This window comes from Akkermansia sp. (genome assembly GCF_020860705.1).
In the GTDB taxonomy this organism is placed as follows: domain Bacteria; phylum Verrucomicrobiota; class Verrucomicrobiia; order Verrucomicrobiales; family Akkermansiaceae; genus Akkermansia.
Window position 1 is genome coordinate 1 of record NZ_JAJBTT010000034.1, and the last position, 57305, is coordinate 57305.

The window sequence follows — 57305 nt, forward strand, 5'->3', positions numbered from 1 at the left end:
CCATGAGGGCAACGCCCAGGAAAGAGACGGAAACGGCGGAAACCAGCGTTTTGACACGCTGTTTTTTCAGTTCCGTAAGGGCGTCTTCTGTACTTTCAATGTGCAGGCTCATGCAATAAGGGAGGTTCCTGAAAATAATATAATGTTTTTTCCGGTTGGAACGAGCGCAAAGGGGGTATTGTTCCGGCGGCCTGCATAATGACCAGATGTTGATAATAGGATGATGGATTGTAAGTGTTTTATGTATTTTTGACGGTTGTTCTGTGTTGAATTGAAGATACCCGGGCCTGTTTGGTGTTCGGAGTATGATGGACTTTTGGACGGGTACGCGGATGAAGAAGATTTTTTAGCGTGACGGTTCGGCGGGCAGGTAGGGGATGCAGGGAGGGAGGAGTCCGTTTTTCTATAGGGGGTGGGGAGGGAAAAGCCGGAGAAGTTCCGGATATAAGAGCTTCCGCTGCGCTCCAGAAGGTTTTTGGCCGCGAAAGGCGGGAGCCTTCCGTTCCCAGACGCCGGAGGCGCGCATCCTCTGGGAGCAAACATTTCCACTGTCCGTTTTACAGGCTACCTGCCTGGGAGTTAGGGCCTCCCGGCCCTAATGAATACTTGGACGGAATGAGGTGAAACTATTAAACGAAAGCTCCCGTCGTGCTCCAGAAGGTTTTTGACCGCGAAAAGCGGGAGCAGTCCGCTCTCAGACGCCGGAGGCGCGCATCCTCTGGGAGCAAACATTTCCACCGTCCGTTTTACAGGGGTACCTGCCTGGGAGTTAGGGCCTCCCGGCCCTAATGAATACTTGGGCGGAACGAGGTGAAGCTATTAAATGAAAGCTTCCTCCGGGCTCCAGAAAAGTTTTCAACCGCGAAAGGCTGAAGCCTTCCGCTCCCAGGAGCCGGAGGGCCCATTTGCTTCCGGAGCGGAAGTTAACGGGGCACGGAAGATGGGCAAGGGAAAATTCCCGGAAACATTTTTCTTTCAGATGTTCAAGCTTGACTCCGGATTGGTAATTCCGGTCCGTATCTTTGCTCTTTTACTAACTGCTTGCCGGAAAGGGAGTAACAATTAAGTTTTTCGAACAGAACGCAAAAGCCGCCCTTTGGGCTGACCCCAAAGAGCGGCTTGAGAAATCAAACAAGAGAGGAAGTCCGGAAAGTCACGCCCTGCGGCGGCGCATCATCAGCGCGGCCAGGCCCAGCAGCCCCAGGGACGCCGTAGCCGGTTCAGGAACCATCAGGTCCCCCTGGAATACCATGGACTTGATGCCGGAGAAAGAACCGTCTGTCTGGGTAGCCTTATCGACGAGAACGGAAACATCCAATTGTTTTCCGGTTTCCAGTTTTACCGGCTGGCTAAAGTTCAGCGTCACCTCCTGTCCGTTTGAGGAGTTTCCCGTAATCATAGGAGTAGCCGTCACCGTCTGTCCGCCGATCGTCAGCGTCAAAGCAAAGTCTTTTCTGTCCTGTTGCACCTGGCCTGTCGAGGAAGAAGCAACCATGGTTATTGTAACGGAAGCGATGGAACACGCTTGGGAACCGTTATTGGTAAAGCTCATGCCAGCGGTCCATGATCCCTGCGTTCGGTTGACGTTAGGGACGAACACTTCCGCGCTTGACCCAAAGGGATCACCGCTTGCCATCAAATCACAAGATTGCGAAGTTTCACTGCTGTGCAGCTTCTTCGTCAGGGAAGTAACGGATCCCGTGATATTGGACATCGCCCCTGTGTTGGTGAGCGTTACCTGCGTCGCGTCGGATTGATTCGCGTTTCCGAAGGTAGTCGTCCACAAGGTGGTGGCACCCTGGGCGGACAGCGAGCAGAAAGCCAGGGAGACAAGGAGTATTAGTGTTTTCTTCATAACTAAGGAAGTGTTGAATGGAAGTGACTCTTACTCCTTAGCGGATTACTAATCCGGAAAGAAATTTGATGGATTTTAGTTATTTTATAAACAATAGATAGTCAGCGTGTTGTGTTATATTTAATTTCCCGGGAAGAGAATAGCTTCCCCCAAATACCCCCCCTGCGGGTTTTTATCTAAATATTTCTTTTTGGTTATTTATTGTTGACTCCGGATTAGTAATCCGTTCCGCATCTTTTCTCTTGCACTAAAGGATTGCTGGAAAAGGTTTAACAGTCAAGTTTTCCAAACAAAAAACAAAAGCCGCCCTCTGGTCTTAACCCAAAGGACGGCTTGAGAAATCAAGCAAGGGAGGATGCCCGGAGAATCAGCCCCTGCGGCGCGTATCATCAGCGCGTTCAGGCCCGAAGGGAACGGTTCCCGTTTTGGAGGGAAGGGGAATCAATAATGGCCATGGCGCGGGCCGGTCATCCACTTCCACGCGGTTTCCACAATGGCTCCCGCATCTTTGCACTGGGCTTCCCAGCCGAGGATTTCCCTGGCTTTCTTCGGATTGGCAATCAGGCGGGGCGGGTCGCCTTCACGGCGCGGCCCGTAACGGACGGGGATTTTTTTGCCGGTGACTTTTTCAGCAGTTTCCAGGATTTCACGGACGGAAAGCCCCAGGCCTGTTCCCAGGTTGAAGCATTCCGTGGAGCCGCCTTTCATCAGGTAATCCACCGCCTTCAGGTGGGCGTCCGCCAGGTCGTTGACGTGGATGTAGTCACGGATGCAGGTGCCGTCCGGCGTGTCGTAATCCGTGCCGAAGACTTCAATGTATTCTTTTTCCCCGGTCAGCGTGAGCAGGATGTTGGGAATGAGGTGGGTTTCCGGTTCGTGGTCTTCGCCGATCAGGCCGTCTTCACTGCAGCCGGAAGCATTGAAATAGCGCAGGAAAACGCTCTTGAGTCCCCAGGCCCGGTCACAGTCCTTGCAGACTTTTTCCAGCATGTATTTGGAGCTGCCGTACGGATTGATGGGATCCTGCTTTTCCGTTTCCGGGATCGGAATCTGGGTGGGGACGCCATAGGTGGCGCAGGTGGAGGAGAAAACGAACCGCTTGACGCCGGCGGCCTGCATGGCGCCCAGAAGGACGAGCGGCCGGGCGATGTTGTTCATGTAGTACTTGAGGGGATTCTGGACGGATTCACCCACGTTGATAAAAGCGGCAAAGTGGATCACGGCGTCAAAGTTGCCCTGCATCAGGAGCGGATACACCACGGAAGCGTCTCCCAGGTCTCCCTTGACCAGTTTTACTTCCGGGTCCACAAGAGCCCCGATATGGCCGTACACCATGTTGTCCAGCACGGTCACGTCAGCGCCGATTTTGACGAGCTGGCGCACCGTATGGGAACCAATATATCCGGCGCCGCCGGTTACAAGTACTTTCATGATCTTATCAAATTGCTGTTGTGCCGGTTCAACCTTTTCACCGGCAAGGGCGTCTGCACGTTCCAAAGGCCCGTGGAATCTTCCGGTTCACGACAGGCGGTGTACTGTTCCAGACGCCTGTAAAAGTGCCATGTTTTCTCCTTTTTGTCAATTTGTGATATGTCCGCCGCCGCGCTTCCGGAGGATGCCGGACCCATGGGATGGAAAGGAACCCGTTCCAGGTGGGCGGGGGTAATGAACCTCTGCCCGGCGCTCCGTTTTCATGCCGGAAACTGCCCCGCTTTTTACTGGCTCCCGATGTGCATTTTTGAGAACATCGGCTTATGAAACCGTCCGAGATCAGGAATGTTCTGGAAGATCACGAGGTGCGCCCCAGCAAATCCCTGGGCCAGAATTTTCTGACGGATGAAAATGTGGCGCGCTGGATTGTGGACCAGCTTGAGATTCAGCCGCAGGACTGCGTGGTGGAAGTGGGGCCCGGAACCGGCGCCCTGACGGAGCATGCCGCGCCCCTTTGCCGCAAATTGATTCTGGTGGAATTCGACTCCCGCCTGGCGGAATACCAGAAAAACCGCTGGGCCGGGGATCCCCATGTGGAGGTTTACCATGCGGACGGCGCTTCCTGGGATCCGCGGGGATTGTTTGCGGAGGCTCCCGTCAAGTTTCTGGGCAATCTTCCCTATTCCGCGGGCGGAGCCATTCTTCAGAACTTCCTGTCCCGTCCCAGCGCCGTGGAACGGGCCGTGGTGATGCTCCAGAAGGAGTTTATCGACCGCATTCTGGCGACTCCGGATGACGACGCCTTCGGGCTGCTGTCCCTCCGCATTCAGAAGAACTGGATTCCCCGCGCTCTCAAGACTATTCCTCCGGAAGCGTTCCATCCCCGCCCCAGGATTGATTCCACCGTGATGCTGCTCACGCCCCGCCCCGTCCGCGATCTGCCTCCGTACGACGACCGGTTGATGGACGAGCTGATGCGCAAGGCTTTTTCCCTGCGGCGCAAGCAGTTGAAAAAACAGCTTCCGGCCTCCCCTCCATGGGAGGAAGTGGCCGCTTCCCTGGGGATTTCCCCTTCCGCAAGGGCTGAGGAATTGAATTTGTCCCAGTGGGTGCAGCTGGCGCGGGCTTATGACTCCAATCCTCTTAAAGACGTGGCGCAGAGCGGGGATGAATTGTTTGACGTGGTGGACGAACTCAACCAGATGACGGGACAGGGGACGCGCCGGGAGATTCATGAAGGGAATCTTCTCCACCGGGCCGTGCACATGTTCCTGGTGAACAAGCATGGAGCCGTGCTTCTCCAGAAAAGGTCCCTGTGGAAGGACAGGCAGCCGGGCAAATGGGATTCTTCCGCCGCCGGGCATCTGGATGCCGGGGAAGACTATGAAGGCGCCGCGGCGCGGGAGTTGAAGGAGGAACTGGGCGTCTCCGGCTGCGAACTGCGGAAGATTGCGGATTTTGACGCTGGTGAAAATAACGGCTGGGAGTTCATCGCCCTTTATGAAGGGCGTTATTCCGGGAAAGTCCGTTTTCCCGCAGCGGAAGTGGACAGTGTGCAGTGGTTTACGCCGGAACAAATCCAGGCATGGGTGGAGCGCCGCCCGCAGGACTTCTCTCCCGCGTTCATCCCGTGCTGGAATGCATGGCTGGCCGCGAACAAAAAAGCATCATTCTAACTCAAATACATATCATGATTACCCCTGATCAATTATCTCCGGAGCAGGTCCAGTCCATCCGGGACTGGGCGGAAGAAGGGCTTGATTTAAACGCCATTCAGAAAAAACTGCATGAAGACCTGGGCATCAAGCTGACGTTCATGGACACCAGGTTCCTGCTTCAGGATCTGGAGATCCGTCTCAGGCAGCCGGAACCGGCTCCTCAGGCTGAACGGACGGAAGAACTGCCCGGAGCGACGGCCGCCCCCTCCCCCCTGCTGGGCAAAACCCAGGTAAGCGTGGATGAGGTGACGCCTCCCCATGCCCTGATGGCCGGCAAAGTTCTGTTCAAGAGCGGCGCACAGGGTGTATGGGACATCGACCGCACGGGCCGCATCAACTGGGACGCGACGCTTGGAGAACCCACGGCGGAGGACCTGAGGGAATTTGAAACGGAACTGCAATCCGTTATCCGCAGCCGCATGGGCGGCATGTAAGAAGAACAGCGGGAAAAGGTCTCATGGAAATACCGGATGACATGATTGAAACGCTGGTGCCCGCCGTGCGGGAGCAGCTGGAGGCGCCGGATACGGCCTATGTCAAGGCCTGCCTGGAGCGCTTGACGGGACGGGAAAAGCTGGAAGAACAGGAAGCTCTGGAACTGATGGCGCAGGCTCTGGCAATCACCATTAACGAGATGGTGGTGAGCGGCCGTCCCTTTGATTCGGGAAGATACAAAGCGCTTTTAAAGGATTTGCCCGCCCTCCCGGATGAGGCTCCGTGATAAATCTCGACAATCCCCGGAATTGATTCATACTCCTTTCTTTCACTTGAAATTTTATGGCAAAAAAACCATTAGAAACAGGTGCTCCGGAAGCATCCGCAGCCAAAAAAACAGCTGTCCGCAGGACGGCTGCCAAAAAGACGGCGTCTACGACCAAGAAAGCCGCCGAGGGCGAAAAGAAGCCCGCTGCTGACGCCGCTCCCGTAGAAGCGCCCACAACCAAAATCAAAACGGTCAAGTCCGCTACGAAGACTACGGGCAGGACAAAGACCGCGAAAACCGCCAAAAAGGCGGCTGACAAGAAGGCCCCCGCAGCTGAACAGGCTGCTCCTTCCGTGACTGCGGCTCCTGCCGCTCCCGTTGAAAAGACTCCCGCTCCCGAGTCTTCCCCAAAGCCCCAGGCTCCCGCTCCGGTCAAGGTCAAGCGCGAATCATTCCGCCCCAACCGTAATCCGGAACAGCAGGAACGCCATGAACAGCATGGCGGAGATGTCTTTGCCCAGCCTGAAACCGTGGGAGGGGCTTCTGAAGTTTCCTTCAACAAGCGCAAGCGCCGCCGCCGCAATAAAAAGGGCAGCGGTTCCGACGACCGTCAGCCCATGCAGGATTCCGTTTCCTACAAGCAGCTGGACGGCAAGAAAGTGGCCGCCCGCGCATGGAAGATGTTCCTGGCGGAAGTGTCTGAGGAAGGGCTTGCCCTGATGGACGACCAAACGGCCCGTGAAGCCGCCCGCCGCGCCTTCCGCTGCGCGGAATTCTTCATGATGGAAGAATGCCGCCGCAAGGCCCAGAAGGCTATTTCCCACCAGCAGGAAAAAGCGGCCTCCCCGGAAGAGGAACGTGATTCCGAAGAGGACTCTGGCGAAGAATAATTCCGGCTTGCCCCGTTTTTGCCCTGCGGTATCTGCCGCAGGGCTTTTTAGTGCCCTTTAAAAAGGTCATGAAGGGAGGAGACACTTTCCGGTGCGGCGGGGTTTCTCCATCATGCCGGACTTGTTTGCCTCTGATTTACGGGATGAAAGGGGCTTGCTCCAAGGTTCACGGTCTTCCTGAAGTTGCAAGGCCCAGGCCGTTCCCCCGGCGTTAGTTGATGGCCGGGCTATCTTTGGCCCGGCATAGGGGAGAGGATATAGTTTGGGGCCCGTCCGTACGGCTTGAACGGACAAGGGCCATTCGCTTCCTGGCGCTTTCATGAGGGGATGTTCCTGGGATGGATGCAGCCATCTTTTCCGGTGGAGAAAAGGGAACGGAAGCAGGCCGTTTTTTGGCAACTTTCCTCCCATGTTCCCGCTTAAACCCTTTTACCTCGCCATCTTCCACTTTTAAGGTACCACCACGCCAGGGCGATCAGGACCGCCCCGTAAATGTGTTCGGAGAACCAGCAGACAGCCACATCCGGCTTGAGCCTGATGACGCCGTAATAAATGGCGGCGGAGTAAACGGCTAGGGAAATCATCTCCATGATGAAGCCTGCCTTTGTATTTCCCGTGCCGGATACGGCGTTAAACAGAATAAACGCCGGGGCTATGATCAGGGTGGAGGAGGCCATCACGTACACGGAATTGACACTGGCGGCAATCAGGGACGGGTTATCCGTGAAAATTCTCAGAACGGGTTCCGGGAATATGCACAGGAGGATCAGCAGGGGAATCAGGATGGCGTACGTCAGGTTGAGCGTCATGCCGCAGGTCTTAAACAGGTAGCGCTGTTCCCCGGCGCCGATCTGGTTGCTGATGAGGGCTCCCGCCGTGGTGCCGAAGGCGCTGATCACCATAATGAGCATGGCGGAAATGTTGCGTACGATGTTGGTGACGGCCAGGGGGCGTTCTCCCAGATGCTCAATCGCCAGGAAAAAGATGAACCAGATGGAGACGGAAATGAAGGACTGCACCATGGTCCAGCCGGAAATGGACAGCATGCCTTTCAGCAAATGGGGGCGGAACGTGAACGCCCGGCGGAAGCCGTACTTCCTTTTATCCGCCGTCGTGCCCGTGTAAATGATGAAAAAGAGGAGAGATACGGCCTCCGACACACTGGAGGCAATTGCCGCTCCGGCAATGCCCATGGCGGGAAAGCCGCCTTTCCCGAAGATGAGGCAGTAATTCAGCACCACGTTGCTCAGAAGCATCACGATGGAATTGACCGTGAGGATCTTTGTCTGGGTAATCCCCACGTAATAGGCGCGGAACATCACGCAGAGGAAGGAGAAAAAAACGCCGTAGGTGCGCCAGTGCAGGTAATCCACCGTAGCGTTGTACACCTGGGGGGATTCAATGATATCCCGCAGGATGATGGGGGAAAAGTATTGGGATGCGGTAAAAAGCGCCACCGCCAGGACCAGCATGAAATAACAGCCCTGGACCATGGTGGGGGCGATGCGGTTGTACCGCCGCTCCCCGTTGCGGCGTGCGATAATGATCTGCGCCCCGAACCCGAAGCCGAAGGCCAGCATGAACATGGCCATGTAATACACGCCGCCCAGGGCGCACGCTCCCAGCGCCACATCCCCCACGCGTCCCAGAAAAACGGCGTCCGTCAGGCCGATCAGGTGCTCAATGATCAGGCTGATCATCAGGGGATAGGACATGAGCCATATCTTTTGATAGGAAATAGAGGAAGGACTATTCATAGCAAAGGCGTCCTGCGGGCTTCATGTGCCGGAAGCAGGCGCTAAAGGTCCGGCATTTTTGACGCAAACCGTTTTCATGCAAGAAAGAAATGCGTTTGTTTTTCATGTATGTCATGAAAAACGGGGGCAGGAACGCCGCTCAGCTGAGGGGCAGCCTGGTTTCCGGATACCGCAGCGGAGATTTGGTGGGCTGTTTCATGAAGGCCAGGACGAAGGCCACCATGCCTACGCGGCCCACGATCATGTTGAATACGATGATCCATTTGCCCGCATCACTGAGTTCCGGCGTGACGTTCCAGGAAAAACCGACGGTGGCAAAGGAGCTGACCACCTCAAAAAACAGGCGTTCCAGGCTTAGGTCCGGCTCCGCAAAGCACATGACCGTGGTCATCATGCCCACCCAGGCTCCGGCCAGGATGACGGTGATGACGGCGCGCTCCACCACGCTGCGGGCAATCCGGCGCTTGTGCATCACCACGTCCTGCTTGCCCTGCAAAATGCGCGCCACTTCCCCGCAGGAAACGGCGAATGCGGTGGTATGGACGCCCCCCGTGGTGGAACCGGGATTGCCGCCGATGAACATGAGCGCCCCCAGGAACAGGGCGTACGGGATGCTGTTGAGCGCCATGTCTGAAATATTGAAGCCGGCGGTGCGCGCCGTGGCGTTGAACAGGCTTTCCCACAGAATCCAGTACCAGGGATCGGCTGAGGTGAACAGGCTGCCGTCAATCGCCTTGATCAGGAAGAGGATCAATCCTCCGCCCAGCACCAGCGCGGCGGTCATGCGCACGACCAGCCAGCTGTAGGTGGACCAGTGGCGGCTGACGGTATTCCGGTCGTCCCAGCCCAGGGCCACCCTGGCCCGGCGGACGATTTCCAGATACATGGCGAATCCCAGGCTGCCGCAGAGCACCATCACCATGATGGTAATCTGCCCGCCCATATTGTAGGCCACGTCCGGCGTGGCCAGGTTGTCCGCAAACAGGCTGAACCCCGCATTGCAGAAGCCGGAGACGGAATGGAACACGGCGTACCACCAGAGCGTGTCTCCCTCCAGGCCCGGCACGTTCCTCCAGGAAAAATAAAGGCCGATGGCCCCCAGAGCCTCCACCCCGAACGTGACGGCGATGATGTTTTTAATGAACCGGTCCACCTGAGCGATCCCCTCCTCGTCCAGCAGGGTGCTGATGGTGACCTTGGAGCGCAGGCTCAGGCCCTGGCCCACCATCAGGGAAACGAAGTAGGTGAACGTCATGATGCCGAAGGCCCCCACCTGGAAAAGTACCAGCAGGATGGTCTGTCCGTAATTGGTGAAATGCTCATGGACATTCAAGGGCACCAGCCCCGTGACGCAGACGGCGCTGGTGCTGATGAAATAGGCGTCCGTGGGGGAAAGGGAGATGCCTTCCTTGGTGGCTCCCGGCGACATGAGGAGGGTTCCCCCCAGTGTGATGAAGGCAATCAGCGTAAGCAGGAAGAGCATGGCGGGGCGCATGCGCGGCAGGTGAAAACCCCGGTTCCTGCGGGCTATGCGGAAAAAGTACTCCTTGAGGTTCAGCAGGGGCGCCGCGCCGTAGCAGAGGCACAGGGCGCGGAAAATGTTTTGAAGCTCTATCCTGGAAATAAAGGAGGAATTGAAAAAATTCCCCGCTAGCATGACCAGGATCACGAGGCCCAGCCCCAATTCCATCCACCGCGGGTTCCGGATGGATTTGGTAAGCCATTTTTCCCGCAGGATGCCGATGACGCCGGTGAGCTGTCCGAGCACCAGCAGGGAGAGGATTTCCCGGAAATAGCGCAGGGAAAGCTGGTCTTCATGAATCTCGCCAAAGCCGTTCCACCACAGCAGCCACATCAGGGCGGCCAGCGTGCACAGGCCGAATCCCATTTCCATGACCTCAAAGCGGTTCAATAGCGGTTTTTCACTCGTCTCATTCACAAGCCTGCAATGGTGGTGCCTCTGATGCTGAGGGGAGACTACTGCATACGGAAGTATTTGAGAAGCCCTTATATCGTTTCCGTGCGGTTCCGGATGACGGGCGGCGGAAGGCCCGGGAAAATATTTTCTTTCATGTGAAGGAAAAAAGTTGCCAATCCGCCGCCTCTGTGCATAATAAGCCCCGTTCTTACCAAACCATGTGCGCTCGTGGCGGAATTGGTAGACGCGCTAGATTCAGGTTCTAGTGGGGGTTCCCCCGTGAAGGTTCGAGTCCTTTCGGGCGCACCAAATAGCCTCTGTAAGTTAGTAACTTACGGAGGCTTCTTGTTTCTGCTCACACTTTGGTCACACTAAACAGAATTGATTTTTAGACCAATTCTTCTACGTTGAGGGTATGAAAAAGGTGATAGCAGAGTACCCCCATAAAATATATATTACTCTGACAGGACAAAAAAGAGCGCCTTATAGAATTTGGTATTCACAACAAGGTAGCGACGGGAAGGTACGGAGAGTTTATATTTCTTCTTCTACCCGTGCAGAGGCAGAAAAAATTGCCTCGAGATTGGTGAAGGAGGTTGAAGACTCCGGATTGTCATTGGGGAAAATATTATCGAAAGAAGAGAAAGCGGCTATACAACAATATCAACATAGCGACCCTTCGCTCCCCCTTGCCGACTTGATAAAAGACGGAATCCGTAAGTCATTTTCGAATAGGTCAAAATGGACTGTTGAACAGGCAGTAGAACATTTTGTGGTGGAATGGAAAAAGAAAAATCAAGGAATATCTAGGTCAGAGATATATCAGAAAAGTATGAAACGCCATCTAAATAGATTTAGTGTTGATTTTTCTGGGAGGCAAATGTTTTCACTAACGCTGAATGAAGTCAGGGAATGGAGGGATAGCCTGTCTAGCCTTTCGCAAAAAATCTTAACTGCTAAAGTGCGCAACGATTATCTTTCAGATGTGAAGCGTCTTTTTTCCTACTGTGACCTATCTACAATTGAAAAATTGGAATTTCTACCGAAGGGAGTTCCTGAAAAAGATTTTTATACCATCGAAGAAGTACAGAAAATATTGGATATTTTACGCCCTCATAAAGAAAAGGCTATGCATCGGTGTTACGCTACTGCTGTCTTATGTTTTTTTGCCGGATTGCGTCAAAGCGAAGCTCTTGTGTTGGATTGGAACGTTATTAATAAAGCTCTGAGGTCTTCTGTAGAAAAAAAGTCTTTTGTTGTGACTGATTCAAAAACAGGAAGTAGGCAAGTTTTTATGAATGAGACGCTGATTAAATGGCTTGAAATCATTCCTTCTCAAGAGAGACAAGGGAAAATATTTAAAACTACTTCTACGAGCGAACAGGGCAAACAGGATGCTTTTTCTGATAGTTTTAGGAATGCAGTTAAGGGGATAAGAGTTATTAAAAATGGCCTGAGGCATTCTTGTGCAACATATTTGGTAGCGATAAATAACAACTATGATGCCGTAGCACGCCAAATGGGGCATACTGTTAGCATGCAGAAAAAACATTACATGCGGGCTATTACTTATGAAGAAGCTATGGCTTATTGGAATTTAACTCCTTTCTCCGAAATAGAAGGAATAGAATTTGCAGCCAAAGAAGAAATTAGGAAAAAAGAAAAAGAAGCAGTCGTGGCATTATTGGATGAAGAAGATGAAAAAAAGAAAGATGCTCTGATTGAACACATGCAAAATGGAGAAGACTACGAGCCTTTTATGGATATGCTTGAAAATCCGAACAACTATGACGAAACAATGCTTCCTACAACGAAGGGTGTTTCCTCTGGTGTTTCGGGGAAAAGCAATGAGCAAATAGCCGAGGAGATATTAGAACAGTCCCGGATTAGCAAGCAAAAAGAGCAGGAGATACTTAAGAAAATTGATACTTTGGGAGACGGAAAAACATGGATAGATGAAGATGATGTAATGTACTCAAAATCTACGATTCTCGCCTCAAAAGAGGAGAGAAAAGAAGTAAGGAAAATCATAAAAGAACTAGAAGAGGGGAAATTTAATCCAATACATTTTGATGCAGAGTCTATGAAAAATGAGCGCGGAAGAGGCGAGATATTTATCAGGAGCTCAGAGAGAAGTACGGACGAGAACTGACTCGCGATGAGATTTTTAGAGAATATCCGGAGTAGTTTTAATCTTTTTTAGCAAATTCTTGACTTTATAGATAGTGCTGAATGAGCAACCCTCCATTTGAAATTTCCCTAATGGCTTGCTTCTTTTTCAAGCGCCTGACATTCACTTTCTACTCTTCAGTGAAGGGAGAACAGAATATATGAGAGAAAAGTCTTTCAGCTTTCCCTATTGGAATGTACTGAAAAAAGGTCGGGAGAAAAAATTACTGTTTGGAGAATGAAAAATAGGCGATTGAGGCGGCAGAAAACGATTTTTTATTGTACTGTTTTTACCTATTGCTTTTTTCAGTACTATTACTATATATAAATTCTTATGAAGAAAATTCCTGTAGCTCTTTTCGTTCGAGTTTCGACCAACGGGCAAAATAATGAACGCCAGATTAGAGATTTGAGCAAAGTTGCCGAAGAACGGGATTGGCAGATAGTGGAGATTATCGAAGAGAAGATTTCTGGGGCTACAAAATCGGAAGAGAGAAAAGGCGTTCAGAGACTATTAGCCCTAGCCAAAGAAGGGAAAATCAAAAAAGTTCTCGTTACGGAAATTTCTCGTCTAGGACGAAATACTTATCAAGCAATTTCTGTGGTCAAAGAACTGGAAAAGAGACAGGTTTCTCTTTACTGGCAAAATCAGAACATGGAAACACTTCTCGAAAACGGGAAAAGGAATCCAGCCGCAAGCCTAGTGTTTGTAATTCTATCTGATTTGGCCGAGACAGAACGGGAAACCATGCTGGAGCGCATTAATTCGGGCATACAGGCCGCAAAAGCAAAGGGAGTCCACTGTGGCCGCCCAAAAGGGAGTCACGAGTCTCAAGAGGCTTTCCTATCCAAATATGCGAAAGTCATAAAAGACCTAAAAGATGGAATTTCTGTTCGGAAAGTCATGAAAATTCATGAGGTAAGTAACTTTACCGTTATGAAAATTCGAAAAACTCTTTCTCTTCAGCACGAAAAACGGGAAAGGAGTAGAGGATAATTATCATGACTGTTATTACCTGTAATAGTGTCCATAGGTTTTTTCGAATATCTCCGCATCACGTCTGTTCCTTTCTCTTCTTTCTGCATCACGTCTTCTTTTTTCTTGCTCTATCGCTATTATACGTGACCATATAACGTTCAACATTTTTCTTCTAAGAGTATTTTTGTCTGTCGTCTTATACTTTTCCTCTAATATATTATAATAATCCTTAGAGGTCATAGGAGTTAATCCTCGCCACTCTAAATTTTCTTTCAAATCTACGTGAAACCTCTTTGCGATTGCTATTTTCTCTTTATAAGAATAGTTATTCCAAATATAACCATTACCATCTGTGCCTGTACCATTTATGTAGATAAATACAATATCCTTTATTTTTTTGTTAAGCCGATTTTCGTCCGTCGTTTTATACTCTTTATCACATAGCTTGTAATACTCCGTGTAACTTGGAGTCTGTTCATTATCCGAGTACAAGTTTCGATAGACCACTTCTAAGGCTTTTGCGATTTCGGTTTTTTCTTCAGGAGAAGCACTATTCCAAGTGTGGCCGTCACCATTTAATCTTGAAGAATTACGCTCAACAAGTTTTTCCTCAGCTGCAACCTTCTTCGCGGCTAATCTTTGATTCTCTGCGGCTAATCTAGCAAAGGATTCTTGTTCAGCAGCTTCTCTTAACTTCTTCGCTTCTGTCTCTGATGCATTAGTATAACAAATTATCAGCGATATGAAGACTCCGATAAATGCAAAAATGCCATATTTTAGAGTGTGTGTTTTCTTTCTTTGTACTTCTGAATTAGCATTTTTGGAGCCTTCTGCTTTAAATTTAATAACAGTAAGAGTTAAAATCAACCCAAGCAAAATACAACCAAATATTATAACGCCTGTGGAGCCGTTATGGTTTGCTATAAAGTTACCTATCACCCCTGTTGTAGCAAACGCTAACGAGGTAATCATAAAATATACAAATCCCGAAAAATCATTATTTTCAACATCTTCACTCATAACTTCGTTTCCTTTCTTTATTGGCAATATCTACTTGAGAGACGCATTTTCAAAAAAGGGGCATTGCGTTAATTCATGAAGGAAAAGGGATTAGAAATCCCAGCTAAATCCGGCTTCAATGGCATGCCAAGGGGAACAATTAGACCCTATTCCCAAAAGCTCATAGCCTATTTGGATTTTGGCGTTTTCACTAATATTAAAAACCAATCCCGCATTGAACGTGTACATGCTAATACTTTGTTTTACCCCACGATAAGCCGTGCTGGTTTTGGATTTCTCATCAAGTCGCGTCCATGCTATTCCATATTTTGCACCGAAATAGAGGGAAGCACTGTCACAGACAGGAACATGCAAAGTATATCCTCCCAGTAATGGAACTACTTTTCTACTTGTATCTTGAATATCAAAATCATGACTTCCTTTCATATATCCAGAGGTGATTGAGAGCTGATGAATCACGTTTCCTGTATTGATATTTTCGTGGAAATCAGCAAGTACCCCTCCCATATCGGGTTCCCAATCCTGAGAAGCCCAGGCATAGAGGGCTTTGATTCCTATCCCATATGTAGTTTCATTATAGGACTGGCTGTAAGACCGCGATTTCTGATTCGGCCAATAATAAGACCAAGGATTTTCGGCGGCTTGGGATATAGCGGCAAGAGAAAAGGCACTGAGAATGCCTGCAATGAGTATGTTTTTCTTCATGGTATTTACGTTTAATGTTGAAAAGGAATGATTTGCGAGGTTTTGTTAGAATAACTAATCAATTAACTAACCAGCGTTTTTCGTGCCTGTTTTGCCACGGAGGCCTCAACAATCTGTTGAACATTCAGTCCAGTTCTCAAACTCAGAATTACTAAAGCTTTCAACGCTCGTTGAGAGAGAATGGTCGTAACTTCTGATTCTGAATCCTTCATTGATATAGTTTTTGCGCTCATATTTTCACAAATATGCACTCTTTGACGATTTGTCAATCATGATTGCTCAAATGCGTTGAAATATCCCCACAAAGAAGGATTTTTCTTTCATGAAAGACCCAAATATCATTGACGTTCCTACGTTAGGCCGCTGGATGGCTGAGAATCACGTAAGCCGAGCCACATTGGCTTCTGCCCTCGGATTGAAAAGAAGCGCCATAGATAATTACTTTGTTCGCAATAGGATACCACGCCAAACCCAGATTCTCCTTAACCGCTATATCCAGGGGCGTGACCCGGCTTCCTCCAAAGACATTTCTTCCTTAATTACTATTCCAATTAGCAACCGCATCCTAAATCTGGCCATGAAGGCCGCTGTCAGAAAAGGAATTCCTTTAGAAGATTTTGTCGCCTTCTCTGTCGAAGAGATAGCAAAAATGACCGTGCCAGAGGATTCTTCACCCCTCTAATGAGCTTGTTTAAGGCATAGAAAAGAAATTATAGGGCTATTGAAAGAAAAGCCCCTCAAGATGCTTGCAAAGATATGGGACAAGGCGAATTATAATTCACAGTCTCCCAAATTCCTGAGCAACGAAAAACATAGTCCCTATACGGGCTTTTTCTTAGGATAGCTTCCCAATAAGATGTACTTGATTCTTGAACGTGTAGGCAGCTTTTTGACTTCATTATATATAAATAGTTTATTATAAATAAGTTATTATATCAATGCTGTAAATGTATCAAAAATCAAGTCCATTATAGCTAGCAGAGAAAAGCCGCCCCCCGCCGCCCCTCTTTTTTCTATATACTATTTTCCTATATCAACTTCAAAAAAGATACATCTACTACATTATTTTTATAACTATATAAATATTAGTATATAACGTCGGCGTTTTGCCATGTAGAAGGCATGCAGTGCGAAATCAGCTACATGCTTTTGGAACAAAAAAGGGGCCGCCTCAACTTTTGCGAGACAGCCCCCTCTTTTTCCTGCTTCTATTAAAAGGGAACGGGAGTTCCTTCAACTTGTTTCACATACAACTCATCCCCTTTGCAAGGAATAAACGTCCATTTGTAACCCTTGCTGACCCTTTTTCCCTTTTTGATGCGCTCAGGATGACTTTTGCTCAGTTTGGAAAACATTTCCCCCAGATAGTTGGGAGAAGACAAGAATTTCATTTTCTGATGATATTCATGCTTTTGTAGCTCAACTGACCAATCATGTGCAGTAAGCGAGATTTCTTCTTTGAACCCTAAAGAATCCAAGTGTCTAAGTAGCCGACCTTCATCTCCAACATCTTCCAACCGCTCTTCAATCTCAGGATGAATATAGCAGGAAAAGCCGTTTCTTTTCACAGAAGAGTTATCTTCCGCATCTTCAATATTGTATTCATTCTCCAGAAAATCAATGAACGCAGGCAATTCTTGCTCTATCTTTTCATCAAATCCCCGCGGGTCTTGATGCACCATTTCCGGCACTTCTCCATTGCAGAATATACCGCAAACCTTATCGCGCATGTCAATACCGAGCAACGGGAACGCCTGAATGGATTTTGCGTCTTCGTTGAGGGCCATGATAAAAAACCACAAAGGATTTGTGCTAAAAGCTTCAATGCCTTTTTTTTCTATTCGAACTACATTAGAATACTCAAATTCCTTGAATCTTGTGGAAACGCCCCGGCGCGTGCTATTATCGATGTTTGGCTGCACATCATCCATCAACTGAATCTCATTGCCCAGCATATCTCCATTGAAACGAGTTTTCTCACTCATGCAATTATATGGGTTCCCCATTCTTCCGCCCAAGATTGGAATTAGAAGCCGCTTGATGATTAGGCTTTTCCCGCTTCCTGTGGGACCTACAAAACATAAGAGAGGAGATTTATAATGGCTTTCTGGGTTCATCAAACGTTTCCGTGCTATTTTCAGCCAATTCAATAAAACTTTCTTTTGCTCCGGATTATTTGAACTGCCCAGCACGCAATCAATAAGTTCATTGATAGTATCCCACCTCCCAGATTTGCCCTCAATGATGTTTGCTTGAGTGCGGACAATAACATTTTTACAATCAATGATGTGAAAACCACGTTTTTTGCCTGCGTAGCCCTCAAAAACAGCATGAATCAGTTTGTTGCTCTGAATGTACAGTATTGCCTTTTCGACTTCGGAAAGGTCTTTTGAACCTCGTTTATCACTTAAGCCTCTTTCTCTCAGCTTCAATACTACGTCCTCCTTCCTCAAGTCCACATAGTGGATTCCATTTTCTTGTAGGTAGCCGACCTTTCCTAGAAAATAAAAATCTTTTGTCGCCTCTTTACAAAAGCAGTCATCTATTTCCTTGCGAACGCTCTTCACAAGTGCCAGTGGGAGAGCATGAGAATTTTCAAACGACCTCATTTTCTCAGCAATGTTCTGTTCGAAATCCCATGTAAATTTCGTTTTCTTCAGATGTTCAACCCCTTCACCTTGCCACATTATCCAAGCGGCCCTAAGAATTTTTTCGTAATGCTCATATTTCTCGATATAAGCATGCCCTGTCCTTTTCAATAAAATATCGGCCAATTGCTCCAGCTCGCCCACTGTCTTTTCCCTCTCGGATATCCGTTCTTTTTCAGAAAGAGAATCCCATTCATTTTCCCCGCTACTCTGCTTTCTATGACATTTCGAAGAAACGGCTTTCTCCGTTTCTTTATAATAGGGTTCAATGGGAACAAGCTTGCTAATATCCGGGCAGATATAGAGGTTCGCATCACTAGAAAAGAAGCAAAGGCGCGCGGGGTCTTTCCCTGATTCGTCTATTGGAATGCCTAATTCCCGTTTAAAGAGCTGTTTTGCTCCGTTAAAAATGGCCGTGAAGTTCTCTTTTGACTCCCACTCAGGAATTTTCACGATAATCTTAAGACCTTGACCAGAAGGAGAAACGAAAGAAGCGGCAACTTGAGGCATTCCTGAGGATTTTCTTTTCAGTCCCTCCCAATCGGCCTCTTTTCCATCTTCATTGTCGAAATCAAGCACCATGAATCCCGATTTTGATGAAATATTGTGGTCTTTGCGGCCTCCTTCAAACGTTCCTGCAATTGTTACTGCTGGAAGGTCAAACTTCAACTGTTTCCGTTTCGCTTTATCCTCCGCATTGCGGATGAGTTCTATTTGAGTTTTGTAGTCTTCATTCTTGATTGAATCAAGAAATGATTCCAGTGATAACTCTTCCCCGACTTTATCTGTTACGTGTAAATATTTATGAATATAAATATTCTTCATAATTCGATTCTATTAAGCCTCTTTTCATTTGAATATAAAATGACGACCAATCGTTCTGCAAATGGGAAGGGGCTTGGTTTATAATAAATTGTTAATGGGCAAAGAATGCTGTTAAACGTTCAGCTTCGATTTCTTCCGTCGTTTTCATCCAAGGAAAAAATGCTTTCCTCTTTTCCAGCACGTTAGGAGCGACTTCAAAAGGCTTTGTCTTTTTAGGTCCCTGATAATAACTAAACTGGTTTTCCTCGTTGCATTCATACTTGGGAGTAAACGCGTAATAAACGTTTTTATTTTCAATATTGAAGAATAAGGAAAGATACTTTTCCCAGCGTTTCCAATGCTTTCCACAGATAGCGGCGGGGCTGATTCCCATCATTAATGCTATTTCTTTCTTGCGAAAGATATTTGCTATTCTCTTCTCTTTATTGTGCTCAATAATAGAGATTAACAATATGATTCTGTTCGCCATTCTAGGACGATGTTCCATTAATTTTTTCAATAATATGTTAACCATATATATTTTAATTTTATAGTTTTGGTTTATAGCTTGATAAACCCTTCATATTTCTTTACATTTGGAACAAAAAAATTTACTTACTTTTTTTATTTTTTTATTTTCTAACTCGAAAAAGTACGTTTTTTCCTTCTCTGCGATATATTTATTTTTTATCGCATCCGTGACCCTTCTATGGTTTTCAGAAAGGACACATAGAAGTCATTTTCAAAAAAGGGGGAGTTTAGATTTTTGCTCACACTTTGCTCACACTAAAAATCTCCTAAAACACAATGATATTTTTGAATTTTTGACATATATTGCATTTGGTAAAAATGTAAGTCGTTGATTATAAGTATTTATATTTTAACTCTGTCATAGTGAAAGGTTCGAGTCCTTTCGGGCGCACCAAACAAGGCCCTGCAAGTTAACTGCTTGCAGGGCCTTACTGGTTTTAAGGGATAGTTGTTTTTTTCCATAGGGCGTATAATGCGGGTGCTTGGGAGCTCTGTCCGCAAGTGATGGAAACGGTGCAGGGAAGGGGGAACTGACTCTTGTGAAATGAACGCGGGAAGTTGCTGTGTTGTCTTGCAGTGAATAGAAAGATCACATCCCATGTCCCCCGTTAAATGTTTCGTTTTTTCCGTCTTTGTTTTTTTATTCCTCATGTATGCTTTTGCTCTGTCCGGCCGGGCGGAGGGGAATATTGAGGATGTCGCCTCGTTCAAGGGGGCACAGGTGACCGGAGTGACGGTGACGGACAAGGGAAGGATTTTTGTCAATTTTCCCCGCTGGCGTGAGCAGATTCCGTGTTCGGTGGCGCAGGTCCGCAAGGACGGCAGCTACGCTCCTTATCCGGATGAAAGGACCAACCGGTGGGAGAAAGGCATGCCCGGAGACGGGGATGCGTTTGTGTGCGTGCAGTCCGTGGCTGCGGACGGGGACAGGCTTTATGTGATTGATACGAAGAATCCCATGATTGGCAAGACCGTCGCGGTTCCTACGCTGTACGTGTATGATCTCCATACGGACAAGCTGGTCAGGAAGTATCCGCTGGCTGAGTCCACCAGGCCGGATTCCTATGTGAATGACCTGCGCGTGGACCGCGACCACGGCAAAATTTATTTTACGGATTCCAATGATCCGGGCCTGATCGTTCTGGACATGGAGAGCGGGGAGAATTACCGCATGCTGGACCATCATCCGTATACCACGGCGGAGCAGGATCATATTACCGTTGGAGGAAAGAGGCATGACGGGAAGGTTCATTCCGATGGAATTGCCCTGGACAGGAAGAACGGCATCCTGTATTTCCACGCCCTGACGGGCAAAACCCTGTATGGAATACCTACCCGCCAACTGATTGACCGGAAGGTGGAGGAGGACGGGATTTTTTCCATGAAGACGCCTTCTCCGGACGGCATGATCATGGACGGCCGCGGCAATCTGTACATGGGGGATCTGGAAAAGAACCGTATCGTTTACCTCACTCCGGACCGCAGGGAGATCAAGGTGCTGGCTTCCGGCCCCGGAATCAGCTGGCCGGATACGTTCAGCATCCATGACGGTTATCTTTATTTCACCAATTCCCGCATTCAGGAGGCCAAGGGGGATATTTCCAACATGGAGTTTACGCTGAAGAGGGTAAAGCTTCCGGAATGAGCAGCCGGGGCAGCACGGAGGACGGTTGTTGCTCCGGCCCGTGTTGCAGGAATCCTTCCGGGAGTCCTGTCCTCTTTTTCCGGCCTTTGCAGGGGGGCGCCGCTACTGTCCGGTCCGGTTCCGGGGTCCAGTTCATATTCCTTTACATGAAAAGCTCCCGGGGCTATGGTCCCCGCGTTTTTCAGGAAGACAATGATTCTTTTCAACTGTGACTACAGTGAGGGCGCCCATGCGGATATTCTCCGCAGGCTGGCGGAAACGAATATGGAACAGACGCCCGGATACGGGGAAGATCCCTATTGCGGGCAGGCCCGGGAGCTGATTGCCAGCCTGTGCGGCAGAACGGACCTGGACGTTCATTTCCTCATTGGAGGAACCCAGACCAATTTCACGGTGATTGCGGCGGCGTTGCGGCCCCATCAATGCGTGCTGTGCGCGGATGCGGCCCATATCAACGTGCATGAGTCCGGTGCCGTGGAGGCCTGCGGTCACAAGGTTTCAGCCCTTCCTTCCCTGGACGGAAAGCTGACGGCACGGCAGATTGAGGATGCATGGCACGCCCATTGGGGCGATGAAACGCATGAGCATATGCCGCAGCCCAGAATGGTTTACATTTCCCAGCCGACCGAGCTGGGCACCATTTATTCCCGGAAGGAACTTCAGGAGATTGCGGAAGTCTGCCGCCGCAGGGGACTGTACCTGTATATGGACGGCGCGCGCCTCGGCTACGGCCTGTGCGCTGAAGACAATGATCTGGATCTGCCGGAGATTGCCTCTCTCTGCGACGCCTTTTACATAGGCGGCACGAAGGTCGGCGCCCTGTTCGGGGAAGCTTTGGTTCTGCGCCATGATTCCCTCAAGGAGGATTTCCGCTACATTGCCAAGCAGAAGGGCGGACGCCTTGCGAAGGGGCGGCTCCTGGGAATCCAGTTTCTGGAGCTGTTCCGGGACGGCCTTTATTTCCGGCTTGGGGCCCATGCGGACAGGCTGGCCGTGATGCTCCGGGATTTCTGCCGCTCCAGGAGGCTTGCGCTGCCCGTTGCCAGCGGGACGAACCAGCAGTTTGTCACGATGCCTGATTCCGTTCTGGATGAATTGAGGAAGAAGTACGGGTTTGCCTATCTGCGCCGGGAGGATGAATCCCACAGTACGGTACGCTTCTGCACCAGCTGGGCCACGCGCGAGGAAGACGTCCGGGAATTGATCTCGGATATCGGCCGTTTGTGCTGAAGTTTTTCCTTTTCCAGGGCGCGCCGGGGTATCCGCCAGGGTTTCTCCGCCGGAGGGGCGGGAATGGCCTTTCCGGTGATCGTCCCCTTGGAAGAAGGCTTCCCCAGGTTCATGGAAGGGAGATTGATTTTTATCTTTCCGGGGAGCGGGGGATCGGTCATGATGCGGATATGCCCTTAATAGTTCGACAGGAATGGCCGGCCCGGATTTCCCGGGTGCAGTGGCTGGTCAATGCGGTGATGACGGCGGAGTGCCTGTGCATTCCCTTTTTTGCCGCCGGGGCGGTTTTGGGGATGGCATGGTACGGTGGCCGCAGGTTAGGGGTTGACTGGGGCTGGCTGGCGGCAATATCCCTTTCCGCGGCGGTTTTGTTTCTGGCGGCATGGGGTTGGAGAAAACTCCGGGGGCGTTTTTTCAGCAGGCGCGACGCGGCGGCTTTTCTGGATGAACAGATGGGATTGCATGCGGCGTTGAGCGCCCGCGAGGAGTGGGGGAATTCCACGGAGGGGCCGGAGAGGGCCGTGCCGCAACATCCCGTGGTTCGGGTGCGTTCCGTGTGGTGCCTGGGCTGGCTGGCGGGAGGCGTGGCTTTGATGGTTTGCGGCGCGTTGCTGCCGCTGCCTGTTCAGCAGGCTGTCCGGAAGCTTCCGGAGTTGCCGCCCGCGCTGTCCCAGGTGGAGGAAGCCCTGGACCGCCTGGAGGAGATGGAGAGTGTGGATGAGAAGAGCCTGGAACCCTTCAGGGAGCAGCTGGATGTCCTGAAACAGATGTCGTGGAATGAGATGTATTCCCATGCGGGGCTGGAAGCGGCGGATGCCCTGAAGGGCAAGACGGCTGCTGCCGTTGCCGGATTGTCCAACCAGTTGTACCAGACGGATTCCGCTCTGTCCCTGCTGGATAGCCGGAATGGCGCATCCAGTCCGGAGGGGATGCAGTCCCTTCAGGAGGCTTTGAAAGGGATGGAATCCCAGGCTCTCCAACCGGGCGGCGTCATGAGCCGCCAGCTTCAGGAATTGAAGGCGGCCCTCCCTTCACGGGAGATTGATCCGGAGACGGCGCGCCGGTTGAAGGACCAGTTGGAGCAGGCTGCCCAGCAGCTGCGCAGCATGTGCGGCCAGTGCGGCATGTCCTTTATCGCGTCACCTGATGACAACGCTCCGATGGCCCGTGGACAGGGGGAAGGAGGGGACGATGAAACCGGGGGAGGCGGAGTGGACCGCGGCCGCGGGGATGCTCCCCTGGCCTTTGAGCTGGAAGAGCGCAAACAGCTTGATACGGTGTCCCAGCGGGCGGTGAACGAGGATTTGAGCCGTGCCGCCCTGGGCGATGCGGCAGGGGTGGAAATGGCGGCCCCCTCTCCGGAGAAGGAGCGGAGGGGCCTGGAACACGGCGGCCAGGGCGCACGGCCCGCCCGCGGGGGAGACGCGGTGTGGTCCGACCAGCTGACGCCTCAGGAGCAGTCCGCCTTGAAGGGAATTTTCAATTAAGGGTCATTCTTTCCGGGAGGGAAAGGAAGACGGGATGTCCTGCGGCAGGCGCCTGCGCGGCAGCAGTTCCGTTCTGGTGAACAGGGCGTCCAGCACCACCAGGATGCAGGCGCCCCACAGCAGGAAGGGGCGCAGCTGAAGGTTTGTGGCGGGCCTGGGTTCCTGAAAGATGGAAGGGAGGTCTATCCGTTCCCTGCCTCCGGTGCGGTTTACCAGATCCAGAAAGGCCTCCCTGGCTGCGGGCGGCATGGTCCATTCAGGGTCGACCTGATGGTTGACGGGACCGAAGGGGATAACGCTGTTTCCAATGCGGACCGCACCCCGCGCCATGACGCCGTGCGGCAGGGGAAAGCTGCACTGGAAGACGCCCGGCTGTAAATGTTCCCAGACGCCGGCTTGTGTCCGGGAACCTTCCTTTCCGGAGAAGTCCATGGAGATTTCCGGCATGCGTTCCGCCAGCCGGGGGGTGTTGTCGTCACTGTAGTAAAGCCGCACCCGGAGCCTGTCTCCCTCCGTATCCGCCCGTACGGAGTAGCCCTGCGGGGGATTTTGCCTGTTGAGCCAACGGGCCAGGGTTTGAATGAGGTCGCCGTAGCCGTTCCATTGCTGGATGGAGTGGCCGTATTCCCCTCCCATGGCCAGCGTGACGGCGGCTGTCCGTCCCGCCCCCCGGTTCCAGAAGGATACGAGGGGGGCTTCATTCCCGTCTTCCGTCACGCAGGCCGCCGTGGCTCCGTCCCTTAAATAGCACAGGTTGTAGCCGTCTACGGCCGGGGGCCACGCGGGCTGGGCCGCCGCTATCTGGAGCCATCCGGCCGTTCCATGAAGGGGGGTGCGTTCCCGGATGAAGGCGGAGCGCGCCACGCTGATGGTTTCCTGCGCAAAGATGTTGGGGATGTCTCCCGGACGGTCGCAGAAGAAGATGCGGCCCTGGCCCAGTTCCGCTATTTCCTTGAGCAGGGCGGCGTCTGAACTTTTTTCACTGCCCAGGGCGATGACGCTCACGGTAGTTCCCTCTTTCACCATTTCTTTCAGGGTCTCCCTGTAGTCGTCCGGTTCCTCGGAATCATCCGCGTCCGCAAAAAGAATCAGATGCCTGGTTCCGGCTACGGAGCGCCGGAGTTCCCCCCAGCCCGCTTTAAGCCCTACTCCTATAAAGATGCCTCCGCCCATGGAGGCGATCCTGGAGACGCTGTTCAGCATTCGTTTCCGGTCGGCGCCCACGTTGCCCAGGCTGACGATGGTGTGCGGGGAGCTGTCTACGGCGTGGACGGAGATGAAGTCCTGCTCGGACAGGAGGGAAATGGTCTGGCACACTCCGGAGTTGGCCAGGTCCATTTTTGTCTTTCCCCCGGAGACGGAGGTGGCCATGGAGCCGGAACGGTCCAGAACGATGCTCATGGCGGTGATGAGTTTCATTTTGTCCTTCTTCATTTCCATGGAGACGGGCAGCAGTTCGTCAATGGGGGAGGAGAAGTAGCCCCCGGAGCCGAAGCTTTGCCTGCCGCCGCACATGAGAAGTCCGCCGCCCTGCTCCCGCACGTAGTAGTCCAGGGCGTAGAGAAAGTCCGGGGACACGGAAGAGGCTGAAATGTTGTTGATGATGACCAGTCCGGCGCCGGCCAGGTGGCGCGCGTCCAGCTGGCGCAGGTTGGCGGGCCGCCGGACACGGAAGCCCTGCGCTTCCAGGAAGGGAGCCAGAGGGTCCCGGTCATAGCCGGAAATCAGCAGGATGTTGTTCCCTCCGGTCACTTCCATGAAGCTGACGGCATGGTTGTTTTCGGGAATGGGATCGTTCTGCGGAGTGATGGTCATTTCATAGGCAGAGCAGCCGGGATCGGTCAGGCGGTCCGTCAACCTCACGGTGGCTTTCCCGTTAACCAGAGTGGCCTCCCCCTTCAGAGGGGATCCTCCGTTTTTGCTGATTTCCCACGGAACCGTGACCGGCGGTCCGGGAGGGCCCGCCAGGACCGCCTCCAGAATAAAGGCTTCTCCGGGACGGATGCGGACCGGAGTTTTGATTCGTTCAATGCGGACGTCCGTTTCCCTGTGGGTGGCGGCCAGCCGGTAGTCCACAGGAATTCGGGAGCGGACGAGCTGCTGTGGCGCATGGTCCAGCGGCGTGGTGGGCCAGCCGTCCGTGATCATGAGGATGCGGTTGACTCTGTCCGGGTTCATTTGGGCCATGGTGTAGGCCAGCGCCTGTTCCATGTCCGTTCCGGCGGTTCCTCCGGCAAAGACGGGGTCTCCATGCCCCTGAAGTACGGCGGACTGGGCAAAGTCCACCAGGCGGATGCGGTCTCCGGAATGCTTGTTCCGTTCCAGAATGGACTGGATTTCCTCCGCTCCGGAGGCTGGAATTCCTGCGGCGGAGTTGGATCTGTCAATCAGGACCCAGAGATCCATGCCGCTGCCTCCCTTGTTGAAGACAGGCTGTACCAGGGCCAGCAGAAGGCATGCCAGGAGCAGGAACCGGAGCGGGGAACCCAGGTGCAGGCGCCTGCATTTCCATCCGGCTGCAAACAGCAGGGGAACCAGGAAAAACCATTCCGGGGAGGTAAACTGGATCATGGGCGCAGGGATTTGTCAGGGATGGAAGGCAGCCAGGAAACGATCAGAGCCAGCATGGCCAGCGCCAGCCAGAGGAAGGCGAGCGGGTCATGCTTCATGTTCCGGAGCGTTTCCGCATGGGGCGGGGGAAGGCCGGTGTCAAAAGAAGAGCAATGGGAAAAGTCGCCCATCCGGGCGTCGGAAAACCAGACGGAGCCCTGGAATAGGGATGTTTTGCGTGGTCCCGGGGAAAGGATTTCCACATAACCCGCTTCTTCCGGAAGCCTGCCGGAGAAGATGGCCTCCCGGCGTTCTCCCCCCGGCATGGTCTGAATAAGTTTTCCGCCCGCAGGAATGGATAGGAGAGTGCCCCCCGGAAGGTTGCCGTGACGCGTGCCGGGCTGCTGGTCCTGGATGGATTGCATGAATCTGCGGATCATGAGCAGAGGGGCCGGGATGCGTTCCGCATTGGATTTTTCCCAGGCCCAGTTGAGAAAAAGGCGGCCGTTTTCTTCCCATGCCAGGGGCGCTTCCCCCTGCCAGAGCAGGATGGAAGCTTTTTCTCCGGGAACCATGCTGCCGATGGAAGGCACGAGCAGACCGCTCCAGTTCAGGCCATCGGTCAGCGGATGCCGTTCCGCCGTGACGGTTCCGGAGGAAGGCCTGCCGCCGGCCGCCAGAATGATGACTGGTCCTCCCGGCTTCCGGTTGTTCCACGTTTTTTCCGTCAACAGACGGAGTGAAGTCGTGGAGGCCGCCGGGGCGGGGGTGAAGCCGGGAATGCCGTCCATGATTTTACGGAATGTTCCCGCAGCCGTTTCCGGCAGGTCCATGCTGACGGTGACGGGTTTGGGAACAGCCCGGACCAGCAGGAGCGTATCATCCCCAGGAAAGGCGTCCGGCGGGAGTCGGAGCATGGCTTTTCCGCATTCCGGGGGAAGGCTGTATTCGAATTCCGTGACGGTTCCAGGATTCAGGTGAAGCGGCTGTCCGGAGGGAGGGCTACCGTTGTCCGCATGAATGGTGACAGTGGTTTGAACAGGGACGTAGCTGTTGTTTTTGACGGCGATCCTCCAGTGGGAAGAGCCGTTGCCTTCTACCGGAGTGATTCCTGCAAAGCCCACGTTATCCAGCGGTCTGCCCACCCCGCGTGCGGATTGACCGGGAGGCACCCGGCGTGCGGTGGAGGTGACCAGCCGCGTGATGCCCGCAGGAGCGGCAATGGCCGCGGCCGTACGCAGGGCCGGAGCGGCATCATGCGTTCCTTCATGGGGATGCCACTTGTCCAGGGCCTGCAAAGCCTTGCGGGAGTCCATTCCACGGTAAAACGGCCTGCTGGAAGGAAGGCTGCCCATGAGGATCCAGGTGGAGGGTATTCCGGATTGGCGGATGGCGTCCATGTCCCGGGAAACAGCGCGGATAGCTTCTTCGCGGAACGGGGCCATGTCCGCGGAATCGTCAAGGATGAAGACCACAGTCTGGCTGGCGTCCCTGCCGGGCCATACGGGAGCGGCCAGGACCCAGGTGAGCAGGAGGACGGCCAGAATTTGCATCCAGAAGGAGCGGGAGGTGCGCAGCCTGTCCCAGATGTTTCCTTCATGGGCTTCCGGAGACAGCGCTTCCAGCAGGAAGAGCGTGGCCGTAGGCTGCTCCTTCGTTTTGTGCTGAAGGAAATGGATGGCGATGATGAGGGGAATGGCCAGAAGAGCCCATAACGCGGCCGTATTGGTGAAATGGGGAATCATGGCGTAAGGAATGGGAAATGAAGCGGTTCAGGAGAGTTCTACGGCTCCCTGGCGGAGCGCTTCTCCGGACAGGGCTTCCGTCAGGCTTCCCGTGCAGGGGATGCGGGCAAAAACGGCCTGGTGGCGCAGGCAGGCTGCCGCCCATAATTCAAAGTGGGCTGCGTAGGCGCGGGCATACCGTTTGGACACGGAGGAAGTGACGAGCTGGCGGCGAATGAAGCCTGACTCGCAGTTTTTAAGTTTTACGTTTCCGGCGGCATGGAGCACTGCTTCCTCCGCCAGGGTGGGGGTTAGAATGATGGACAGGCCTTTTTGAGCGGTCATGGAGCCCAGCAGGGCGTCCGGTTCTCCGGGGTAGAGCAGGTCGGAGATGAGGATTTTCATGCCGTTGGGCCGCCAGATGGAGATGGCGGGCATGGATTCATCCGGCGGAAGGTTCCGGACCCTGGCGAGCCCTTGGCCGGAAAGGACGTCCGCGTTCTCCAGGGGGGAAATCCTGCGCCCCTTAACCGCATGAAGCCGGACCTGGGCTCCCGTCCGGACGGCGGAGAGCAGGCAGAATCTGAGGAGGCTTTGTGTGCGAGCAGCGCGGGCCTCATGAAAGAACATGGATTCGGAAACGTCCACCACGACGTCGACGCGCGGGGAAAGTTCCGCCTGAAAGACTTTCATGGTCAGCTGCCCGGTTCTGGCATACGCCGCCCAGTGGATGTCGCGCGGATCATCTCCCCACTGGTAGGAACGGTTTCCCTGGAAGTCAATGGAACTTCCAGCTCCCATCCCCGTCCAGCTGCCTTGCGCGCCGCTCCAGGCGCGTCTGGAAAAAGGCAGGCGGAAGCGCCGTGCCGCCTGCTCGGAGTCCGTTTGGATTTCCTGATGGAATGGAGGGGAAAAGGGCATGCTGTCGCAAGGAAGAAAAGCGGCTGTGGATGGCTTATTTCCGTCCCTGGAGACCGGCTTCCGGTTCCGGAGGCGGTGAAGAAGCGGAGGCGTTTCGGCGCACGGCGAACCAGTATTGGCTGGACAGGAACAGTGCCACCATCCCGGCAACCAGGTTAATCAGGCTGAGTAGGGAGAATTCGCTGAAGGGCGGCAGGGATTTCTCATTTATCAGTTCATATAAATACCCGCCGGGGATGATGGGAAGGGCGAGATGGATGGAATGCAATACGTTCAGCAGCAGGGAGAGGACGAGCCATATCAGGGCATAGGCCAGAAGGGTGTTGTTTTTCAGTTTTTTCCAGAGAGGTTTCAGGAGTATGGCTGGCATGACAAGGGCATACCAGATGCCGACCGTAAGGCAGAAGAGGAAGGGGAAGGAGTGGAATTTGAAAGTGCCCGTCATACGGTCAATCAAGTACAGGGCCAGCACTGACAGGATGCTGAGCAGCAGGGTAAAGAAGACGCCCCCCGGCAGTCCGGGGAGGAACAGGAATTGCTGGAGCCCGGAGAGCGGTTTGTTTTTTATTTGCTTTACATGGATGGGGAGAAGGTGCGCCGGGGCAGTCAGGTTGACAATCATCAGGAAGGCTCCATAAAGCATCAGAAAGATGATTTGGACGCTCATCGTCTTTTGAATGAAGGAACTTGCATGCTCAAGGAAGGGAAGAGGGATGATGAAGAGGATGAAGAAGGCCAGCAGAAGCTTCCTTAGGGGGGCGGCTGTATTCTGTGCGGCAGGGGAGAACCATTCCCTGGCCAGAAGAAGCAGGGATGAGGTCATCAGGACCGCATCAACCAGAATGATGAAGGCCAGGAAAAGGCTTTCCCCCATCTCCTCCTGGAAGGAGATCAGGTCCATGGGGCTGATGGTTATGGTCAGCACGCCCATACCCAGAAAGAAGAAGGCAATGATACGCAGAAGGGAGGGCATGGCGGAGGTCCAGAGGGTGTACGCGGTCAGAATGCCGGATCCCAGGTAAAGAAGGGCAAACAGGGCCATGTCCTGCACCAGGTCGATCTGGCCGTAGTAATACCGGATCAGGAAGAAAGGCAGGGAGATGAACATAATCAGCAGGGATTGGGCCATGAAGGATATCCATTTCCCCAGGACGATGCGGCCTGCGCTCTGCCTGGTGAGCAGCAGCAGTTCATTGTTTCTGGAGAGCAGTTCTTCCCTGGTGGAAGTGGATGCCCGAATCGGCATGATGAAAAGCAGGGTAACGATCATGGTACCCCAGAGGATGACCTGGCAGCCGTCCGGACTGATGAAGGGTTCTCCATCAAAGGGATTGACGATGAAGCTGAACAGAAAAAAGAAGGCCAGCAGGGTGGGAATCAGGCTGGTCAGCACGATGAACGCAGGCGTCCTGAGGCCCTGGCGCAGTTCCTTGACCAGGGCGGAGGGTACCCAGATGGGGAAATCCAGAGAGCGGGAGGTATTCATAAGACGGGGGAGGTTGGAGGTTCCGGGGTTAAGGGAGTCTCCTGGTCACGGCGGATGAGGATGTCTACAAAGGCTTCTTCCAGGCGGCGTTCACTGCGGTGGAAGTCAATTACGGGAAGATCCCTGCATAGCTGGCGGAGCTCCGCAGCCACCGCTTCCGGCTCACAGGAGGAAAAAGTAGCCACCACCCCGTGCTGCTGCACGGAACGCACGTTCCAGCCCTGGTGAAGGTCCAGCCATTCTTCCAGGGGGGCGGTATTGTCTCCCGCCGTGCGGATTTCAAAGACATAGCCGGATTCCGTTTTCCGGTGCAGGAGGTCTTCCATGCCGCCGTCATGGACGATGGCTCCGGCGTCCATGAAGAGCAGGGAATCACACATCTCTCCCAGTTCCGAGAGAATGTGGGAGCTGATCAGCAGCGTTTTTCCGCGGGATTTGAGCAGATGGACCAGGTTCTTGAATTCAATGCGGGCTTTGGGGTCCAGTCCGGCCGCCGGTTCATCCAGAATAAGGAATTGCGCGTCGCTGATCAGGGTGCGGGCCAGGCAGAGCCGCTGCGTCTGCCCCTTGGAGAGTTTGTTGATCATCTGGTCCTGGAGTCCGTCCAGTTCCGTAAAGTCAACCACTTCGTCCACGGCGTCCAGCAGCCGTTCCCTGGTGATGCCGTATGCCCTGGCGAAGAAATCCAGGTATTCCCGGACGCTGGTGTTTTTATAAGGGAAGAAGTAGTCCGGCATCCATCCGATCAGGGGGCGGACCTGTTCAGGATAGTCTACGGCGTTGATTCCGTTGATCAGGATTTGTCCGGAATCAGGCGTTTCCAGCGTAGCCAGCATGCGCATGGCAGTGGTTTTCCCGGCACCGTTGGCGCCAATCAGGCCGACTACCTGGCCCTGGCGGATGCAGAAGGAGGCATTATTGACGGCTTTCAGAGGACCGAATGATTTGGTCAGGCCGGAAACCTCCAGCAGAAATGGCGTGCTCATGGTTGTTCGTGGGGCTGGGGTGTGGCGGAAACGGGACCGGATACGGTGATCGTGGTTTTTTCCCAGGTGATGGAAGGCAGCGTGGAAATGGGACCAAGTTCCCCTTCCACCGGGTCCATGGTCGCCAGGAAGTGTTCCGGAAGAGGTTCGGACGGTTTCTCTACCGGGACGGACGGAAGTGCGTGCGTTCTCTGTCCGGGAGGCAACTGTTCAATGGTCCAGTATTTTCCGGAGGCGTCCTGGTAGGCAAGGTGACGCAGCGTCCCCGGGAAAGTGCTTTGGAACACGGGGGTTCCGTCCGGAAGCGTTTCCAGCAGGGTTAGCTCCGCCCTGGTGGCAACGGGCATGATGAGCTGGTGCTTGAGCGTGGAGCGGCTGGTAAACCAGTTTCCTCCGCACCATTCTCCCTGGCGCGTCGCATTTTTTATATCCTCTGTGTTCCGTGTTGATTTGCCTGTTCTTTCCAGCCTTGTTCCCGTGATGCCGGCATTTTCCGGCAGTTTGAATGAGTTGCTCAGAAGGACGGAGGTTTTGCAGATCTGGCTTTGAGTAATCAGGCCGGAATGGTCCTGCGGATTGATTTGGATAAGCACCTCCCGTTTTCCCGTGCCTCCCATTCCGTCTCCGATCAGGATGAGGAGGAACAGCAGGATGGAAAATCCCAGGGAAATGGACGGAATCAGGAGGAAGAGCCTGTGGCGCTTGCCTGCGGGAGCCCATAGGAAAAGGCACATGGGACCGACGAGCACGGCAAAAATGATCAGCACCAGCCCCAGCAGCGTGGACGGGGTGGAAAGAAAATAGGGAGCGGTGGCGGAGAGCGGTGGGTAACTGCCTCTCTTTACATGGAGTTTGACAAATTCTTCCAGCTTCAGCTTTTTTTCCTTCTCCGGCAGCCCTTCCAGAGACGGCACGTGCAGGATGCGCCCATGGCCCAGCATCTGTGCGGAGACGGGCTGCCCCTTGTCACCGATCAGCCACAGGTTGCCGCCCCCCAGCACCCATTGGCGAATGGCTTTGCGGTGGGCTTCGTCGAAATAGGTTTGATAGGTTTTTTCCGGAATGATGAGGCAGCTCTGGCCTTCATACACCCTGTAGTCGGCAGGCCATTTCATCAGGTCACAGGGAGAGACGCCGGCATCGAAAGAAGAGGTGGATAACAGGTGCCAGTCCGCCGGAGTGTTTTCCTGGATGACGGCATAGAGGTCTTTGGTATCGGTATTTATATCAATGTAAAAGCTTCCTTCGCTGGATTCCTTTATTTCATAGAGGAGATTGTAGGAAACAGACGGATAAACGACCGCCTGAATGCTTTCCCCTGCGGGAATGAAGAAGGGATAGGTGTGGCTGTTGCCCTTCCCGCTTCCCCAGCTTTCCTTGAGTTCAAGGGTGGCGGTTCTGTCTGAGGAGGTTGTATTTTCCAGTTTTACCCGGAAAGGGACGCGGCAATTTTTCGCGCTGTAATCAAACGCTTTATCCAGGGTTGCAACAATGGGGGGCTTGGCAACGGGGCTTGCATGGAGTCCGGAACTGCTGAATGCAAGAAGCAGAAGAAGGCTGAGGAACAGCCATGAATGGGAGAGAGGCTGGCGGAACATGGGAGCAGGAGAGTTGGGTCAATGGATTTTGGCGGCAGCCAGGGAATCCGGGAGGGGTTTGTTCTGGGCCGGGATTTCCTTCATCAGGCGGTCGATGACAGCGGCGGTCGTCATGCCGTCCAGTCGTGCCATGTGGTTGAGCAGGATGCGGTGCCCCAGTACGGGATGGAGCACGGCCTGTACGTCTTCAAAGGAACAGAAGGCGCGTCCGTGGCGCAGGGCGCGCGCCTTGGAAGCTGACGCCAGGCCCAGGGCGGCGCGGGGGCTGGCCCCGTATTTGACTCCTCCGGAGGCGTCCGATTCACCGGGGTGGGTGGCATTGACCAGCCTGCCTATGTAGTCCGCCACCACTTCCGGAATGGCTACGTTCCGGGCCATCTGCATGAGGTTCAGAAGTTCCGGAGCGTCCAGAACCGGTGCAAGTTCGGGTTCCTCGCCCATTTCCCGGTTGAGGACGATGCGGGCCAGTACTTCTGCGGGAGTCCGTTCTACATTGATTTTGAAAAGAAAACGGTCTAATTGAGCTTCCGGCAGCGGGAAGGTTCCTTCCAGTTCAATGGGGTTCTGCGTGGCGAGAACAAAGAAGGGATGGGGCAGGGAATGGGCTTCTCCCATGACGGTGACGCGGCGTTCCTGCATGGCTTCCAGCAGGGCGGACTGGGTTTTGGGGGAGGCGCGGTTGATTTCATCCGCCAGCATGATATTGGCGAATACCGGCCCTTCCTGGAAGACGAAGGTTTTCCTGCCGTCCACTTCCTGCAGGACGGGCGTTCCCGTGATGTCTCCAGGCAGCAGGTCCGGGGTGAACTGAACGCGCCTCGCCGTGATATTCAGGGCCTTGGAGAGTCCCTTGACCAGCTCTGTCTTGCCCAGGCCGGGCAACCCTTCCAGCAGGATGTGGCCGCGCGCCAGCACACCGATGAGAATGAGTTCGATGAGGTCTTCCTTGCCGAATAGTACCTGGTTCATGGCGTCGGCCAGGGCGTCAAGCCTTTGCACGGCCAGACCGAGTTCTTCCTGGGAGAGGGAGGGGAGGGTGTTCATAGGGGGGACAGCCGGTTGGCCGCGGCTCTTTGGGAAAAGAGCCGGAAAGTTGTTAGAGTTCTCCATAAGCTTATTCCATGCACCCGGTAATTCGCAAGCAGAAAGAGACCGGTACTTGTTAGTTTTCAGGAATATGAAAGAAAAACGCCTCGGCGCGGATTTTAGCTGTAAACGGTTTGGTTGTGGGGTAACGTTGCCTTTGTTGAAATAAAGGCGCCTCCCGCGCTGTAATATCACTGCCATGGACCCTGTACTCTCTCCCGACAGCAAACGCATTTATGTAGTGGACGCCCTGCGTGGCTTTGCCGTGATGGCGATTATGCTGCTGCATTTCCTGGAGCATTTCATTTACAATTCCTACCCTGTAGCTTCCTCCCCGCTGCTGGAGGCGGCCAACCAGCAGTTCAAGGACGTCTTTTTCTTTCTGTTCGCCGGAAAGTCCTACACTATATTCGCGCTGTTATTCGGTTTTACCTTTGCCATCCAGTACCGCAACCAGGCGCGGAAGGGACGGGACTTTGCGGGCAGGTTCGTCTGGCGCATGTGCCTGCTGGCCGTATTCGCGTGCTTGAATGCGCTATTCTTTCCGGGAGGCGACGTATTGCTGACCTTCTCCATTGCGGGGCTTCTGCTGGTGCCGTGCCGCCGCCTGAAAACCTCCACGCTGGTGATTTTGTCCCTGTTCTTTTTGGCACAGCCCCTGGAATGGGCGTATGCGGCGGCGCAGTGGATGAATCCAGGATGGGTTCCTCCCTCCCTGTCCGTTTCCGAATCGTACGCCTCCCTGAAGGCCGCGGTGGATACGGGCAATTTCTGGCTGATGGCCCGCGAGAACCTGACTGTAGGCCAGTGGGCCAGCCTGGCGTGGGGCATTGAGGCCGGGCGCTTGATGCAGGCTCCGGGGCTGTTCCTGCTGGGCTTTGTGCTGGGAAGGCAGGATTTCTTTTTACAGAATGACGGGAACGCCGTGTTCTGGATCCGCGGGGTGCTTCTTTCCCTGGCCGGGACCGTGGCGTTTTACGTGCTGATGTCCCTTCCGGGTTTGCCGGCTCCGGTGCATACCGTGTTTAACATGTGGCACAACGTTTGCTTTACCGGAATATGGGTGGCCGGCTTCGTTCTGCTGTACCGGCTGGAATATTTCAGAAAAGTGACGGTTCCCTTGCTGACTTATGGACGCATGAGCCTGACCAACTATGTTTCCCAGTCCATGATCGGTTCCCTGATCTTTTTCCCGTTTGCGCTGGGGCTGGCTCCTTATTGCGGGTATCTGGCCAGTTTTATCATCGGCTGCGCCGCCATGGTCGGGCAGATATGGTTCTGCCGCTGGTGGCTGGAACGCCACCGCTACGGCGTACTGGAAGGACTGTGGCACCGGGCGACCTGGATAGGCGCCGGAAAGGCAACCAAGTCTTGAACCCCGGTAGAAATGGATTTTAACCCGGTGCGGTTATTTTTCTGACACCCGGTCGTAAAAGACAATGGAGGCCTTTTGCAGCGTGTGCTGCCACAGCTGGAACCCCACCTGGGCAGCCGGAGTGTCTTCCGCTACGGGCAGGGAATCCGTGTCCAGAGCGTATACGGTGACCAGGTACAGGTGCCATCCGTGGCCTGCGGGCGGGAAGCTGCCGCTGTACCCTGCAAATCCGGCGTCGTTGCGTATCTGGACAACCTGTTCCGGCATCAGGCCCAGGGCTGGGTCTCCCGCGCCTGAAGGCAGTTCCCGGACGGTGGGCGGCAGATTGACGGCCAGCCAGTGCCAGAAACCGCTGCCTGTGGGCGCATCCGGATCATGGATGGTGATGGCGAAGCTTTTTGTTCCTTCCGGAGGATTGGTCCAGGAAAGCTGGGGGGACCTGTTGCCGCCGCCTACGCTGAAATGCCGCTGGGGCTGCTGCACCACGCCGCCGAGGTCGTTGCTGTGAAGGGTGAATGTTGCTGGCATGTGAGTGATGATTCCGTCTGTGGATGATTTGTTCAAAGTGCGGCGGCCGTTTTCCGGGCGCCGTTTCCAGAGGATAGCTCCCATAGCGTTTTTTTCCGCTTTGTTACGCATGGATCGTATCAACTCCTTCTTGATCCTGCCTTCCCTGTCATGTTCGGTCAAGCCGAGAATTCCGGCGCCGGAGCACTCTTTTTCAAAGTCCGCCAGCAATGCCAGGATGTTTTCCGGAGAACGTTTGATTTGAGCCGCTTTCCATTGTTCCAGAATCATCCAGGTGATGGAAAGCTGTTCAGCTTTCTGCATGAATTCCAAAAGGGGGGGAAATGGCCGTTCCTGTGCCGGGATCAGGGGAACCGCATGGAACAGGAGGGAGGAAAGAAACGCAGGGAAAAGAAGAGAGGGGGACTTCATGGTTCGTAAGAAGATATGAACCAGGGGAAGGGATTTTTTTCATCAATGGACACGATATGTTCTGAAAAATTCTTGAGGAGTGGAATTGTACTGCATTTTCCGTACAATTTATACAAGGGCTTTTCCGGTTGCATGCCATGTGGTATTTCAGGGGCATGGACGGGCACAGGAGCATCGGCGGTTTTTTCGGCCTGGAATTGCCGGAATACGGCAACTTCCCACAGTGGCATGAAGGAAGAAGCGTGGCGGTGAATTCCGGCAGGCGTGCACTGGAATACATTCTGCGCTGTCTGGGAGACGTGCGCCGCGTGCATGTGCCCCGGTATACGTGCGCCACCATTCTGGAACCGATGAAGCTGCTGGGCATTCCGTGTTCCTTTTACTGCATTGACGAACGGCTGGAACTGGTAAATCCGCCCGTTCTTGGAGGAGGGGAATACCTGTTGTATGCCAATTATTTCGGCATCAAGGAGAAGTACGTGGATCTGCTGGCCTCCCGGTATGGCGGCAGGCTGATTGTGGATAATGCGCTGGCCCTGTATTCTCCCGCCCGGTCCGGCGTGTCTTCCTTCTACAGTCCGCGCAAGTTTTCCGGTCTGTCCGACGGAGGCGTGGCCGTCATGGAACATCCCCGGCTGGAAGTGGAGGAGGGGGACGAGTCTTTTCCCGGGGCCTCCTTTTTGCTGGAATGCCTGGAACATGGGCCGGAAAGGGCATGTGCCGCCTGCGAACGGAGCGAACGGCGGTTGCAGAACGCCCCCCTGCGGAGAATGTCCCGGCTGACGGAGCGGCTGATGCGCGGCATCGACTATGAACAGGCGCGGCTCCGCCGCATGGACAACTTCCTGTTTCTGCATGAAAGGCTGGGGCATTTGAACCGTCTTGCCGTGGATATGGATTCTCTGTCCGGCCCTTTTTGTTATCCGTTTTGGACGGCTTTTCCCGAGCTGAGGAACGTGCTGATTGATGAACGCATCCTGGTCCCCCTGCTATGGCCGGAGGTTCTGGCGCAGACCCCGGCGGGCAGTCTGGAACGGAAGCTGGCACTGCACCTTCTGCCTCTTCCCGTGGATCAGCGCTGCGGGCCGCAGGACGTGGAGCGGCTTGCCCGGATAGTGGAGGCATTTTATTCCTGAAATAGGGAGGAAACTATTTTGTTAGAAATGGAATAAGGCGTTGACGGTGTGGTGTGGTTTTTCTAACATTCCCATATGTCCGACTACCTTTCCTCTCTGGGCTATCCTTTCCGTGGCCGTCCCATGGTTTTTGTTTTTGCCGTTTTGATTATATGGGCCATGCTTCTGGCGGCCTGGGCTCCTGTCATTGGCTGGATTGCCGTTTTTTGTTTCCTGATGCCCTTCATGTGCGTCTTTTTCATGAAGATGGTGCAGCAGTCTTCCATGGGGGATGAGGAAATGTGCCTCTTTCCGGAACTGGAGGAATGGCTTGACGGCCTCATGATGCCTTTCATCCGGCTGGTAGTATGCATCGGCGTCTCTTTCCTGCCTCTGGCCTTTTACCTCCATAGGTTGGACTGGGAAATGGACGGCACCGGCTCCATGAGCTGGCTGTTTATTGCGGCGGGAGTAATTTATTTCCCGGGAGCTTTCATGAGAACGTCCGTTCTGGAAAGTTTTTCCGGGCTTTCTCCCGTGGGCTGGTGGATGCTCGTCAGGAAGGCTCCTCTTTCCTATGCCGGGCTGGTAGGAGCCTTTAGCGTCGGGGGGTGGGTGATCCTGAACCTTCCTTCCGGGCTTTTGATGGATTTTGCCATGGCGCCCGTGAAACTGTATGTCACCTGTGTGTTGATGAACATGTGCGGCCTGTTTATGCTCAAGCATGAATTTGCCGCGGAAGAGGACGACGGCGGTTTTTCCATTTCCGGGCCGGAGTTGCGGTAAGATCACTGACTTTAGCATTGTTGAACATACCAATGGGACGCTAACGTCAATCTGGGATGATGCTCATAAAGGCAGGTTATTGACGCATCATAAATCAGGAATCCTTTAAAGAAGCGCGTGACTTTTTACCAAATCCTTTATACAGGAATTCCGTATTTTTATTCCTTCCAACAGTCCTGTTAAGTAAATCAGGAATTTCTTTGGATTCATATCCTCCTGCATTCAGGTATCGTTTTAGTACTGCGGTTTGTCCCGGGTAACATTTTAGCAATACTGATAACCATTTCTTTTCAAGAGAAGTTTCGAGCATTTGATATGCTTTATTGTTTCTTATTTCGTGCACGATGATCTTGTTTTCGAAATTAATTCTCTTATCTGCCATTGCTTGCAGAGGAGGATTTTCTCCTTTTTTGATGTATTCTTCTTCCCATGCGGTTTCTTTTTTATCGTAATCAGCAGACATTCTCTGATGTTTTTCTTTTAAATTTTTGTCATAGGAACTACGAAATGCCAGAATAATGGCAGAAGAATACTGCGATAACAAAGATGCTAATTCTTCGTTCTTAATTTGATGCTTAGCCGCAATATCCGTTAGATTGCGCGAAAGTTTTTCCATCTCATTCTGAATATCATATTTTACATCATAGTCTAGACTTTCATCAAAAATATTTTCCGTATTTTCATCATAATCAATATGAAATAAGGGAGCAGCGGAAACATAATAAAAAACCCAGAAAAGACGCGTCAACTCTGCTGTCTCCAGTCCTTCTTCTCTCAGAACGTCAATATCGTCCAGCATGGTATTTGCTTTATCATAAAATTGCTTCATATCCGGTTTCTGAAGGAGTTTTCCCAAAGCAACGCACTCTGGATCCGTCTGTTTTAAAGCAGATATGGTGTCAGGCATAGACAGATTGTTGCCGAGGGCAAAGGCAGGAAGTCCCACTATTTCCGAGCTACAGAATAACCATGCAGCAAGAATATAAAAAAACCTGCTTCCATGAATTCCTGTTTTTTTATTAATGGAATCTGTTTTCATAATCTTGTTGGTCTCTCGTTACATTGCATTTGAATTTTGATATAGTGATAGCTTTATATGATCTTTCTTGCCCGTTTATATTTTTCTTAACTTTGTGGTACTTGAATTTTTGTTCCTTGTACTGGATTTGAAACATATCATCTTTTTCTGTTTCCTTAAGAGGACCTCCATTTTTTGTATGTTGTCTCCACGAGCATTTCCATAGCCATTCCGTAGGGCATGCGATGACATCCGTGATAAAAGCCTCTCGGGTAGAATAGAGAAGCCTGTCCCTGATACGATTTTGATTATTACAATGGAGTGCTTTATCAACTCCGTTTCCCGTATGCCCTGTTTCTGAATCTAGCACATGTTTTGCGGGCTTGGATCCCAAGTCTCTTTCGATAATTTTAATGTGTTCAAAACTTACATCCGTAGGTTGTAGTGTCAGCAGTAATACAGCAGTAGCTCCTACGTAGAATTTGCTGATTTTTCGGTAAGGAGTTCCTCCGTTCAGATGTTCTGCTTCAAAATGAGTGGGGAGTGCGATAGTCAGTGTAGTGGGTACTACGATCCCATCGCTCGTAGTGACTGTGACAGTTACGTCGAATGTACTTTTATCGGGTATTCCATTGGGCCATTTAATATCGGTGTTAGCGCGTAACTGCGTTTCAACTGATCCATTGCTTTTTTTTCTCAACTTGGCGTATTTTTCTCCAGACGTAATCTCCCACTTAAGTTTGCTTATATCTCCTTTAGGTTTACCTGTCAACGTAAGTGTTACTGTTTCTCCAATTCCAATTTTTGTTCTCTTCCTGTCAGCTTCTTCATCATTGGTTTTTCCCAGATGGAAATTAGCGGATAATGATTCTGTTTTCGTTTTAATTTCCAGAGCCCCGGAGTGGCCGGCATCATCTTGTGCCTTTGCTGTCTCAATATACGGGAATATTGAGACAGCAAAGGCACAAAGAACAGCATGCAAGGTAGATGAATTGAACAAAGGGAAGCCCATAATGATTATGTGATATATATTTGAAACAATGTCAAGTTTATTGAAAGATTTCTGTTTTGTTGGTGCGAGATCATAATGAGGTCTAACTGCGTTCTACGCTGAACACGGAGACATAGAAAAAATATCTTATTTAGGAAGAAAAAGTTTTCAGGAGATACTTATGAATGTAGCCATCACGGGGTCCAGCGGATTTATCGGCAGCCATTTGTCCGGCCGCCTGGCGGTATTCGGGCACCGGGTGACGCCTTTGTGGCGCTACCTGTTTACGCAGGACAGCGTGGATTGCCTGGCAGAGGCCCTGGCGGGATGCCAGGCCGTCATCAATCTGGCCGGAGCCTCTCTGGATCGGCGCTGGACGGAGGATTACAAGCTGGAACTGGTGGAGAGCCGGATCATGACCACCCGCAAGCTGGTGGAGGCGGTCAATCGGCTGAATGAACCTCCGGAAGTGATGATTTCCACCTCTGCTGTGGGTTACTACAGCTCGTCCGGCTGCCACGGGGAGCAGGATGACCCGGCGGCGGATTCCTTTCTGGCGGAATTATGCATGGCCTGGGAAAAGGAGGCCGAGCTGGTGAACGACTCCGTGCGGCTGGTCCGCACCCGGTTTGGAGTGGTCCTTTCCCCGGATGGCGGCGCGCTCCCCAGAATGGTGCGCCCGGCCAGGTTTGGCATTACGGCATCCGTAGGGGACCCGGACCACTCTTTTTCATGGGTGGCGCTGGATGACCTGGTGGACGCCCTGATTTTCATCCTGGGGAAGGAAGATATTTCCGGCCCCGTCAATGTGACGGCTCCGGAACGAACCACCAACCGGGAATTTTACAAGGCCGCCGCAGAGCATTTCCACACCCGCCTGTCCATCCATGTTCCGGATGCCGTTCTCCGCCTGCTGATGGGAGAGGCTTCCCTGGTGATTACCCGCGGGCAGTGCGCCGTTCCGGAGACGCTGTTGCGGGAGGGATTTGAATTTCAATATCCGGATATCCGCACTTTTTTCAACAAGGCATTTTCTGTTACATCATGAGTATCATTCAGACCATCTTCACTTCACTGTTTACCGGACATTCTGTCAAAACCACGCCCATGCCGGATTTCGACCTGGAACGTTATCTGGGGGAATGGCATGAAATCGCGCGCCTGGAAAACTGGTTTGAGCGCGGGTTGCGCAAGGTCCTTGCCCGTTATGACCGCGGGGAGAACGGCTCCATTTCCGTTACCAACAGCGGTTATGACGCCCGTACCGGGGAGCGGCGGGAAGTGCATGCGCGGGCAGTGGTGGCGGATGCTCCCAATCATTTGAAAGTGTATTTTGTGCCGCTGGTGTACGGCCGGTATGAAGTGGCTTTTCTGGATGAGGACTACAGCCGCGCCGTCGTTTCCGGAGGTTCCGTCAGTTATCTGTGGCTTTTGGCCCGGACGCCTCAGTTGAAGGACGAGGAGTTGCAGCCGATGCTCCGTTGTGCCCGGGAGCTGGGGTATGATACCTCCCGGTTGATTTACACGAATTCCCTGTCTTTTCCGGACCATGACAGCACGGGGGATGCATGAGGCAGGGCGATTTTTGTAAGCGTAAAGTCTCCTTTTGCAGAAAAAATATCCTCTTTTGCTGTAGAGCGGATTCAATCATAAAGGCCGGGAAACCGGACCTTCCCGGTTGGACGGAAAGCGCAAGCTTGAAGCACGCCGGGTGAGTGAGTCCGAAGGATGAACGAATCAAATCCTCATTCCCAGGAGTCAGCTATCCGTACATGTCCATGAAAACAAGTCCTTTTCCCGTTTCCTGCCGGGAACGCTGCGGGTGCAGGGGATCACTTGTTCAGCTTTTATGACCAACCACTCCTGCGGGGAGCATGCTTCGCTTTCCGGCTGTCCGGCTTTTCCGGTTTCCCTTCCCTTTGAAGCTGTTCCTCTCTCCGTTCTTTTCCTTCCGGCTCTTGTATTCTGCATCCCTTCCTTTTTCCTCTTTCCCGGCAGGTAATATAAAAAACGCGGCTATTTTTTTAAATGCGCTTGCAATCGGGCGGGGGATGGTTATGTTGTCATTCATCCAAACATTGGATGTTTGGATGAATGATCTAAAGAAGGAATAACAATGGATATTATTCATGACAACGCCGCTGATCTCAGCGCATTGAACGGCAAGACCGTTGCCGTTATCGGATATGGCGCGCAGGGCCGCGCCCAGGCACTTTGCATGCGTGACTCCGGTGTGAACGTGATTATCGGCGTTCGCCCCGGCAAGTCTTTTGACGCCGCCACCCAGGAAGGTTTCCAGGTGATGAGCGTGGCTGAAGCCGCTGAAAAGGCGGACATCATCCACATTCTTCTGCCGGATGAAAGCCACGGCTCCGTGTACGAAGCTGAAATCAAGCCCCACCTGAAGGCCGGCAAGACGCTTTGCTGCTCCCATGGCTTCGCCTATGTGTTCAACACCATCGTTCCCCCCGCGGACGTGGACGTGATCATGGTGGCTCCCAAGGGACCGGGCACGGAAGTGCGCCGCGTGTTTGAAGAAGGCTTCGGCTGCCCCGGCCTGATCGCCGTGCACCAGAATCCCTCCGGCAAGGCCCGCGACGTGGCTCTGGCCATGGCGAAGGCGGAAGGCCTGACCCGCGGCGGCGTGCTGGAATGCACGATGGCCCAGGAAACGTACGAAGACCTGTTCGGTGAACAGAACGTGCTGTGCGGCGGCCTGGTGGACCTGATGAAGTACGGCTTTGAAACCCTGACGGAAGCCGGTTATCCCCCGGAAATGGCCTATTTTGAATGCGTGCACGAAGCCAAGCTGATTGTGGACCTGATCTACAACGGCGGCATCCAGAAGATGAATTCCGTGATTTCCAACACTGCTGAATTCGGCGAGTACTACAACGGCCCGCAGATTCTGCCCGCCGACGTGAAGGAACGCATGAAGGAATCCCTGAAGCGCATTGAATCCGGCAAGTTCGCCAAGGACTGGCTGGAAGAAGCCGCGAAGGGCGCTCCCAACCTCAAGGCGAAGCGCGAAGCTCTCGGCCAGCACCCGGTGGAAATCGTGGGCGCCAAGATCCGCAGCCTGTTTGAAAGGAACTAAGGGTTCTTTTGATTTTTTCTACGGGCCGCTCCTCCGGACGGGACGGAGCGGCCCGGACAATCATCGGGCTTCCCCTCGGAAGCCCTTCTTTTTCTGATATGGACAATTTTCTGCCGGCCGTCAGTGTGGAAAACGCCAGGGTGTACCTGGGCGGCCAGGAAATCCTGCACAATATTTCCTGGCAGGTGCAGCGCGGAGAACGCTGTTTTATTCTGGGCGCGAACGGCGCCGGAAAGACCACTCTGGTCAAGCTGCTGATGGGGTTCGCGTGGCCTCTGTTCGGTGCGAAGGTGCAGGTGCTGGGCAAGACGTTCGGGCAGGTGAACCTGCTGGAATTGCGCAAATCCATTGCCTGGGTGAGTCCGTTCATGCACAAGTGGCTGGAGGACGGAGCCTGGAACGGCCGCGACATGGTGCTTTCCGGACCGGAGGGAACGATTGGCCTCCTGCGCGAATCGACTCCGGAAGAGGAGGAGAAGGCTGCCGGAATCATGAAGTCCCTGAAGGCGGAGCATTTGATGGACAGGCCCGTGGTGGCCATGTCTTCCGGAGAGCAGGTGAAGGTGCTCATCGCCCGGGCGCTGATGACGAACCCGGAACTGATGATCCTGGACGAGCCCAGCGTTTACCTGGACCTGGCAGGACGTGAATTTTTACTGAAGACCATTGAGGAGCTGGCGGAGACGCGGCCCGATCTGACTATCGTGTTTATCACCCAGCGCATTGAAGATATTTTGCCTGTGTTTAACTGCGGGATGATTCTGAAGTCCGGTGAGATTGTGGCGCGCGGTAGCAGGGACGAGGTGCTGACGGAAGAGAATTTAAAGAACGCCTTTGATCTGGACATCCAGTTGATCAGGACGGACAAGGGGCGCCTCTGGACGGTGATTCGTTGAGATTCCCATGAAAAAAGGAAAACAGATCGATTTGAAGAAGCCTGTAAGGCTGTCCCTTTCCCGCCAGGTGCTCAATGCCATGGAGTCCATGATACGGTCCGGCAAATGGCAGGTGGGCGACCGCATTCCGGCGGAGCCGGAACTGGCCCGCGCCTTTTCCGTGAGCCACAACACCATCCGGGAAGCCCTGCAATCCCTGATTCACATGGGAATGCTGGAAGCCCGGCCTGGGGACGGCACGTACGTGATGGCCTCCGACCGTTTTGCCGTGGCGGTCAGCAACCGGCTCAGGGAGTCGGAGCTGCCCCAGATTCTGGAAGCGCGCCTGGCACTGGAAAAGGAGATTGCGCGCCTGGCTGCCGTCAAGAGAACGGAAGAGGACCTGGAGAGTCTGGAGGCCGCGCTGAAGGACTGCCATGCCAGGGTGAGGCCGGGCATTGAGGACGACATGCTGTTCCATGCCGCTGTGGCCCGGGCCACGCACAACCCGGTGCTTGCGGAGTTGTACAACGTCATCATCCGCAACGTGCAGGAGAATCTGGAAAGCCTGCTGGAGGAGAAGCAGTACGATCCCGGAGCCATGAAGCTCCATGACGATCTTCTGGCCGCCATCCGCGAGCGGAAGGCGGACGCCGCAGAAAACATTATTGTGAAAATTGTGGAGTTTGATACGGTCAGCATTGGTGGTCGCTCCCCCGTTTAGAACTTGAATGCCTTACTTCCCGGACAGGGAGTCCGTTTATTTTCCGGAATTTGATATGGCTCCGAAGGTAGCGGGTGGGAAATCCTCATCCATGGGATGAGGATTCATATTTTTATCTTTTTCTTGACATTTATATATAAAAATTATCTCTTATAAAGTATATTATACAACTACCAAATTATTCTCCTATGTCTTTCCTGTTTCAGAGCCTAGTTGTTTGTCTGCTGTTTCTGTTCCCCGGCTTTGGCATTTTTGCTCAAGCCGTTGAAACTTCCTCCGATGAGGTGCAGCCTCTGAAAATCAAATCGGAAACGACAGTGTGTTCCGCTGATTTTTATATTGCCAAAGAGCAGGGAAAGGATGTGGATGAGAAGACGGATAAGGAGCGGAAAAAACTCGGCATGGGGGAAGATGTTTTGTTGACTTTGACCGGAAAGCCCAAGGGGAATGTTTCTCAGTTGCAGTGGAAGATTACCAAAGGGGAAGCTCTTGCTTCTCTTCCTGAAAAAACCGAGGGGCTCGAAGAGGTTACATTGACGGTTAGTAAGCGGATACAAGAGAAGGGGGAGGTGGAAGTCACCGTCACGACGAGTGAAGGGCTGAAAAAAAACATTACCTTTGAGATTCTTGTGCCGACAAAGCTGACGGCAGCTGTTCCCGTTAAGTCCGATCTTCCCAGTGATCACAATATCATTATTGTGGCCGCTGATGTTAAATTGACGGTGGAACCTACGGAGGTGAATTTTGGAAATATCCAACTGATTGAACGCGATGGAGGATTGACGTATGTCATGCCAACCCCTCCTCCCGATCCGCAAAAACATGAAATAAAATTGGGCGTTCCGCATACGGAGCATGGGTGCGATGACCCCAGGAGCATTGAGCAAAATAATTCATTCATTGACCGGGTGATATATATGGCAAATTATAACGCCATACATGGAGCTAAGTTGCCGCAGGAATGGTTTTGGACCTGCGATTGGAAAGTCCATGATGGGAAAGGCGGCAAGGAATCGACCAGTGACGATATCCTCGAAGTGGAAACCGTGGAGCAGAGGTTCAAGGTTGAGTATGTGAAATTCCAAGGAATGGATGGAGAATTTGAAGAAATCCAAATTGCCGTCAGGAAATTCGGTCGCGCCATATCCTATGATTTATGCTATCATCTAATGAATTATGAATATGTTTGGAAATAATCCAATGAAAGTGTTTACCTTTCTCGCCATGCTGCACTGTATGGTAGGGCTGGGACATGCCCTACCTTCCCCGGCGTGCCTGGACCCGTTTAAATCTCCCCCTGCAGAGCTGTCCGGCTTGCGGGAGAAGCTGGCGCAAGGGCGGCTGGGGGAGTTTTATACCGGGGCTCGCTCCGTGCTGGGCCAATGCGCTTCCGTTGACAATAAGCAGATCACGAGGGAGGAGCTGGCGTTGCAGCTCTGGTTGTTCTATTATATCGCGGACACGCCCCTTTATCCCGCCGACTACGACAAGACGACGCCGGAGAGCATTTTTGACAATAATGATCATGCCGTCAAACATGACATGTTTTCCTTCCTCTACGTGATGAGCCGTGACGCCTCGCCGATGGCGCGCCGCCTCCATCTCCGGGGCAAGACGCTGTCCGACTTGCTGGCCACTTACGCGGCTTCCATCTATGCGCAGTTCCGGAGCCATTACGATCCGGATTTGGAGGAGAAGCACGAGGCCCTAAAAAAGTCGTTTATCCCGTTAAACCGGAAGTATTTGGAAGAAGAGCTCAAGAAACGTGATATCGTTTGCAATGTCAATCCCCAGTATTACGTCTTCCTCAACAAGCTGGCAGTAAACAATACCCGTAATGAATTGCTAAAGAATTATATTTCCGTTCCCAGAATGAAGTACTTTGTGGAAATGCTGGTGAATCTGTTTCCGGGCCAGAGTGGGGCGGTGAAGAAATACTTCCGGATGGCGGGCTATGCGGACAGGGAAATCTCGGACTTGGTCAATCAGACGCTGGGACGCACTCCGGCTACGGAATTTCTGTACAAGGGAATGCCGAAGGATATACAGAAGGCAAAACCGTAGGCCATGAAGTTGGGATGCATCATACTGTTGTTGTGTGCGGCGGCGTTGAGCCATGCCGTTCCCTCTCCGGCGTGTTTGGACCCGTTTAAATCTCCTCCTGCAGAGCTGTCCGGTTTGCGGGAGAAGCTGGCGCAAGGGTGGTTGGGGGAGTTTTATACCGAGGCGCGCTCCGTGCTGAGCCAATGCGCTTCTGTTAACAATAAGCAGATCACGCGGGAGGAGCTGGCGTTGCAGCTCTGGCTGTTCTATTATATCGCGGAAACGCCCCTTTATCTCGCCGACTACGACAAGGCGACGCCGGAGAGCATTTTTGACGATAATGATTTGGACGTCAAACATGACATGTTTTCCTTCCTCTACGTGATGAGCCGTGACGCCTCGCCGATGGCGCGCCGCCTCCATCTCCGGGGCAAGACGCTGTCCGACTTGCTGGCCACTTACGCGGCTTCCATCTATGCGCAGTTCCGGAGCCATTACGATCCGGATTTGGAGGAGAAGCACGAGGCCCTAAAAAAGTCGTTTATCCCGTTAAACCGGAAGTATTTGGAAGAAGAGCTCAAGAAACGTGATATCGTTTGCAATGTCAATCCCCAGTATTACGTCTTCCTCAACAAGCTGGCAGTAAACAATACCCGTAATGAATTGCTAAAGAATTATATTTCCGTTCCCAGAATGAAGTACTTTGTGGAAATGCTGGTGAATCTGTTTCCGGGCCAGAGTGGGGCGGTGAAGAAATACCTCCGGATGGCGGGTTATGCGGACAGGGAAATCCCGGACTTGCTCAATCAGACTCTGGGACGCACCCCGGCTACGGAATTTCTGTACAAGGGAATGGTGGAGGATGTACAGAAGGCGAACCCGTAGGCCATGAAGTTGGGTTTTATCATGCTGTTGTGGTGTGCGGCAGCGGGGCATGCCGTTCCTTCTCCAGATGCATGGTATTTTTGTTACGGGGTGCGTTGAGGAAAACATTATTGTGAAAATCGTGGAGTTTGATACGGTCAGTATCGGCAGGTTCTCTCCGGAATAGGCCGTTCCGTTGCAGGCCGGTGCGGAATATGCCGCAAGGTAGGGTTCTGCGGTGCAGCCGCTTTTCCATCAAGGGCGTTACGTATTCCTTCTGCATGAATGATTCCATGAACGAGTATTGCTGTTGCCGGTGCGGCGCCGTGCTGCCGGAGGAGGACGTTAACCTGGCCACCGGGTTTGCCCTGTGCCGTTCCTGCGGCCATGCGGGGAGGGCTGATAATGTGGAAAGGCCGCGTTATATCACCCTGGACAAGTGCAGCATGAATGGAAGAAGACTGGTTTATCGCCGGATGAACTGGGGTGGGATTTGCTTGCTGGTCTTTGCCGTAATGTGGAATTGGGTGATGGCCGCTTTTTTGTCCAATATTTTTTCTTCCGCCCGCAGTGATATGCATGCGGTGTTGCTGCTATTCTTCATGCTTCCATTTGTGCTGGCCGGCATCGTTATTCCTGCCATTGGGCTGCTCTTTCTGTTCGGGAGAATAGTGGTGGAAGTGGGACAGGGGCAGGGAAGAGTGTTCCGGGGCGTAGGACCGGTGGGATGGAGTTGGTATTTTTCCCTTTCCGGCATGGAGACGGCACGGGTTGTGAAAATGCACACATCCAGGGGGAACTTCTGGCTTGTTTCCGTTCCGCAGCCGAACGGGAAGGATTTCCTTTTCGGCTGGGCGAATCGGGATGAGAAGGCTGCTGAGTATATTTGTACATGGCTGAACCGGAAGTCCATTTAGGAAGAGTACCATGCGGCGTGGCGGATTAAGTTGTTTCCGGCCACCCCCTGTTCATGGGGGGAATCGGCAACGGGAGCGGGAGATGATGGGGAATGAAACCAGGGTTGTTCGATGGGTAAGATGTATTTATCTTTGCAGAGCCGGAAAATATGTTAGATTCGCCGTCAATGGCTGACCCGATTGAATTGAAATGCCCCCAGTGCGGCTTCCCGCTGGCGATGGAAGATGTGAATGTAGCTGCGGATATAGTCCTGTGCCGCTCCTGCAATTGCGCAGGCAGGTTTTCCGAGCTGGTTCGGGAGGAGAGAGATGAGAAAATGCTGGAGTCCGTTCCACCCCGCATGAATGTGGTGAAGACGCCGCGCGGCCTGGAAGTGACGTACAGGAAATCAAAGGCCATCGGATTTTTCTTTTTGTTCTTTGCCTTGTTCTGGAACGGCTTTTTATCCGTTTTCCTATTTAGCTCTTTTGGAAATGGGAAAAACGTCAATTTGGTTGAACAGCTGTTTTTCCTTCCTTTTATCCTGGTAGGGATTGGGATGCTGGCCACCGCCGTTTATGTATTGTTCGGCCGCATGACGCTGACGTTGAATCCCGGCAAAGGAGAGTTGTTCCGCGGGGTGGGAGACATGGGGCGCCGCCAGAAGTTTGTACTGGCCAAGGATGCCCGCATTTCCATTGAAGACTGCAACATGCGGCAGAATAACAGAGTGTTGCACAAGATCGTAGTGGAACAGCCGGGAGGCAAGCCGTTCCAGTTTGGTACGGGAATAGCGGAAGATGAGGCCCAGGAATATGTGGCAGCGTTGCTGCGGCAGATGAGGGAGTAGCTTGCGGAGGGGGTGCTGCAGGCTTTATTGCATGGAAAAGACAGGGGAAGGGCTCCAATGTTCGCTCTTCACCATTCCTTTTATACTGGTGGGCGCCGTCGCGCTGTTTGAAGCGGTGTTTCTGTTGTTCGGCACGATAAGTCTGTCGTTGAGGCCTGGCCGGGGGTGAGGCGGCCGGGGAGTATGAGGCTTGGGGTGGAGGCGGCGTTTCCGCCTGGCGAAGGGAGCCCGCGTTGCATGGGTATGTGAGAACGGCGGGATGTTTATTTCCGTGGAGCAGCCATCCGGCAGACCGTTCGTATTCGACGTGACAGCTATGGAAAGGGAAGTAGGGAAGTATGTTGCCGCAGTTCTCGGACAGTGAAAGGAATAAGTTTTTTGATTGATCCACCTTTGGCGGTACGTATATTGGCTGAATGATAGGCAAACTATGCACGGCACTGGTCTTTGCGGGGCTTTTTTGTTCCGTGGCTGCGGTGGAAGCTCATGCCGCCGTTAGACCGAACATGATCGTTATTCTGGCGGATGACCTCGGATATGGAGATTTGGGATGCACGGGTTCCAAGCAGATCATGACTCCTTCCCTTGACCGGCTGGCAAAGGAAGGCGTCTTTTGTTCCCGGGCGTATGTGACGGCGCCGATGTGTTCCCCATCCCGCATGGGGTTGATGACGGGCCGTTTTCCGAAGCGCTACGGCATCACCACGAATCCCAATATCAAGGTGGATTACCTTCCGGAGTCCCACTACGGACTGCCCCAGACGGAGAAGCTGATTCCTGAGTATTTGGAGCCTTACGGCTACCGGAGCGCCGTGTTCGGCAAGTGGCACCTGGGGCACACCAAGGGGTACACGCCCCCGGAACGGGGATTTACCCGCTGGTGGGGATTCCTGGGCGGCTCCCGCGATTATTTTCCCCGGAAAAAGGAGATAGAGGGCTTGAATCCGTCCGCCATTGAATCCAATTTCACGGACAAAACGGACATTACCTACCTGACGGACGACATTACGGACAGGGCCGTGGAGTTTCTGGACGAAGCGAAGACGGATAAGAAGCCGTTTTTCATGTTCGTTTCCTATAATGCACCGCATTGGCCCATGCAGGCCAAGCCGGAGGACATAGCCCTGTTCAAAAATATCCAGAACCGGGACCGCCGGATTTACTGCGCCATGGTGTACGCGATGGATAAGGGAATAGGCCGTATTCTGGATACCTTGAAGAAGGATGGGCTGGAGAAGGATACGATCGTTGTGTTTTTGTCGGACAATGGCGGCGCTCCGGAAGCCCCCTCCTGCAATGCCCCTTTCCGGGGAGCCAAGAGGCAGCATTTTGAAGGAGGCGTGCGCGTGCCTTTCATCATCAAATATCCGGCGGACAAGAGGCTGATCCCTGGAAGCGTTTGCAGGCAGCCCGTTTCCACGGTGGACCTGCTTCCCGCCTTGCTGAAGGCAAACGGCCATCAAATTCCGCAGAAGCTGGATGGCATGGACATTCTGGAGCTGGTAGGCAATAAGAAGGCTTCCGTTCCCCGGACGTTCTTCTGGTGCACGGATTACACGTCTGCCGTTCTGGACGGGGATTTAAAGTACCTGCTGGTGGCGGACCGGGCGCCGCAGTTTTACAGCGTTACGGATGACCCCCAGGAGCAGAAGGATTTATACTTTTCCAAACATCAGGATGCGGATTCCCTGGCCAGGAAGCTGGGAACCTACCTGACCATAACGCCCGCATGCCGTTTCCCGGACAGCATAAGCTGGTCTTCCAAGTTGATGCGGGAGTATGATAAGACCACGCCGGACCAACAGCCTGAGTAAAGTTGAACGGGATATCAGCCGGGTTCAGGGAAGCGTTCGCAGCCAATCCTTTTCTACAGGAAATCTGCTCTCCTTCAAGCTGGACTGGGCATAGACCAGGGCCGCCAGGCCTGAAAGTGCAGCCGGAACGATCATCCGGACTGTCATGTCCGTTGATTTGTACGGGTCCCTGGTTCCGTTTTTCATCAAAAAAGCGCCTTATTTAAGGCGCTTGGGTTCCGCCATGCGGAGGATATGCTCTCCGGGAAGGGCCAGGTTGCCCTTGTCCCGTGCGATCATTTCAAAATAATGGGGATCCTGTGAAATCCAGATGAATTCATTCTTGGACTGCTCCATCTGCTCCCTGGCTTTTTCCAGATGCGCCTGAAGGAAAGAACGCTCATGCTCCAGGGAGCGCAGATCCTTCCACGGCTTGAAACACACCAGGGAGAGCAGCATAGTCAGGCACAGGGCCAGGACGATGGCAAAAAGACGCAGAGCCCTCTGGACGATCAGGGCACGTTTTTCCCGGCGGATTTCAAGTTCCGCCAAAGTAAAACGATGGTAATAGCGGCGTCTCCAGAGCATTCTTTGCAGTCAAACAACATATTTTTGATCATAGAATATGAATTTTGCCACCATAAACTGCGTCATTCCCCAATTCCTCTTCAATTCTAAGCAGCTGATTGTACTTGGCCATGCGGTCGGAACGGCTCAGGGAACCGGTCTTGATCTGTCCTGCATTGGTTGCTACGGCAATATCCGCAATGGTGGAGTCTTCCGTTTCCCCGGAACGGTGGGAGATGATGGCGGAGTATTTGTTGTCCTTGGCCAGTTCCACCGTGTCCAGCGTTTCCGTCAGGGAACCGATCTGGTTGACTTTCACCAGAACGGCATTCGCCACATGGCGGGAAATGCCCTGGTTCAGGAATTCCACGTTCGTTACGAACAGGTCGTCCCCCACCAGCTGGGTATTGTGCCCCATGGCCTTGGTGAGCTGTTCCCAGCCCAGCCAGTCGTTTTCCGCGCAGCCGTCTTCAATGGAGATGATAGGGTACTTTTTCTGGAGTTCCTGATAGTAGGCCGTCAATTCCGCCGCTGTTCTGCCCCGGCCGTCCGATTTTTTGAAGACGTACAGGTTCTGGGAAGGATCGTAGAATTCGGAGGAAGCCACGTCCAGGGCAATGAAGATGTCCGTGCCCAGCGTATAGCCCGCGCGTTTCACGGCCTGCGCAATGCATTCCAGGGCGTCGTCCGCGGATTTCAGGGCCGGGGCGAATCCCCCTTCATCCCCTACGGCGGTGGACAGGCCGCGGTCGTGCAGTACGTCCTTGAGCGCATGAAAGACTTCCGCTCCGTAGCGCAGGGCTTCCCGGAAGGTGGGCGCGCCCTTGGGCATGATCATGAATTCCTGAAAGTCAATGGGTGAATCCGAATGAGCGCCTCCGTTGATGATGTTCATCATCGGGACGGGCAGCACTTTGGCGTTCGGGCCGCCCAGGTATTTGAAGAGGGAAAGGTTAAGCTGGATGGCGGCGGCCTTTGCCACAGCCAGGGAAACGCCCAGGATGGCGTTGGCCCCCAGGCGGGACTTGTTGGGCGTACCGTCCAGGTCGATCATGATTTTGTCAATGGCCGGCTGAAGGGTGGCGTCATGCCCGCACACTTCCGGAGCAATGATTTTGTTGATGTTTTCCACGGCCTTGAGAACCCCCTTGCCGCCGTAGCGCTTGGCGTCTCCATCCCGGAGTTCCCAGGCTTCATGTTCTCCGGTGGAGGCTCCGCTGGGGACGGATGCGCGGCCAATGGCGCCTCCGGCCAGGGCTACGTCCACTTCCACGGTGGGGTTGCCCCGGGAATCGATAATTTCACGGCCGCGGACGTCAATGATTTCCAGTTCGTTCATGATCATAAGATTTTTTATTGTCCTTATTGGACCATAAAGCGGCTTCCTCCGTTTCGTGGAAACCTGTCATGAGCGTGAAAATCCCGGGTTCAAGCACGGAACTGACGCAGAACGGAGGCGATATATTCCAGCGCCTCCGGGTCTGAAATACCGCCGGAAAAGGAAAAAGGCCTTCCCGCCGGTTGAGGTACGGCTATATGATAATAGTCAGCCTTTTCCCCTTCCTTGCGTTCCATCATGATCCCGGCCTGGGCGGGGAGGAGGAAGGACCATGTGGACCCCACCGGGCCAATGCCCCGGAAGAGAGAGGCTTTTCCCGGTTCCACCCGGAGCACGGCCTTTCCCAGCATCACGTCCAGGCAGAGAAAAATGAGGCAGGCTTCCATGATGGCAAAGAAGGTGGTGAAGACGGGCAGGGCGAAGTCCGTTTTTCCCGGCCCGGAGGACAGGAAGACGAGCACCAGCGTGATGAGTCCCCAGATGATGGTCAATCCCAGGTAGAAAAGCTTTTGGGAAACGGAGTGCCTGTACGTGAGCGTAACTTTCCCGTTGGCAGATTCCACCGTCAGATGTTTGGGCGGAGCGGCAGGAGATTTCCGGAATTCGTATTCCCGGACCAGGGAGGACCAGAGGATGGAAACGCCGCAGCACCCGCAGGTGACCGTATCCCGGGGGTCATCCACATCCGCCGCGGAAAAGGGGGTGCCGCATTTTGGGCATTTGAATTGTTCAAGTCTGGGAGGCATGGGGGATGGTTTTCTGGACTGTGCGCAGGTTAGCACAGGAAACCGGGAGCCGCCATTTATTTTTAGGCGGTTTTCCGGAGGGAACGGGGACCATCCCGTGGGAAGGTTTCCGCCACGGGGCTTCCCTGCTCCATACGGGAATTCTCCCTTGTGCGGAGCATGGCCCCCTTGTAGGATGCGCCCATGATTGAGAGAAGGCGGCAGTTGAGGGAGAAGATGGAAGCATTGGCGGAACCGGCGTTTCAGCAGTTTTCCGCTTCCCTGATCCCAGGCGTCAACCGCCTGCTGGGCGTCCGGCTGCCTGTGCTCCGGAACCTTGCGCGTGAGGAGGTTCGGGGAAATTGGCGGGAGCTGCTGGAATATCCAGCCAGGGAACCGTATGCGGAGGAAGTGATGCTGGACGGCATGCTGATAAGCCTGGCGCGGATGGAGCCGGAGGAACGCCTGGAACATGTTGCGCGCTTCGTGCCCCGCATGGATAACTGGGCTGTTTGCGATACGTTCTGTTCCGGATTGAAGTTCAGCAAAAAGCATCCGGCCCTGGTATGGGAGTTCATCCAGCCGTATTTAAAGTCCTCCCGTGTTTATGATGTCCGCTTTGCCGTGGTGATGATGCTGGCCCATTTCATTACGGAGGATTACGTGGAGCAGGTTTTGGTTCTGCTGGACGGCGTGCGGCATGAGGATTATTACGTGAACATGGCGGTGGCCTGGGCGGTTTCCGTCTGTTACGTGAAGTTCCCGGGGCTGACGCTGGAATATTTGAGGAATTCCTCCCTGCCGGATTTCACTTATAACAAGGCCTTGCAGAAAATTATTGAATCCCTGCGGGTTAGTAGGGAAGACAAGGATTTGATGCAGAGCATGAAACGCAAATAGGCAGGCGCTGCTGCGTTTGGACGGCGGAGGGAGCGGGAACCGGGCTGCACGGGATGGTGGCGCAGGGAGGGGCGGCATGCCGGAACAGGGCCTTGATTCCTTTCCGTGCAAGGTATGGAATGGACACACTTACTATTAAAACCATGCCTAACATTAACGATAACTTCCTCAAGCTGCAGGCGGGATATTTATTCCCGGAAATCGGGCGCCGCGTGAATGCATTCATCGAGTCCCATCCGGAGGCGGCCAAAAGGCTGATCCGCTGCGGCATTGGAGACGTGACGGAGCCGCTGCCCATGGCGGCCATTGAGGCCATGCACCAGGCGGTGGACGATTTGTCCACCCATGAACGCTTTCACGGCTATGGTCCGGAACAGGGGTATTTCTGGCTGAGGGAGGCCATCGCCAAAAAAGCCTACCAGGTCCACGGCGTGCATGTGGAAGTGGATGAGATTTACGTGTCCGACGGCGCCAAGTGCGATACGGGCAACATTCTGGATATTTTCGGCCCGGGCAACAGGATCGCCGTGCCGGATCCGGTTTATCCCGTGTATGTGGATACCAATGTGATGGCCGGTAATACCGGAAAGGCCTGCGCAGACGGTTCGTATGAAGGTCTGGTGTATCTCCCCTGCACGCCGGAGAACAATTTTGTGCCGGAGCTGCCGGATGAACATGTGGATTTGATTTACCTGTGTTTTCCGAACAATCCCACCGGGGCCGTAGCTTCCCGGAATGAATTGTTGAAATGGGTGGAATATGCCCGCGCGAATCATGCCATTATTCTGTACGATTCCGCCTATGAGGCGTTTGTCCAGGATTCTTCCGTTCCCAAATCCATTTTTGAAATTCCCGGCGCGCGCGATTGCGCCATTGAATTCCGCTCTTTCTCCAAGCAGGGGGGCTTTACGGGCGTGCGCTGTGGCTACGTGGTGATTCCGAAGGAGTTGCACGGCCATGATTCCGAAGGGAACAAGGTGCTCATCAGCCAGCTCTGGAGCCGCCGCACCAGCACGAAATTCAACGGCGCTTCCTACATCGTCCAGCGTGGAGCCGCAGCCCTGTTCACGCTGGAAGGAATGGCGCAGACCTCCGTGCTGATCAGCCATTACCTGGGAAATGCCGCGCTGCTGCTGAATGCGTGCCGCCAGGCGGGCATGCGCGTGTGGGGCGGGGAAAACGCCCCGTATGTCTGGGTGCAGTGTCCGGATGGCCTGGATAGCTGGCAGATGTTTGACAAGATGTTGTATGAGGCGAATGTAGTCATCACGCCCGGTTCCGGCTTCGGCTCCAAAGGAGAGGGCTTTTTCCGCGTTTCCGCGTTCAATTCACGGGAAAATGTGGAGGAGGTGTGCCGTCGCATCCATGCCCTGTTTGCCAGATAGGGCGGCGAGTCCCTGTGCAGAGCCTGACGGGCCGCCGTGCGGAAAGCCACGGCGGCCTGCGCGTACACAAATGGGAGAAGGCCATAGACCCCCCTTCCTGAAAGAGGAAGGAGGGATGATCCGGAAATCGGAACGGAACGTTGCCTTCAATGCTTTCTTTTACCCGTGCAGTCCTTCACGCCCAAGGTCCTGAACATGGGTTTTCCATGCGCAGTGCGGGAGGTCGCGGCCGGTTCCTCCGGTTTGTTCAGTCCCCTGCGGCCCAGGAATTCATTAACTCCATAACGGACCATGATTCGTACTGGGGCAGAAAGCATGAAAGTATCACTGCTCAGTGGCCCGGGTAGACCTGTTTCCACGTTTTGCCTTCGTCCATGCTTTCATAAATTCCCTTTTCCGCATACAGGGTGATGTGCTTATTGTTGGCGGGATCAATCAGCAGGTTGAACGCTGCGCCCCAGTCTTGCTTGTCCGCCCTCTTCTGCCAGTTCCTGGCGTTGCGTTCGCTGGAATACACGCCTTTGCCGTCCAGAGGGACGGCGAGCATGAAGGTATCGTCCAGGCGGCGCCTGTCAATGGCCAGCGTGGGCTGCGTGATGGGCAGTCCCTGCATGACCCGCGTCATGGTGCGGCAGTCATTGAAGGAGGTGTAGACTCCCTGCGTGGAGAAGACGTAGAGCTGGTCTGCGGCGCGGGTGTCGTAAACCAGCCTCAGGAAGCCCGCTCCCTGCACCTCGTTCTTCTGGTCCCATTTTTTCCCGTTGTTGGTGGAGATGAAGATTTTGCTCGTATTGGCCTTGCGGTCCGTCGTCACGGCTCCGATCCTGCCCTGGGCGGTCGTATGAAAGCCTACATTGGTGAAGGGTTCTCCTGCTAGGCCCACGTTGTTCCACGTGTCTCCGCCGTCCGTGCTCATGAAGAGTCCTGCGCGGTCCGAGCCGACGATGATTTCACGCGGATTCCTGGGATTGACGGAGATAAGCTCCCCGGCAATGAAGGAGATGGGGGAAGGATCCACTTTCACGTCCGGGCTGGCGACGGTCCACGTTTTGCCCATGTCCTTGCTGCTGAACAGAGCCCCCCCCTGGGAGGTGGGGGCCAGCAGGAGCATCCTGTCCCCGGCAAGCGCCATGGAACGGATCGTCTTGACGCCTTTGGGCAGCGTGAGAGGCTTGCGGGCG

Annotated in this window: 50 protein-coding genes and 1 tRNA gene (1 of these 51 running past the window's edge); 27 read left to right on the forward strand and 24 right to left on the reverse strand. The window is 53.4% G+C overall.

Annotated features, from left to right (window positions below):
* Positions 1-1153: 1153 nt before the first annotated feature.
* Positions 1154-1855, reverse strand: coding sequence for a PEP-CTERM sorting domain-containing protein (locus LIO64_RS07255; RefSeq protein ID WP_290548775.1), 702 nt, complete (start codon positions 1853-1855; stop codon positions 1154-1156).
* Positions 1856-2296: 441 nt separating this feature from the next.
* On the reverse strand, positions 2297-3286 hold the full coding sequence (gene galE, locus LIO64_RS07260; protein WP_290548776.1) for a UDP-glucose 4-epimerase GalE: 990 nt from the start codon (positions 3284-3286) through the stop codon (positions 2297-2299).
* A gap of 323 nt (positions 3287-3609) precedes the next feature.
* Here galE and rsmA point away from each other — a divergent pair, with 323 nt between their 5' ends.
* Genes rsmA through LIO64_RS07280 form a run of 4 tightly spaced genes read left to right on the forward strand, consistent with a single transcriptional unit; the run spans position 3610 to position 6597 of the window.
* Entirely contained in the window at positions 3610-4962 is a 1353-nt protein-coding gene (gene rsmA / locus LIO64_RS07265; RefSeq protein ID WP_290548777.1) for a 16S rRNA (adenine(1518)-N(6)/adenine(1519)-N(6))-dimethyltransferase RsmA, read from the forward strand.
* A gap of 14 nt (positions 4963-4976) precedes the next feature.
* Positions 4977-5438, forward strand: a complete 462-nt coding sequence (locus tag LIO64_RS07270) for a hypothetical protein (protein WP_290548778.1) — start codon at positions 4977-4979, stop codon at positions 5436-5438.
* A 23-nt stretch (positions 5439-5461) separates the two neighbouring features.
* The gene (locus LIO64_RS07275; protein WP_290548779.1) at positions 5462-5725 is read left to right on the forward strand and encodes a hypothetical protein; all 264 of its coding nucleotides are present in this window, start codon (positions 5462-5464) and stop codon (positions 5723-5725) included.
* A gap of 56 nt (positions 5726-5781) precedes the next feature.
* Positions 5782-6597: a hypothetical protein gene (locus LIO64_RS07280; RefSeq protein ID WP_290548780.1), complete on the forward strand. Its 816-nt coding sequence runs from the start codon at positions 5782-5784 to the stop codon at positions 6595-6597.
* A gap of 419 nt (positions 6598-7016) precedes the next feature.
* On the opposite strand, the gene LIO64_RS07285 is transcribed toward LIO64_RS07280, so the two are convergent.
* Together LIO64_RS07285 and LIO64_RS07290 are read right to left on the reverse strand one after the other, a co-directional pair.
* Complete coding sequence (locus LIO64_RS07285) at positions 7017-8354, reverse strand: MATE family efflux transporter (RefSeq protein ID WP_345779573.1); 1338 nt, start codon at positions 8352-8354, stop codon at positions 7017-7019.
* Between the two features lie 139 nt (positions 8355-8493).
* Positions 8494-10293, reverse strand: a complete 1800-nt coding sequence (locus LIO64_RS07290; RefSeq protein WP_290548782.1) for a potassium transporter TrkG — start codon at positions 10291-10293, stop codon at positions 8494-8496.
* A gap of 201 nt (positions 10294-10494) precedes the next feature.
* Here LIO64_RS07290 and LIO64_RS07295 point away from each other — a divergent pair.
* From LIO64_RS07295 to LIO64_RS07305, 3 genes are all read left to right on the forward strand, one after another.
* Positions 10495-10581, forward strand: a tRNA-Leu gene (locus LIO64_RS07295).
* Positions 10582-10687: 106 nt separating this feature from the next.
* The gene (locus LIO64_RS07300; RefSeq protein ID WP_290548783.1) at positions 10688-12424 is read left to right on the forward strand and encodes a tyrosine-type recombinase/integrase; all 1737 of its coding nucleotides are present in this window, start codon (positions 10688-10690) and stop codon (positions 12422-12424) included.
* 351 nt (positions 12425-12775) lie between these two features.
* Positions 12776-13438, forward strand: a complete 663-nt coding sequence (locus LIO64_RS07305; protein ID WP_290548784.1) for a recombinase family protein — start codon at positions 12776-12778, stop codon at positions 13436-13438.
* Positions 13439-13453: 15 nt separating this feature from the next.
* Here LIO64_RS07305 and LIO64_RS07310 read toward each other — a convergent pair whose 3' ends face one another.
* Complete coding sequence (locus LIO64_RS07310; protein WP_290548785.1) at positions 13454-14440, reverse strand: hypothetical protein; 987 nt, start codon at positions 14438-14440, stop codon at positions 13454-13456.
* Between the two features lie 90 nt (positions 14441-14530).
* Positions 14531-15145, reverse strand: a complete 615-nt coding sequence (locus LIO64_RS07315) for an outer membrane beta-barrel protein (protein WP_290548786.1) — start codon at positions 15143-15145, stop codon at positions 14531-14533.
* A gap of 322 nt (positions 15146-15467) precedes the next feature.
* Between LIO64_RS07315 and LIO64_RS07320 the strand changes: the two genes are divergently transcribed.
* Positions 15468-15827, forward strand: a complete 360-nt coding sequence (locus tag LIO64_RS07320; protein WP_290548787.1) for a hypothetical protein — start codon at positions 15468-15470, stop codon at positions 15825-15827.
* Between the two features lie 529 nt (positions 15828-16356).
* On the opposite strand, the gene LIO64_RS07325 is transcribed toward LIO64_RS07320, so the two are convergent.
* The gene (locus LIO64_RS07325) at positions 16357-18618 is read right to left on the reverse strand and encodes a BT4734/BF3469 family protein (protein ID WP_290548788.1); all 2262 of its coding nucleotides are present in this window, start codon (positions 18616-18618) and stop codon (positions 16357-16359) included.
* A 91-nt stretch (positions 18619-18709) separates the two neighbouring features.
* The gene (locus LIO64_RS07330) at positions 18710-19132 is read right to left on the reverse strand and encodes a hypothetical protein (RefSeq protein ID WP_290548789.1); all 423 of its coding nucleotides are present in this window, start codon (positions 19130-19132) and stop codon (positions 18710-18712) included.
* A gap of 645 nt (positions 19133-19777) precedes the next feature.
* Here LIO64_RS07330 and LIO64_RS07335 point away from each other — a divergent pair.
* The 3 genes from LIO64_RS07335 to LIO64_RS07345 all read left to right on the forward strand — a co-directional run bounded on the left by LIO64_RS07335 (position 19778) and on the right by LIO64_RS07345 (position 23490).
* Entirely contained in the window at positions 19778-20773 is a 996-nt protein-coding gene (locus LIO64_RS07335) for an L-dopachrome tautomerase-related protein (RefSeq protein WP_290548790.1), read from the forward strand.
* A gap of 192 nt (positions 20774-20965) precedes the next feature.
* Positions 20966-22003 (forward strand): low specificity L-threonine aldolase, encoded by a 1038-nt coding sequence (locus LIO64_RS07340; protein WP_290548791.1) that lies wholly within the window; start codon positions 20966-20968, stop codon positions 22001-22003.
* A gap of 170 nt (positions 22004-22173) precedes the next feature.
* On the forward strand, positions 22174-23490 hold the full coding sequence (locus LIO64_RS07345) for a hypothetical protein (protein WP_290548792.1): 1317 nt from the start codon (positions 22174-22176) through the stop codon (positions 23488-23490).
* A 3-nt stretch (positions 23491-23493) separates the two neighbouring features.
* Here the strand turns inward: LIO64_RS07345 and LIO64_RS07350 are convergent, their stop codons facing one another.
* Genes LIO64_RS07350 through LIO64_RS07380 form a run of 7 tightly spaced genes read right to left on the reverse strand, consistent with a single transcriptional unit; the run spans position 23494 to position 33799 of the window.
* Complete coding sequence (locus LIO64_RS07350; protein ID WP_290548793.1) at positions 23494-26061, reverse strand: VWA domain-containing protein; 2568 nt, start codon at positions 26059-26061, stop codon at positions 23494-23496.
* Positions 26058-27785, reverse strand: a complete 1728-nt coding sequence (locus LIO64_RS07355) for a BatA domain-containing protein (protein ID WP_290548794.1) — start codon at positions 27783-27785, stop codon at positions 26058-26060. Before LIO64_RS07355 ends, LIO64_RS07350 begins: the two co-directional genes overlap by 4 nt.
* Positions 27786-27812: 27 nt before the next feature.
* A complete protein-coding gene (locus tag LIO64_RS07360; protein ID WP_290548795.1) occupies positions 27813-28685 on the reverse strand; it encodes a DUF58 domain-containing protein in 873 nt (290 codons plus the stop codon).
* Between the two features lie 34 nt (positions 28686-28719).
* Complete coding sequence (locus tag LIO64_RS07365; RefSeq protein ID WP_290548796.1) at positions 28720-30171, reverse strand: hypothetical protein; 1452 nt, start codon at positions 30169-30171, stop codon at positions 28720-28722.
* A complete protein-coding gene (locus tag LIO64_RS07370; RefSeq protein WP_290548797.1) occupies positions 30168-31157 on the reverse strand; it encodes an ABC transporter ATP-binding protein in 990 nt (329 codons plus the stop codon). The genes LIO64_RS07365 and LIO64_RS07370 overlap by 4 nt, the downstream gene beginning before the upstream one ends.
* The gene (locus tag LIO64_RS07375) at positions 31154-32755 is read right to left on the reverse strand and encodes a hypothetical protein (protein WP_290548798.1); all 1602 of its coding nucleotides are present in this window, start codon (positions 32753-32755) and stop codon (positions 31154-31156) included. The genes LIO64_RS07370 and LIO64_RS07375 overlap by 4 nt, the downstream gene beginning before the upstream one ends.
* An 18-nt stretch (positions 32756-32773) precedes the next feature.
* Positions 32774-33799 (reverse strand): MoxR family ATPase, encoded by a 1026-nt coding sequence (locus LIO64_RS07380; protein WP_290548799.1) that lies wholly within the window; start codon positions 33797-33799, stop codon positions 32774-32776.
* A 241-nt stretch (positions 33800-34040) separates the two neighbouring features.
* On the opposite strand from LIO64_RS07380, the gene LIO64_RS07385 reads away from it, so the two are divergent.
* Positions 34041-35216: a DUF418 domain-containing protein gene (locus tag LIO64_RS07385; RefSeq protein WP_290548800.1), complete on the forward strand. Its 1176-nt coding sequence runs from the start codon at positions 34041-34043 to the stop codon at positions 35214-35216.
* Between the two features lie 33 nt (positions 35217-35249).
* Here LIO64_RS07385 and LIO64_RS07390 read toward each other — a convergent pair whose 3' ends face one another.
* On the reverse strand, positions 35250-36047 hold the full coding sequence (locus LIO64_RS07390) for a YbhB/YbcL family Raf kinase inhibitor-like protein (protein WP_290548801.1): 798 nt from the start codon (positions 36045-36047) through the stop codon (positions 35250-35252).
* A 245-nt stretch (positions 36048-36292) separates the two neighbouring features.
* On the opposite strand from LIO64_RS07390, the gene LIO64_RS07395 reads away from it, so the two are divergent.
* Both LIO64_RS07395 and LIO64_RS07400 read left to right on the forward strand, forming a co-directional pair.
* Positions 36293-37291, forward strand: a complete 999-nt coding sequence (locus LIO64_RS07395) for a hypothetical protein (protein ID WP_290548802.1) — start codon at positions 36293-36295, stop codon at positions 37289-37291.
* Between the two features lie 75 nt (positions 37292-37366).
* Positions 37367-38056 (forward strand): hypothetical protein, encoded by a 690-nt coding sequence (locus LIO64_RS07400; RefSeq protein ID WP_290548803.1) that lies wholly within the window; start codon positions 37367-37369, stop codon positions 38054-38056.
* 94 nt (positions 38057-38150) lie between these two features.
* On the opposite strand, the gene LIO64_RS07405 is transcribed toward LIO64_RS07400, so the two are convergent.
* Together LIO64_RS07405 and LIO64_RS07410 are read right to left on the reverse strand one after the other, a co-directional pair.
* On the reverse strand, positions 38151-39095 hold the full coding sequence (locus tag LIO64_RS07405; protein WP_290548804.1) for a hypothetical protein: 945 nt from the start codon (positions 39093-39095) through the stop codon (positions 38151-38153).
* Positions 39076-40086 (reverse strand): hypothetical protein, encoded by a 1011-nt coding sequence (locus LIO64_RS07410; protein ID WP_290548805.1) that lies wholly within the window; start codon positions 40084-40086, stop codon positions 39076-39078. The genes LIO64_RS07405 and LIO64_RS07410 overlap by 20 nt, the downstream gene beginning before the upstream one ends.
* 160 nt (positions 40087-40246) lie before the next feature.
* Between LIO64_RS07410 and LIO64_RS07415 the strand changes: the two genes are divergently transcribed.
* Both LIO64_RS07415 and LIO64_RS07420 read left to right on the forward strand, forming a co-directional pair.
* Entirely contained in the window at positions 40247-41113 is an 867-nt protein-coding gene (locus LIO64_RS07415; protein ID WP_290548806.1) for a TIGR01777 family oxidoreductase, read from the forward strand.
* Entirely contained in the window at positions 41110-41637 is a 528-nt protein-coding gene (locus tag LIO64_RS07420; protein WP_290548807.1) for a lipocalin family protein, read from the forward strand. The genes LIO64_RS07415 and LIO64_RS07420 overlap by 4 nt, the downstream gene beginning before the upstream one ends.
* 268 nt (positions 41638-41905) lie before the next feature.
* Here LIO64_RS07420 and LIO64_RS07425 read toward each other — a convergent pair whose 3' ends face one another.
* Positions 41906-42196, reverse strand: a complete 291-nt coding sequence (locus LIO64_RS07425) for a hypothetical protein (protein WP_290548808.1) — start codon at positions 42194-42196, stop codon at positions 41906-41908.
* Here LIO64_RS07425 and ilvC point away from each other — a divergent pair.
* The 6 genes from ilvC to LIO64_RS07455 all read left to right on the forward strand — a co-directional run bounded on the left by ilvC (position 42182) and on the right by LIO64_RS07455 (position 47689).
* Positions 42182-43162: a ketol-acid reductoisomerase gene (ilvC, locus tag LIO64_RS07430; RefSeq protein WP_130083100.1), complete on the forward strand. Its 981-nt coding sequence runs from the start codon at positions 42182-42184 to the stop codon at positions 43160-43162. The two genes, LIO64_RS07425 and ilvC, sit on opposite strands and share 15 nt — an antisense overlap.
* A gap of 98 nt (positions 43163-43260) precedes the next feature.
* Positions 43261-44058 carry an ATP-binding cassette domain-containing protein gene (locus tag LIO64_RS07435; protein WP_290548809.1) on the forward strand — a complete coding sequence of 266 codons (798 nt, stop codon included), beginning with the start codon at positions 43261-43263 and terminating at the stop codon, positions 44056-44058.
* A gap of 7 nt (positions 44059-44065) precedes the next feature.
* On the forward strand, positions 44066-44761 hold the full coding sequence (locus LIO64_RS07440; RefSeq protein WP_290548810.1) for a FadR/GntR family transcriptional regulator: 696 nt from the start codon (positions 44066-44068) through the stop codon (positions 44759-44761).
* A 188-nt stretch (positions 44762-44949) separates the two neighbouring features.
* Positions 44950-45957: a hypothetical protein gene (locus LIO64_RS07445; RefSeq protein WP_290548811.1), complete on the forward strand. Its 1008-nt coding sequence runs from the start codon at positions 44950-44952 to the stop codon at positions 45955-45957.
* Between the two features lie 4 nt (positions 45958-45961).
* Positions 45962-46825, forward strand: a complete 864-nt coding sequence (locus tag LIO64_RS07450; RefSeq protein WP_290548812.1) for a hypothetical protein — start codon at positions 45962-45964, stop codon at positions 46823-46825.
* A 3-nt stretch (positions 46826-46828) separates the two neighbouring features.
* Entirely contained in the window at positions 46829-47689 is an 861-nt protein-coding gene (locus tag LIO64_RS07455; protein WP_290548813.1) for a hypothetical protein, read from the forward strand.
* A 19-nt stretch (positions 47690-47708) separates the two neighbouring features.
* Here the strand turns inward: LIO64_RS07455 and LIO64_RS07460 are convergent, their stop codons facing one another.
* Positions 47709-47951 (reverse strand): hypothetical protein, encoded by a 243-nt coding sequence (locus tag LIO64_RS07460; protein WP_290548814.1) that lies wholly within the window; start codon positions 47949-47951, stop codon positions 47709-47711.
* On the opposite strand from LIO64_RS07460, the gene LIO64_RS07465 reads away from it, so the two are divergent.
* From LIO64_RS07465 to LIO64_RS07475, 3 genes are all read left to right on the forward strand, one after another.
* Positions 47950-48585, forward strand: coding sequence for a hypothetical protein (locus LIO64_RS07465; RefSeq protein ID WP_290548815.1), 636 nt, complete (start codon positions 47950-47952; stop codon positions 48583-48585). The two genes, LIO64_RS07460 and LIO64_RS07465, sit on opposite strands and share 2 nt — an antisense overlap.
* 167 nt (positions 48586-48752) lie before the next feature.
* Positions 48753-49415 (forward strand): hypothetical protein, encoded by a 663-nt coding sequence (locus LIO64_RS07470; protein ID WP_290548816.1) that lies wholly within the window; start codon positions 48753-48755, stop codon positions 49413-49415.
* A gap of 416 nt (positions 49416-49831) precedes the next feature.
* Positions 49832-51229 (forward strand): sulfatase-like hydrolase/transferase, encoded by a 1398-nt coding sequence (locus LIO64_RS07475; RefSeq protein WP_290548817.1) that lies wholly within the window; start codon positions 49832-49834, stop codon positions 51227-51229.
* 198 nt (positions 51230-51427) lie between these two features.
* On the opposite strand, the gene LIO64_RS07480 is transcribed toward LIO64_RS07475, so the two are convergent.
* From LIO64_RS07480 to LIO64_RS07490, 3 genes are all read right to left on the reverse strand, one after another.
* Positions 51428-51796 (reverse strand): septum formation initiator family protein, encoded by a 369-nt coding sequence (locus LIO64_RS07480; RefSeq protein WP_290548818.1) that lies wholly within the window; start codon positions 51794-51796, stop codon positions 51428-51430.
* Positions 51797-51824: 28 nt separating this feature from the next.
* Positions 51825-53105 carry a phosphopyruvate hydratase gene (gene eno, locus LIO64_RS07485; protein WP_345779574.1) on the reverse strand — a complete coding sequence of 427 codons (1281 nt, stop codon included), beginning with the start codon at positions 53103-53105 and terminating at the stop codon, positions 51825-51827.
* Between the two features lie 98 nt (positions 53106-53203).
* Positions 53204-53860: a hypothetical protein gene (locus tag LIO64_RS07490; protein WP_290548820.1), complete on the reverse strand. Its 657-nt coding sequence runs from the start codon at positions 53858-53860 to the stop codon at positions 53204-53206.
* A gap of 183 nt (positions 53861-54043) precedes the next feature.
* On the opposite strand from LIO64_RS07490, the gene LIO64_RS07495 reads away from it, so the two are divergent.
* Positions 54044-54739, forward strand: a complete 696-nt coding sequence (locus LIO64_RS07495; protein ID WP_290548821.1) for a DNA alkylation repair protein — start codon at positions 54044-54046, stop codon at positions 54737-54739.
* Positions 54740-54882: 143 nt separating this feature from the next.
* Positions 54883-56124 (forward strand): LL-diaminopimelate aminotransferase, encoded by a 1242-nt coding sequence (locus tag LIO64_RS07500; protein ID WP_290548822.1) that lies wholly within the window; start codon positions 54883-54885, stop codon positions 56122-56124.
* Positions 56125-56455: 331 nt separating this feature from the next.
* Here LIO64_RS07500 and LIO64_RS07505 read toward each other — a convergent pair whose 3' ends face one another.
* A protein-coding gene (locus tag LIO64_RS07505; RefSeq protein WP_290548823.1) for a PA14 domain-containing protein crosses the window boundary here: on the reverse strand, positions 56456-57305 show its 3' end. The gene runs 2525 nt beyond the window's last position; 850 of the gene's 3375 nt are visible here — the last part of the coding sequence; its start codon lies beyond the right edge, outside the window; the stop codon is at positions 56456-56458.

What these genes read in the sequence shown, in the direction of transcription:
- LIO64_RS07255 (WP_290548775.1), bottom strand. Translation starts at nt 1,855, where the DNA reads ATGAAGAAAACACTAATACTCCTTGTCTCCCTGGCTTTCTGCTCGCTG.
- galE (WP_290548776.1), bottom strand. Translation starts at nt 3,286, where the DNA reads ATGAAAGTACTTGTAACCGGCGGCGCCGGATATATTGGTTCCCATACG.
- rsmA (WP_290548777.1), top strand. Translation starts at nt 3,610, where the DNA reads ATGAAACCGTCCGAGATCAGGAATGTTCTGGAAGATCACGAGGTGCGC.
- LIO64_RS07270 (WP_290548778.1), top strand. Translation starts at nt 4,977, where the DNA reads ATGATTACCCCTGATCAATTATCTCCGGAGCAGGTCCAGTCCATCCGG.
- LIO64_RS07275 (WP_290548779.1), top strand. Translation starts at nt 5,462, where the DNA reads ATGGAAATACCGGATGACATGATTGAAACGCTGGTGCCCGCCGTGCGG.
- LIO64_RS07280 (WP_290548780.1), top strand. Translation starts at nt 5,782, where the DNA reads ATGGCAAAAAAACCATTAGAAACAGGTGCTCCGGAAGCATCCGCAGCC.
- LIO64_RS07285 (WP_345779573.1), bottom strand. Translation starts at nt 8,354, where the DNA reads ATGAATAGTCCTTCCTCTATTTCCTATCAAAAGATATGGCTCATGTCC.
- LIO64_RS07300 (WP_290548783.1), top strand. Translation starts at nt 10,688, where the DNA reads ATGAAAAAGGTGATAGCAGAGTACCCCCATAAAATATATATTACTCTG.
- LIO64_RS07305 (WP_290548784.1), top strand. Translation starts at nt 12,776, where the DNA reads ATGAAGAAAATTCCTGTAGCTCTTTTCGTTCGAGTTTCGACCAACGGG.
- LIO64_RS07310 (WP_290548785.1), bottom strand. Translation starts at nt 14,440, where the DNA reads ATGAGTGAAGATGTTGAAAATAATGATTTTTCGGGATTTGTATATTTT.
- LIO64_RS07315 (WP_290548786.1), bottom strand. Translation starts at nt 15,145, where the DNA reads ATGAAGAAAAACATACTCATTGCAGGCATTCTCAGTGCCTTTTCTCTT.
- LIO64_RS07320 (WP_290548787.1), top strand. Translation starts at nt 15,468, where the DNA reads ATGAAAGACCCAAATATCATTGACGTTCCTACGTTAGGCCGCTGGATG.
- LIO64_RS07325 (WP_290548788.1), bottom strand. Translation starts at nt 18,618, where the DNA reads ATGAAGAATATTTATATTCATAAATATTTACACGTAACAGATAAAGTC.
- LIO64_RS07330 (WP_290548789.1), bottom strand. Translation starts at nt 19,132, where the DNA reads ATGGTTAACATATTATTGAAAAAATTAATGGAACATCGTCCTAGAATG.
- LIO64_RS07335 (WP_290548790.1), top strand. Translation starts at nt 19,778, where the DNA reads ATGTATGCTTTTGCTCTGTCCGGCCGGGCGGAGGGGAATATTGAGGAT.
- LIO64_RS07340 (WP_290548791.1), top strand. Translation starts at nt 20,966, where the DNA reads ATGATTCTTTTCAACTGTGACTACAGTGAGGGCGCCCATGCGGATATT.
- LIO64_RS07345 (WP_290548792.1), top strand. Translation starts at nt 22,174, where the DNA reads ATGCCCTTAATAGTTCGACAGGAATGGCCGGCCCGGATTTCCCGGGTG.
- LIO64_RS07350 (WP_290548793.1), bottom strand. Translation starts at nt 26,061, where the DNA reads ATGATCCAGTTTACCTCCCCGGAATGGTTTTTCCTGGTTCCCCTGCTG.
- LIO64_RS07355 (WP_290548794.1), bottom strand. Translation starts at nt 27,785, where the DNA reads ATGATTCCCCATTTCACCAATACGGCCGCGTTATGGGCTCTTCTGGCC.
- LIO64_RS07360 (WP_290548795.1), bottom strand. Translation starts at nt 28,685, where the DNA reads ATGCCCTTTTCCCCTCCATTCCATCAGGAAATCCAAACGGACTCCGAG.
- LIO64_RS07365 (WP_290548796.1), bottom strand. Translation starts at nt 30,171, where the DNA reads ATGAATACCTCCCGCTCTCTGGATTTCCCCATCTGGGTACCCTCCGCC.
- LIO64_RS07370 (WP_290548797.1), bottom strand. Translation starts at nt 31,157, where the DNA reads ATGAGCACGCCATTTCTGCTGGAGGTTTCCGGCCTGACCAAATCATTC.
- LIO64_RS07375 (WP_290548798.1), bottom strand. Translation starts at nt 32,755, where the DNA reads ATGTTCCGCCAGCCTCTCTCCCATTCATGGCTGTTCCTCAGCCTTCTT.
- LIO64_RS07380 (WP_290548799.1), bottom strand. Translation starts at nt 33,799, where the DNA reads ATGAACACCCTCCCCTCCCTCTCCCAGGAAGAACTCGGTCTGGCCGTG.
- LIO64_RS07385 (WP_290548800.1), top strand. Translation starts at nt 34,041, where the DNA reads ATGGACCCTGTACTCTCTCCCGACAGCAAACGCATTTATGTAGTGGAC.
- LIO64_RS07390 (WP_290548801.1), bottom strand. Translation starts at nt 36,047, where the DNA reads ATGCAGAAAGCTGAACAGCTTTCCATCACCTGGATGATTCTGGAACAA.
- LIO64_RS07395 (WP_290548802.1), top strand. Translation starts at nt 36,293, where the DNA reads ATGTGGTATTTCAGGGGCATGGACGGGCACAGGAGCATCGGCGGTTTT.
- LIO64_RS07400 (WP_290548803.1), top strand. Translation starts at nt 37,367, where the DNA reads ATGTCCGACTACCTTTCCTCTCTGGGCTATCCTTTCCGTGGCCGTCCC.
- LIO64_RS07405 (WP_290548804.1), bottom strand. Translation starts at nt 39,095, where the DNA reads ATGAAAACAGATTCCATTAATAAAAAAACAGGAATTCATGGAAGCAGG.
- LIO64_RS07410 (WP_290548805.1), bottom strand. Translation starts at nt 40,086, where the DNA reads ATGGGCTTCCCTTTGTTCAATTCATCTACCTTGCATGCTGTTCTTTGT.
- LIO64_RS07415 (WP_290548806.1), top strand. Translation starts at nt 40,247, where the DNA reads ATGAATGTAGCCATCACGGGGTCCAGCGGATTTATCGGCAGCCATTTG.
- LIO64_RS07420 (WP_290548807.1), top strand. Translation starts at nt 41,110, where the DNA reads ATGAGTATCATTCAGACCATCTTCACTTCACTGTTTACCGGACATTCT.
- ilvC (WP_130083100.1), top strand. Translation starts at nt 42,182, where the DNA reads ATGGATATTATTCATGACAACGCCGCTGATCTCAGCGCATTGAACGGC.
- LIO64_RS07425 (WP_290548808.1), bottom strand. Translation starts at nt 42,196, where the DNA reads ATGAATAATATCCATTGTTATTCCTTCTTTAGATCATTCATCCAAACA.
- LIO64_RS07435 (WP_290548809.1), top strand. Translation starts at nt 43,261, where the DNA reads ATGGACAATTTTCTGCCGGCCGTCAGTGTGGAAAACGCCAGGGTGTAC.
- LIO64_RS07440 (WP_290548810.1), top strand. Translation starts at nt 44,066, where the DNA reads ATGAAAAAAGGAAAACAGATCGATTTGAAGAAGCCTGTAAGGCTGTCC.
- LIO64_RS07445 (WP_290548811.1), top strand. Translation starts at nt 44,950, where the DNA reads ATGTCTTTCCTGTTTCAGAGCCTAGTTGTTTGTCTGCTGTTTCTGTTC.
- LIO64_RS07450 (WP_290548812.1), top strand. Translation starts at nt 45,962, where the DNA reads ATGAAAGTGTTTACCTTTCTCGCCATGCTGCACTGTATGGTAGGGCTG.
- LIO64_RS07455 (WP_290548813.1), top strand. Translation starts at nt 46,829, where the DNA reads ATGAAGTTGGGATGCATCATACTGTTGTTGTGTGCGGCGGCGTTGAGC.
- LIO64_RS07465 (WP_290548815.1), top strand. Translation starts at nt 47,950, where the DNA reads ATGAATGATTCCATGAACGAGTATTGCTGTTGCCGGTGCGGCGCCGTG.
- LIO64_RS07460 (WP_290548814.1), bottom strand. Translation starts at nt 47,951, where the DNA reads ATGCAGAAGGAATACGTAACGCCCTTGATGGAAAAGCGGCTGCACCGC.
- LIO64_RS07470 (WP_290548816.1), top strand. Translation starts at nt 48,753, where the DNA reads ATGGCTGACCCGATTGAATTGAAATGCCCCCAGTGCGGCTTCCCGCTG.
- LIO64_RS07475 (WP_290548817.1), top strand. Translation starts at nt 49,832, where the DNA reads ATGATAGGCAAACTATGCACGGCACTGGTCTTTGCGGGGCTTTTTTGT.
- LIO64_RS07480 (WP_290548818.1), bottom strand. Translation starts at nt 51,796, where the DNA reads ATGCTCTGGAGACGCCGCTATTACCATCGTTTTACTTTGGCGGAACTT.
- LIO64_RS07490 (WP_290548820.1), bottom strand. Translation starts at nt 53,860, where the DNA reads ATGCCTCCCAGACTTGAACAATTCAAATGCCCAAAATGCGGCACCCCC.
- LIO64_RS07495 (WP_290548821.1), top strand. Translation starts at nt 54,044, where the DNA reads ATGATTGAGAGAAGGCGGCAGTTGAGGGAGAAGATGGAAGCATTGGCG.
- LIO64_RS07500 (WP_290548822.1), top strand. Translation starts at nt 54,883, where the DNA reads ATGCCTAACATTAACGATAACTTCCTCAAGCTGCAGGCGGGATATTTA.